The sequence below is a fragment of the Acinetobacter sp. F-1 genome (assembly GCF_022869025.1).
Lineage (GTDB): Bacteria > Pseudomonadota > Gammaproteobacteria > Pseudomonadales > Moraxellaceae > Acinetobacter > Acinetobacter pseudolwoffii.
Genome location: NZ_JAJKFX010000011.1, coordinates 1 through 57,671, shown reverse-complemented (window position 1 = coordinate 57,671; position 57,671 = coordinate 1). Strand labels below are relative to the sequence as shown.

Below are 57,671 nucleotides of genomic sequence, written 5' to 3'. Positions count from 1 at the left end.
TTACAGCTGCTGAAATTACTGGCGCAGATGCCATCCATCCTGGTTATGGTTTTCTCGCTGAAAATGCTGAATTTGCTGAAATCGTAGAAAATTCTGGTTTTATCTTTATCGGTCCACGTCCAGAACATATTCGCTTAATGGGGAACAAGGTTTCTGCCATTATTGCCATGAAAAAAGCGGGTGTACCAACTGTACCGGGCTGCGACCATGCCGTAACCATTCACAATGCACTCGCTGAAGCGAAAGAGATCGGTTTCCCGCTGATTGTCAAAGCTGCTTCTGGTGGTGGTGGTCGTGGTATGCGTATCGTCGAAAATGTCGACACCCTGCTGGAATCTGTTCAGGCTGCACAGCGTGATGCAGAAATGTGGTTTGGTGATGATACGGTCTATATGGAACGTTTCCTGCAAAAGCCACGTCATGTTGAAGTACAGGTACTGGCTGATGGTAATGGCCATGCGATTCATCTCTATGATCGTGACTGCTCGCTACAGCGTCGCCATCAAAAAGTACTGGAAGAAGCGCCAGCACCGAACTTACCAGAGCAAGCACGTGCCGATATTCTAGAAGCCTGTGTCAATGCCTGTAAACTGATGCAATATCGTGGTGCAGGTACATTCGAATTCCTGTTTGAAGATGATGGATTCTTCTTCATTGAAATGAATACGCGTGTTCAGGTTGAACATCCGGTAACTGAAATGGTAACCGGTATTGATATTATCGAACAGCAATTGCGTATTGCTGGTGGCTTAGGTCTCGATATTCAGCAAGAAGATGTCAAGGTTTTAGGACATGCGATTGAATGCCGTATTAACGCAGAAGATCCATCAACCTTCTTGCCTTCACCCGGCAAGATTGAGAGCTTCTATGCACCAGGCGGCGCAGGTATCCGCTTAGACTCGCACATCTACCCAGGCTATAGCATTCCGCCGTATTATGACTCGATGATCGCCAAACTGATTTCGCATGGCAAGGACCGTGAGACGTCTATTTCTCGCATGAGAAATGCCTTGGAAGAAATGATTTTGACTGGTGTTAAAACCAACATTCCTTTGCACAAAGATTTAATCCTTCAGGATAAAAACTTCTGCAAACAGGCGATGGACATTCATTATCTGGAAAAACATTTGTTGAAACAGCTAGAAGGTGCTGAAGACAAAACTCAATAAGCTTAAAGCTTATAAAAAACCGCTGAAATTCAGCGGTTTTTTTATGTTGATGATTCATTTATGGTAATACACGTCTGAGCACGGCAAAGCATTGCTCGGCCTTGTCATTGGCACAGAAATTAATCGTGTACGGATTTTGCCATTTCACAAAATACTGGGAAATTTCACCGGATTGATCAACCTGATTGCCTGAGCAGTCTTTTTCATTATTATCATATTTAACCTGAAGAATCAGTGCGGGAATCTGAACGGTCGGATCCTGTGCAGGCTGATAATCATATAATCCTGAAGTCCACTCTTCACCACTTTTAATTACGACATTATTATTGCTTTTAAAATTATAATATTCGATACATTTTTTATTATCCGGAATTTCCATCCCCCACAACCCCACAATTTCAGGCCGGGTTTTCACGGTAAATGTATTTGGGATTTCAGCAGCTTTAGCAGAAACTTCCGCTGGTTTTTTATTTTCTGTCGCCATTAGCCAAGGTGAGCTCATGAGTAAGATAAGGCTAAGACATATTTTTTTCATATTTACCGGCATCGTTTTAACAATTGATTCTAAGTTAGCATATTTTTTCAGAATCGTATCCCACTCTGGAGCAGTTTAAATCTGAGTCCATAAAGTTTTTATCATATTGTTTAAAAACATGGATTTCTTTTCCAGTTTATTTTGTATATATTTCGTATATAACAATCTTAACATCATGTATTAATAACAGATTAATCAAAAAATAACTGTATATATAAAATCAGACTTACTTGCTAAACAAAGTGATCATTCACACTTAAAAATTTAAATATAGGATTTTAAATTTGCAATTGGCTCGAATAACAGAACAACAATTAAATCATGAAACCTATGCTTATTTTGTCATTGTGTTCGCTGTTTTAGTATGTTGTTTTATTGGGATCGCAACCAGGCCACTCGGCTATCTCGCCCTGACCTGGCCAGCCAATGCTGCCTTACTGGCCATATTCCTGCGTTTTCCACATTTAAATCATCTGGGCGGCTGGCTGGGTGCATTCAGTGCTTTTATGTTTGCAGATCTGGTCACAGGCAACAGTCTGCTGCAAAGCCTGTTTCTTACACTTTCCAATCTGATTAGTACCATTGTCTCGATATTTTTTATTCGTTATTTCAAGATTAATTATAAATACTACAATACCGGTTATACCTTTGGTTCTGGCCTTTCCCAGAATCAAGGATATGCAGTATCTGTTTAAAAACCGCCGTCAAAAGCGTCATCATTTCAGTTATTTTCTGCCCGCAGCTACAGTCGTACTCTGTGTCATCATCACCAATATTTTTTCAGGTCCGGGCGCCCTGCTCTATCCTTTGGCTGCGCTGATCTGGGCCGCATTAACCTATCGCCTGTTTAGCATGACACTGATTAATGCGTTTGTGACTATTTTAACCTATTACAGCCTGACGCAGTTTTATGCCACAACGCATGACACCTTGGCAGATTCTACGATTTATATTTCGCTCCGGATCGGGCTGTTTATGCTGGCCTTATCGCCGCTTATTCTTTGTATTATTAGTCAAAACCGCAATGAGCTGTTTAAACGGGTTCTCTATCTGGCCAATCATGACAGTCTGACCCACACCATGAACCGTCATTTTTTCTTTCAGAAAGGTGAATATTTACTGCAATATGCCAACAGAATGGAATTTTCGGTCATCATGCTGGATATTGATCATTTCAAACGTCTGAACGATGATTTTGGCCATCATGTCGGTGACAAGGTGCTGCAACATTTTGCGGAAATCATTCGCTGCAATTTACGTGCTGAAGATCTGTTTGCACGAATTGGTGGGGAAGAATTTGTGCTGTTACTCTGGAACACCGAGCCTTTTGAAGCTTAGGATATTGCAGAACGCATACGTAAACGTGTAGAAAAAACCCCAATGCATCAATCAGATGGTTCAGACCTCTACATTACCGTGAGTGTAGGGATTACCCATCAAAATGAACCACAATCACAAGACCTGCAAAACCTGATCAATATTGCAGATCAGGCCTTATATCAGGCCAAACATCGTGGACGTAATCAGGTGGTGCTTGCATCTTAAACTAAAATCATCTACAACCTTGAACAGCATTAACGCTAGGGAATGGCAATGAAATTAGAAGAATATCTACAATATGACGGTTTAGGATTGGCTGAACTGGTCGCCAATAAACAGGTACATTCCAGTGAACTTTTATCCGCTGCCTTAGAGCGTAGCTCAATTGCCAATCCCGAACTGAATGCTATTATTATTCCCATGCATGAGCATGCATTAAAACGGACCCAGCAGAATTTATCCGGACCTTTTGCCGGTGTGCCTTTTCTGGTCAAAGACCTGTTTCAGGAATATGCAGGTTATCCAACCTCTTATGGCTGTCAGGGCTTAAAACGGATCGGTTATATTGCCGAAACCAATGCCGAGATTGTCAATCGTTGGGAAAAAGCTGGAATTGTCACTTTTGGCCGTACCAATACGCCTGAATTTGGCATTAAAGGGATTACCGAACCAGATGCCTGGGGTAGCTGTAAAAATCCATGGAATTTACAACATAATAGCGGCGGCTCATCGGGTGGCTCGGCTTCTGCTGTGGCTGCCGGCATTGTACCAATTGCGGGTGCAGGCGATGGCGGCGGTTCGATACGTATCCCCGCTTCATATTGCGGGCTGTTTGGTCTAAAACCAAGTCGTGGCCGTACCCCCTGGGGGCCGCAAATGAGTGAGGCCATGCATGGTGCAGCGATTCAGCATGTCCTGACTAAAACAGTGCGGGACAGTGCTGCAATGCTGGATGCCACGCATGGTGAAGATCACAGCTCGCTATTTAAGATTCAGCGTCCACAGCATCATTATCTGGATGTGATTCAGCAACCACCGAAAAAACTGAAAATTGCCTTTAATCCCCATTCTACCATTGGCACGCCTGTCTCTCCGGATGCTGTGAAAGCCATCGAACAGACGGCCAAACTGCTGGAATCTTTGGGACATGAGGTGGTTGAAGACCGTCCGGCCATCGATGGCATGCAACTGGCCAAGGATTTTATTACCACCTGGTTTAGCCAGTTTTCATTTATGCTGGATGAAATCCAGAAAGGCTACCCGTCTAAAGCGAAGGATTTTGAACTGGACTCTTTAGCACTGGCGGCTTTTGGAGCTAAAACCAGCGCACTTGATTATATCCAGAACCTGAATAACTGGGGCCAGTACGTGACCCAGATGAATCATTTCTTTGATGATTATGATCTGTATCTGACGCCTGCAACCGCAACCGTCGCACCGAAAAATGGCGAAGTCAAAACACCTGCATGGCAGAAGCCAATTTTAAAGGCTTTATTGGGTATAGGTAAGGCCCATCTGCTGGCACAAGGTAAACTGGTCGATCAGATTGTCAAAGAAAACCTGAAATGGGTACCTTTTACTCAACTTGCCAATATTACCGGGCTTCCAGCCATGTCAGTACCCTTGTACTGGAATGAACAAAACCTGCCGCTCGGTTCGCAGTTTATTGCACCCTTTGCCCGTGAAGACCGGCTATTGCAATTAGCTGCTCAACTGGAACAGGCACAGCCTTGGGTTCATCAGTACGCCAAAATTCGGATCTAAATTTTAAGCATCAGAGGCATCATGAAGATATCTTTGATTGCTCAACTTTATTGGGCAACCCAAAAATCAATAACAAACCAAACAAAGTCGATGCGGCGGCAAACATAAAGATGGTTTCTCCGCCAATTTTATCCCAATAATAGCCCGCCAGAATGCTGCCACTTGCTACGCCTAAGCCCCACATGGTGCTATATAAAGCCTGTCCACGGCCTTGCTGTGCAGCAGAGAAATTCTGGAAAATAACCCGCATGGCGATCATGTGAAATAAACCAAAACTCAAGGCATGAATCGTTTGGGCAAAAAATTGTGCCACAAATGCAGATGGAAATACGCCTACAATCAGCCATCTTAAGCCAGTCATCAACAGGCAAAGTATCACCAGATGACGCCATGACCAGCGTGTCAGAAAGAAGGTGGCATAAGCAAACATAATAATTTCGGCAATAACCCCAATGGACCAAAGCAATCCGATCTGACTGCTACTAAATCCCGCCTGACTAAGATAATTACTATAAAAACTATAAAACGGCGCATGTGAAAACAGCATGATCAGTTCAATCAGAAAAAAACTGTATACAACCGGGCGCTTGAAAATCGGCCACAGGGCTTCCAGCTTTTTCTGTGCAGTAGGCGCCGCCGTGGGTTCTTTAATGCTAAAAGACCAGAGAAAAGCCAGAAATGAAATACATAGCAATAAAACTGGAAGCATGCTAATGCTGATAATTTCAAAGATGGCGCCCAAGCCAAATACACCGATAATAAATCCAACCGAACCCCATTTCCGGACTTTGCCATAAAGTTCTGCTCTTTTTTCCCCGAGCCAGAATAGAGTCACGCCTTCAAATTGTGCCAAAATCGCATTTTGAAAAAAGCTGAAAATCAGCATCAGTAAAGCCACTGACTGAAAGCTGTTAGGAATGATAAATATCATCAACCAGATACAGGCTTCCATCCAGGTGGCAATCCGTACCAGCAACATGCGCTTACCAGATTTATCTGCAATCCAGCCCCAAATAAAAGGCGCAAAAAACCGAGTGAGAATCGCAATAGAAGATAAAACACCGATTTCCTGATAGTTAAAGCCTTGATCTTCCAGATACAGACTCCAGAACGGCATGAATGCGCCCACAATCGCATAGTAGAAAAAATAGAATCCTCCCAGTCTGGTACTGATTGCAAGTGCTTGCATTAGATTGTATTCCCTTGCATCTTCAATGGCTTATAAATACTAATAGTTGCGTCATATTGCATTGAATTGCCTTTACTTGCTGTTCAAAGGTCTACAAATCCACAGAAAATATATTTTAAAAAAATTTGTAGAGTGCACCCTAAGGCACGAAATTTTCGTAAGTTTATGGCTAAATGTGGCTAAAGTAAAAAATCAATATTGAAAGGCATTTACAATGCGTAAAACATGAATCTATTTTTATAAAGCAACCTCGGATAAAAATGGGAATATTTTTAAGAAGGAGTTATTTCAATTCACCTTTGATACTTAATAAAGCAAAGTTACGGGAATATTGAATACTTTTGAAATAAAAACACGCTTTAAATCTTCTCTCCAAATAGCTAAGCCACTGATTTAAAATCTTCAATCCTCTATTTAAGAGGCCTATTTTTAGAACTAAAATACTCATTGTGGAGTTTAGGTATCGAAGCAATATCCGATAATTCCACTGACTTCGCACTTTAGTAGACAAATCATCTACCTGCACCATAATTCAAAAATATGCCGAAATATAAATAAGATATAAATCTCGAAATCCTACATATCGCTACACTCGCATCTCTAAATCATCTCATTGTAAGTGCTTTTAATATGCCACTCTAGGCAGGTCGAATCTTCGACAATTAAAATTGAGAAACTTATGTTAGTTAATACAAATACTGCTCAAAAAGCGTCTTTCAATCAATTTTCTAATAATGCGACTGAGAACAAACCTAAGCCAAATGAGCAAGAGCAAAAACCGAATCAAGGAGAGCCAGCTCCTATAACCAAAGAGCAAAATGATCAAAAAAATCAGGCGGATAAGAAAAACTCATAATATTATGTTGAATTAATAAAAGAAGCCTATCTCCCTGATAGGCTTTTTGCATTCAAAAGATAAACATTTTCCATAAAAGCCTGAGAAATAAAAAAGCCCATCCTATGATGAGCTCTTTAATCCAATAGATCTAATTCTTACGAAGCTGCGAATTCTTGCAGTACAAATTGTTTTACACTTTCATCAAAATTTGGTCTGGAAAGAGCGAGCTTGCCATTTTTCATAGATTTATAACAATAGCTTGCGGCTACGCCTACACCAAACAAAGTCAACAACTTCATTGCTCACCTCATTAACTGTCAGATTTGAATACAAAAATTAGCATTCAAATGTGTAGTTTTCCAACTTAATTTAGAGTGTTTTTTGTACTCCATGTTAATTAATGTATGGGTGGAAAATAACAAAGCTGACCATTGGATAAGCTGTTCTAACGTCAAAACCTAATTGTTGATGTGCATATCAACCCAATTAAGGAAGCTGTTTTTATCCGTAAATTTAGGTGCAGAACTTATGCTCAGTATTTCTTTATTTCCAAATTTACCACTAATGTTATGGAATGCTTGGACTTTAAATTCCTGAGGCTCTCCTTCGTGCAGCGTTCTAAAATACTCTACTGACTTATCAAACTCACTTTTCTCTTTAAAGCCAGGACGTTCTTTTAAAAACTCATAAACTTGTTCTAGAGCGGGTAAATAATTATTTCTAGGCATTCTATATTCTCTAAAATTATGAGTTTTATTGTGAATGCCTATTCTGAATTAATAGTGATAAGAATTTTTAAGCTTTTCTTACCGTTTATGTAACTCTTTCTTCTTTCAAGCAGTCACGACATACTTTCACTTCTTTACCATCCGCTTGGCATTCGATTTCTGTGACACCATGAAGACCGAATAAACAAAAGATAAAATGCAGCATGACCTTTCTGCGCAAAAGATAGCTCCTTCAGGCAAAGGAGGCAAAACTGGAAATAAAACTATAGCAATGGAATCTGGGCGCTCATTTTATCGAAGATTATTTTTCATCCATTGGCGAAAAATTACATTCATATTCACCATAAAAATTCCGTTTCCAGACCCAACTACATTTACGATTTCGAATTGTTTTGAGGTCATCATTCTTATAGTTTAATTGTTATCGCAGATCAGAATGCTAAGCAAAGAGGTCGGTCATGTGTTCAAACTATGAATTCCCCTCAAAAAGTCAGCTCTCTTTATTAGATCTTCATGCAGAACAACTTGAATTGAACATGAAATCACATGTTTACCCCTTAGCACCTGCTCCTATCATGATGCGAGGTGCTGAGGGGTTTGAGTTAGATATTGCACGTTTCGGACTGATTCCCTTTTGGGCGAAAGAATTAAAATATGGTCGACATACTTACAATGCCCGAACTGAAACAATAGCGTCCAAGCCAAGTTTTCGACATGCCTGGAAAAATAACCAGTTTGCTTTAGTGCCCGTGGATACTTTCTATGAACCTAAATATATCGATGGAAAACCGCACTGGTTTGGTATTTCACGTGAAGATGGCAACCCTTTTACCGTTGCAGCCATTTATGATGATGTGCTCATTGAGGGTGAAAAAATCAGATCATTTTCGATGCTGACTATAAATTCCGATCAACACCTATTGATGAAACAGTTCCACCATCCAGATGATGAGAAGCGCTCGATTATTGTGATTCCTGAAGAATCACGCCATGATTGGTTATGCTGCGATCATGAACAAGCTCATGAGTTTTTCTTTGAAATGAGAGATGAGTTTAAAGCGAAACCCAGAGATCACCGGTTGTCGAAAAACTAAAAGCCCTAAACCAAGTTAGGGCTTTTAAAATGTGAAAGAGCTATTTTTGTTCTCTCAATGGATTTTCCGGTTCTGCATTGGGTTTTTTCTCTGGCTTCACGCCCTTATACGAATCCTGATTGCCTTTATCATCATTAGATTCTTTTTGCGGATTTGATTCTTGCTCTGATTTATTGGTCATGTGTATCTCCTTTATCGATCCATTAAGAAATAAATATGACATCTGATCCTAAACATCAATATTATTTATGTTTCACATTCACTTTTTAGAAAAGCAAACTTTTCTGGAGGCGCTCTCACCTTTCACGACACTTGAAATTTAAATAATCAAATGAGCAGCGCTACCTGATTAGACAGCACAGCATGGAAATATCAGCTTAGGCGGGCATCGATTAAAAGAAAGTATCTGCCGATACATCAAAGCGCTCAGACAAGGCCTTGATATGACGGATATTCAGCTGACGTTTGCCATTCAATATTTCTGAAATTACTGATTGTGTCGCGACATCAGACAAGTCTGCTTGACTAAGCCCGTGTTGCTCCATCAACAAGGCCAAGGCCGTTCGTCCATCACCTTCTGGCATGGGTAGATGTTCATGCTCATACGCCGAAACCAGATCACCCAGTTGATGAATAAGCCCCATTAAAGGATGTGATTCATCATCACCGACAATGTCCAAAAGCTCATCTAGGGCTTCAGTTAGTGTATGAAAGTCATCCTCATTTTCCGGCTTGCTGAGCAATGGTGCAACATAACGCCAGTGATCAACGGCCTGTTTAATCATTGCATTCATTCTAACCTTCCTTCCAATGACCTTTATCATATTCATGGTGAGACAAGACATGGCGAATATAAACGCGTTTTGCCTGATACATCACCACAGCAATCAGCCGAATCTTGTTTCCACCGATATCGAATACATGAAACTTTCCAACCTTATCTACTGCTAGAAAGAGTCTCTTCATTTCAGCAAAATCCTTAGGATGATTGGCCTTCATCAGTCGATACCAACCATCTAATGCCGTTCCAGCCTGTGGCCACTTTTGCGTTGCTTCAAGAATTCGAGCGTGGGTGATCACATGCATATATTTTATCGCATTTTGCTATATTTCTAGTATATATAAATTATCGCATTTTGCAATATATTCTTATCCGACTATTTTAGTTCTCAATTTTAATCATTTATCGTCATGTAATCCTATTTAAATCATAATCTTATAAAGTATAGATTGTGACCCGTATCATTTAAATCCAGTTGAGTTCAATCGTTATCTTGGATTTTTATTATAAAAATTTCACCCACAAACAAAACCCCCGCCAAGTGATGATTGAACGGGGATTGAGCTTCATTAATACATCCGGTGAATTGGAACATTATTCAATATCTTTCAAGCAATCACGACACTCTTTCACCTCTTCATGATCACAGGTGTAATTGATTTCAGTCGCACCATGAAGGCCAAATAAACAAAATATAAACTGGATCATGCTTTTCTCCTGAATGTAACAAGCTTAATCAGTGATTAAGCTTGTATTGATTTTAAGACTCAATAACTCGATACGGAATAATCGGATCACGACCTGAGTAATAACTTAACCGCCTGAATACATTTCACAATTTAAGCAAAGTTAAGTTTCTGGTATTTAAGTTCGTGCAGGCTCTTCACTTTTAGTCTTTTGATCCTTCTTACAATGATCATTGCCCATCATATGACACATTTTTTCTTTGCAAGATTTAAAACAACAACCTACCATCACGCCCATGCCAAATGCACATATACATCTCATCATAGCTTTGCCCTGTCTTTTTATAAAAAGAGATATATAAATACCATCTATTCATGTTTCACTCTTGAGAGAATTTTCAGGCTTTATGTTGTATATGAAAACTTATGTGAAAGAGAATAATTAAAGTAAAAAGCTCTCATTGAGCAATCCGTGTTTATAAACAAGAAAAAGCCTGCTTAACTCTCCTAAATTAAGCAGGCTTTATAATGTGCTGATTTTCTAATTATTTTCATTAAGTTCTTGGAATGAAGCCAAGATATCACTGGCCCAGCAGTCAATCTGTGTGTGATATATAGAGGCTATGTTTCTAAATGTGCAATAAGCGTTACTTTTCTTAATTGAATGGCTTTAATTTAGGCAAAATATATTTTATTCGTTAAATTTTATGCTTAAGAGAAAACAGATGGACACTTTAGATCAATATGCATAACAATAAATTTGTTCATTTTTTAGGATAAAATTCCCTGTTGCTGTACTGTATGTGAATATCAGGAATTTTTGACTTCTTCTAAAGTTGGTCGATGACTGCTTTCTTTTTGGCTATTTCTCTCTATAATTTTTGATATGACAAATAATAAGATTTTGACATCATGATAAATCGTATACTGATTACTTTATTGATAAGTCTGACAATAAGTGGCTGCCAAAAGCAGCAAGCCGACAGTTCAGCGGAACCTGATCAAGCCCTCAAAGCCCAATTTGAACAATCAGATAATCAACTCAGTGCTTATCTGGACAAACTAGATTCTTCCAGTATTAGTCCAGAAGAAAGAACACGCATACTCTGTGAACAATATCCTAAAGAATATAAAACTCGTTATATGCCGGCTTTATTAAAACTTATGCCTCAGGAATATACAGAAAAAGGACTGCTTACAGATTTAGACAATGCCTTAAGCTTTTATAAGCAGAAAGCCAATATCCAGTGTTAATTCATACTGATTAACGTCTATAACCAAATTTTTACCCTAAAAAAACCGCCTGATTCAGGCGGTTTTTTTATGAACGTACAGCTTAAACAGAATTAACGCTACAGTTTTGGCAGATCTTATGAATCATACCCACGCTGCTAGTTAATTCTATTATGGCCGCTAGTTCTGTTGATTATTCCAGATCTTGTTGAGATTGCTGGTTTTTTTGCTGATTACGCTGTGGCTGCTGTTGTTGCTGCTGATCGCGCTGTTGTTGGTTATTTTGTCCCTGCGGCTGTTGTTGCTGCTGGTTATTTTGTTGCTGGTTTGGGTTTTGCTGGTTGTTTTGCTGACGCTGTTGATCTTGCGTGCCTTGTTGGTTTTGCTGTTGTTGCTGTTTCTGTTGGTCTTGCTGTTGATTATTAGCCATGGTGTAACTCCTTACTATTTGCTTTAAATTAATTAAAAGCCGATAGAGTTTCGACTTAATATCTACTCTACGCATTTTTCAGAATTCTCCAACCTATAACCTGTTACGGATTAATTCAATGTAAAAAATGGTAAGCCAAGTAGTTGAAATCAAGATTAATAAGCAACATAAATTACTTTATCCAATAAAATAGACACATGATGAAAGATAATATGTTTCGAAATTTTTATTATTCAATAAAAGGAATAACTTAACCTGAGTAAAATATATAAAAAAGACATTTAAAATATTTTAAAAAATAACAATATATTATCAAGTAAAATATATTAAAAACCTATACTCATGATATTTATGATTAAATTCAATAACTCAGCCTAAGTATTAATATTTTTAAAAATGGAATAAAACATGCAAAAGGTAATTGTTCTAAACAGTTTTTTAATAAACGAATATACGATACGTAACATTGAATCACGTATAACGACTAAGTTGTTTCCAATTTATCTTGACTTTAATAAAAGATATTTATCAATCAGACTGACATTAATTTTGGTAATTTTTTATTTTTAAAAAGCTTTTATTAACTTAATGTTAGCCAAATAATAAGCCTCTTAAAAAAAGAGGCTTATTCACTTTAAGGTTTATCTTAGATATTCACAACTTTAACAATAATCGTTTGGGTATCTTCCTGCTCTTCAGCCAGATGTAAACGTTTAAGCTCTTTGCTTTTTACTTTGAACTGTAAATTCTGATAAGAAATCGTGCTTGGAATCTGATCAAAATATTGACCATCAGCATCAATTTCTTCCTGAAATAATGGTGTACCCAATTGGTAGTCAAGACTTTTTAAGACTACATATTTTACTGTGGTTTTCATTCTAACGCCCTACTTTCACTAAGCACTTTATTTTTATTTTTACCACTGTTCAGCTTGAGAAGAAACCTCTATTTGAAAAAATAGTCTAAGCTTTAACCACTCAGGTTTTGTGATCAAATTAGTATCAAATTGTACTAATCCATGAAAAATTTTAACTTTCATAAAAATATAAATATACTCGGAGTTGAACGACAGAAAAAATCTGTCTAAATTAAGCTAAAACCACTCGGATCATAAAGAAAATATAGAGACTATGATAAAGACCTGTTGCAACTTACTCGAAGAGAAAAATATAAAAATTGCCTTTATTGAAAGTGCGAGCTCTGGATATCTATGTAGCCAGTTTTCCATCTGTAAAAGTGACGGCGCCGAAATTCTGGCTGGCGGATTGGTCTGCTACGATGTTGGTGTAAAAACTTCGGTATTAAACATTCCCCAGACTTTGATCAATAGTTACACTGCCGAATCCATGCCAGTTACTGTTGCCTTGGCAGAAGCGGGTAAAAAGATGTTCCGGGATGCAGACTGGATTATTGCCTGTACAGGTTTGCTTAAACCCGGTGGTAGTGCGACACCAGAGAAACCGGAAGGGACTTTTTTTGTAGCAATTAATGATGGTACTCAAGTGCATCAATTCCAGTATTATTTGAAAGGTACTCCACTCGAACGTCTGAATAAACTGTCTGCCGTGGTTGCACACGATATGATTAATCTACTCAATCATTAATCTAGTTTTATAATTACGCCGCAACAAGCTTCATTATTTCTACTGTATTTTAAGATAGATTAGCATGATCAAATGCTAATCTATTTTTTGCGGGTAGAATAACCATGAATATTAAAACTGCGCTGTTTCTGCTCCCTCTTGGCTTGCCCAGTCTGGCTTTTGCTACGGTCGGTGGCCCACAAAATATTGAAATTCTAGGCTATGAAGTCAAAGAGCAAAAGCTCTATGTCATGCGTCATTACCTTGATGGTCGTGGGCGTTTGCCACAGCTGTATTATTATAATTTTAAATCCGCAAAACCGAATCAGTTGATTCAGGTCAACTCCTTATATATCAATCCAAAAACCAAACGTATTGATTATGACCAAGACAGTCGCAAGTTTGATCAGGACATTGCCAAAATCAAAAAACGTTTAGTTCCACTGAGTCCGATTCAAAGTTCAAAGCCACAACTTAAAATTTTAAAAACCACAACAGGGACGGCAGCTGCCTGGTACGATCCACAAGAAAAAGTGCCAAAATGGACTTATCAATATCAAGTCAAATCTGGCTCACAAAAAAGTCCGACCCATCAAGCGGTCAGTTATCAGCAAGGTCTAAAAATTAGTCAGGCCTATAAAGTTCCTAAACAGAATAAAACGCTGGTGACAGTCAAGTATCTGGGGATTCCTTTTGAAACAGGCTATAGCATTGAAGATCCAGTCCTGTTAAGTCGATAAAAAATAAGGTCTCGATTGAGACCTTATTTTTTATTCAAGATATTAATAAATATTAAGCCGCTGTAGAACGCTCGGCGATCGGTACTACTTTACGCAGTTCCGGCCCAGTATAATCCGCGCTTGGACGGATAATACGGTTGTCTGCACGCTGTTCCATCACATGTGCTGCCCAACCTGTGACACGTGACATGACAAAAATCGGGGTAAACAGCTTGGTTGGAATGCCCATAAAGTGATAAGCCGAAGCATGGAAGAAATCGGCATTACAGAATAATTTCTTCTCACGCCACATCACTTCTTCGCAGCGCACTGAGACCGGATAAAGTACCGTATCACCGACATCTTTGGCTAAACGCTCAGACCAGATTTTGATGATGCCATTACGCGGATCATTGTCTTTATAAATCGCATGACCGAAGCCCATAATTTTTTCTTTACGTTCCAGCATGCCCAGCATTTCACGTTCAGCTTCTTCAGGCGAAGTCCAGTTTTCGATCATATCCATTGCAGCTTCGTTAGCACCGCCATGTAGAGGGCCACGCAAGGAACCGATTGCACCGGTAATACAAGAATGCATGTCAGATAAAGTCGATGCACATACACGCGCCGTAAAGGTCGAAGCATTAAATTCATGCTCTGCATATAGAATCAGAGAAACATTCATCACCTGTTCATGCAGTTCATTTGGCTTTTCGCCACGTAATAAATGCAGGAACTGTGCACCGATTGAATCATCATCCGTATTTTCTTCAATACGCACACCGTCATGGCTATAACGATACCAGTAACAGATAATTGCCGGTAAAGTGGCAAGAATACGGTCTGCAATATCCTGTTGCTGTTCAAAAGACAGTTCAGTTTCAAGATTGCCCAGCATCGACACGCCAGTACGCATCACATCCATCGGATGAGAATCGGCAGGAATACGCTCTAGCACTTCTTTTAAGGCTTGAGGTAGCGTGCGCAAAGATTTTAATTTGGCTTTATAGGCAACTAACTGCTCTGAAGTTGGCAGTTCGCCAAAGAAAATCAGATAAGCCACTTCTTCAAACTGGCAATGTTCAGCCAGATCCTGCACGTCATAACCGCGATAGGTCAGACCTGCGCCACTTTTGCCTACAGTTGAGAGTGAAGTTTTCCCTGCCACTTGTCCACGCAATCCTGCGCCGGTGAGTACTTTTCCTTCAGCCATTTTTTTAATTCTCCTGTTTAAACAGTTTATCTAATGTGTCTTCGAAGCTGTGATAATCTAAAAATTCGTAGAGTTCTTTGCGTTGCTGCATAATATCCAGCACATTCACCTGAGTGCCGTGTTCACGCACAGAACGCATCACTTCAAGGGCTGCCTTTTGCATGGCACGTGTCGCCGATAATGGATACAGCACCATGCCAATACCCTGCTCTGCCAACTCATTTACCGTATAATACGGTGTATCACCAAATTCGGTAATATTTGCCAAGACTGGCACACCCACTGCATCGCATACGGTGCGATACATGGTGATATCGGTCATCGCTTCGGCAAAAATTGCATCTGCACCCGCTTCAACACAGGCACAAGCACGATCAATCACCGCTTGCAGGCCTTCTTTTTGTAGCGCATCAGTACGCGCCATGACCACAAAGTTTGCATCGGTTTTCGCATCGACCGCCGCTTTAATACGATCGACCATTTCCTGCTGTGACACAATTTCTTTATTTGGACGATGGCCACAACGCTTTTGTGCCACCTGATCTTCAATATGCACTGCGGCTGCACCAGCTGCAATCATCTGTTTGATCGTGCGGGCAATATTTAATGCGCCACCCCAACCGGTATCGATATCGACCAATAAAGGTGTATCAACACGTTCTGTAATCCTGCGTACATCTTCCAGAACATTATCCAGACTGGTCATGCCCAGGTCAGGCAAACCATAAGAATAATTCGCGACACCCGCACCTGATAAATAAATGGCTTTATAACCGACTTGTTTGGCCATCATGGCAGCATAGGCATTTACCGTACCCATAATTTGCAATGGTTTCTCGACTTCAAGTGCTTGTCTAAATCTTAGACCTGCAGACATTTGTTCTGTCATCTTCCTTTTCCACAGTCTTGGCTATAATTATTGAAACTCGAGTATACTCATTTGGCTTGCTCATTCCACAATCTGATAGAACAAATACTCTAAAACTTTAGTCAAATTTTTAAGTTTTACTTTACCTAATCCGGCAAATACTGCGCTTATGCGGTGCAATTATGAAATATGTACATATATTTGCTATGATGGCATTTCAATCTTTATTGACATGTTGATGTATTATCTCCTATGCAAGACCTCGTCCTAGAACCGCTCGCCAAAGACCTGCCGCAGACCAAACGTGGTCATGAGCGCTGTATTGCGCTGCTGAACAGTGCAACCGAGCTGTTTCTGGAACGGGGTTATGATGCTGTGTCTCTCGATGATATTGTTCAGCACGCAGGTGGCTCCAAGGCCTCCATTTATAAGTACTTTGGCAATAAAGAAGGCTTGTTTAAGGCCATCTGTGATTATCGTCGTATCAAGTTTTTTGAAGATATCAGTATTCCAATCGAACTGATGGCACTGGATTTTCGTAGTTATTTAGTACACACGCTACTCAATTTTTATCACCAGATCATGCAACCTGAAAACTCGGCCTTTATGCGTCTGGTACTGGAACAGAGTCAGCGCAATCCGGAACTTGCTCAGCATATTCATGAACACGGTCCTGTACATGTCCAGAGTGCGATTGCCACTGCATTAGAACAGGCAGATGCACAAGGCTTATTGCATTGTGAAAATCCGCAATATTCGGCTCAGCTATATTTTGGTATTTTGCGTAATCTGGAATGGCGCATCCTGATGGGAATTTCCATACAAGAAGATGATCAGGAAATCGACAAATACATCAGTTATTGTGTGGATCGCTTTTTAGACGGTCATCAAAAAGTCTAGTTTTTTTGCATTTTTCATTGCTTATAGTATATTAGCCGATTCCGTATTTTTTCTTAAACTAACCAACAACTGATTGTTGATCGAGTTTTTCGGCAATTATTGTGGAGTAACGAATGGCTCTCCGTCACTTTCTCACCTTACGCGATTTATCAACTTTAGAACTTAACCAGATTTTGCAACGCGCAATTGAGCTTAAGCGCAAACAGCATAACAATGAAGTGTTCCAACCATTTGTTGGTAAAGTGATGGGCATGATTTTTGAGAAATCGAGTACCCGTACGCGTGTTTCGTTTGAAGCTGGCATGAGCCAATTTGGTGGTAGCGCAATTTTCCTGTCTTCTCGCGATACCCAGTTAGGCCGCGGTGAACCGATTGAAGATTCTGCACGCGTGATCTCAAGCATGCTAGATATCGTGATGATCCGTACTTTCGGTCATGATATCGTGGAACGTTTTGCATCTTACTCAAAAGTTCCTGTGATTAATGCTTTAACAGATGATCACCATCCTTGCCAGTTACTTGCTGACATGCAGACCTATGTAGAGCAACGCGGCTCAATCGAAGGTAAAACTGTTGCCTGGATCGGTGATGGCAACAACATGTGTAATTCATATATTGAAGCAGCACACATGTGGGGCTTTAATCTGAAAATTGCAGCGCCAAAAGGTTATGAACCACAAGAAAAATTCCTGTCTGAATTTGCGCATTGTGTTGAACTGGTCGATACCGCTGAAGATGCAGCCGTGAATGCTGACCTGATTGTGACTGACGTTTGGGCAAGCATGGGCCAGGAAGAAGAACAAAAAATCCGTGAGAAAGCATTTGCAGACTATCAAGTGAATGAACGCCTGATGGATCTTGCGCATCCGGATTGTTTGTTTATGCACTGCTTACCTGCGCACCGCGGCGAAGAAATTTCAGAAAACTTGCTTGACCATAAAAATGCCGTGGTTTGGGATGAAGCTGAAAATCGCTTGCACGCGCAAAAAGCTCTGGTTGAATTCCTGATTAATGAAAATCTGAAAAAAGACTAAATTAAAAGCTGAATCTTCACAAATTAAGCACCAATCTCTGGTGCTTTTTTTGTCTCAGCTCTTATAATCATGATTGAAATGGAATAAAAAGTGATGTTATACAATGCAAAATAAATATTGGGCCTTGGCACTATTGGCAGGTTTTAGCAGTGCGACCTTCTCCGTTCATGCTTCTGAATTTGATCAATATCTTCAGGAAAAAAATATTATTGACAGCAAATTTAAAATTCAGAAAAAAGCTGAACTGAATGAATTACTCGCGGTACTCAGTGCAGAAGATTCCAGAACTTTACCTTTACAGATCGACCAGAATACAATTATTGAACAATTACAGTTAAGTGCCAATAAAACCACATTAAAAGGTTTAATCACCACACCGGATTTTAGCCAATTTGAAAAAGATCTGGGCCGCAAAGAAGTGATGAAAATGATCCGTAATAATCTGCTCAATAATTGCGAGATTTTCTTTGAGCATCGCTATCAGATTGAAAACCCATACAAGGTCGAGCTCAGCCTGAGCTCGCAAACACAAACCTATAAAACTGATATTTCCCAGAAAGATTGCAAATTGAAATAGTCTAAAGAAATAAGATATTGGCTTTTATTCAGGATTAAAACATCAAGAAAACAAAGAGGTCGCTATAGCTACCTCTTTTTGATGAGGTTTGCTGTTATATCCTGCTAACGCACCAAACCTTGCGGCTGTAGAATTATAATCAGTGCCCCCAGTATTACCACCATCCCGCCAAGTAAATCCCAACGTGACAGTGTGACTTGATCAACGAAGCGCAACCACATTAGCGCCGAAAAAATATAGATGCCACCATAAGCGGCATAAATCCGTCCAGAAGCAGCCGGATGCAAGGTGAGTAGCCAGACGAAAGCCGCCAAAGCCAGAGCTGTTGGAATCCACAACCAGTGACTTCTTCCCTGATTTAAAATCAGGTAGGGAAAATAACAGCCTAAAATTTCCATCAATGCCGTGACCAGAAACAGGCAAAAAGTGGTGAGCAGCTTGGTAATTTGAATATCCATGATTTATCTTTTGAACTGTATGAATGAATTTGATGATTTAAAATATGAGTGCATGAAAAAACCCGTGCTTGCACGGGTTTTATTTTTTCATATTGATTAAGCAGGTTCAGCAGTCTGGTCTTCAAAGACTTCAAGTTTTAAGCCAACAGCTTTACCATTTTCTTTCTTCACCGACACTGCAACATTACCGCCATTTTCAGCCAGTTCACCAAACAGGATCATTTCTGCCAATGGTTTTTTCAGGTGTTCCTGAATCAGACGCTGCATTGGGCGTGCGCCCATTAAACGGTCATAGCCTTGCTCTGACATCCATTCACGCGCACTCTGATCCACTTCCAGCATGACTTTCTTATCATCAAGTTGCGCTTGAAGTTCGGTCAGGAATTTATCCACGACATTTTCAATGATGCTGCTTGGCAATGCCTTGAACTGAATCACGCCGTCAAGACGGTTACGGAATTCCGGAGAGAAGGCTTTCTTCATCGCTTCCTGGTTATCGTTGCTATTGTCCTGTTCCATAAAGCCAATGCTAATACGTGAAATACTTTCAGCACCAATATTGGTGGTGAGTACCAAGACCACGTTACGGAAATCCGATTTACGTCCGTTATTGTCGGTCAAGGAACCATGATCCATAATCTGCAATAACAGGTTAAAGACATCTGGATGCGCTTTTTCGATCTCATCAAGCAATAGCACACAATGTGGATTTTTATGGATCGCATCAGTCAACAAACCACCCTGATCAAAACCGACATAGCCCGGAGGTGCACCGATTAAACGCGACACCGCGTGGCGTTCCATGTACTCGGACATATCAAAGCGAACCAGCTCTACGCCCATCTGCTTAGCCAGCTGCTTGGTCACTTCGGTTTTACCGACACCGGTTGGGCCAGCAAAAACAAAGCTGCCCACAGGTTTATCTGGAGATTTCAAACCAGCACGAGACAGTTTAATGGCAGACGCTAAAGCTTCGATCGCTTCATCCTGACCAAAGACCACCCGTTTCAGATCGCGCTCAAGATTTTCCAGTACGCTCTTGTCATCTTTAGAGACCGTTTTTGGTGGTATACGCGCAATTTTCGACACGATATCTTCGATGTTTTCTACCGTGATCAAACTGTCATCTTGTTCAGCTTTTAAACGGCGCTGCGCACCTGCTTCATCAATCACGTCAATGGCTTTATCTGGCAAGAAACGGTCATTGATGAACTTTGCAGAAAGTTCAACTGCAGATACCAATGCCTGATCGTCATATTGCACATGATGGAAATCTTCAAACTTCGATTTCAAGCCACGTAGGATATCAATGGTTTCAGAAATAGATGGCTCATTCACATCGATTTTCTGGAAACGGCGTGACAAAGCATGATCTTTTTCAAAGACCTGACGGTATTCCTGAAAAGTGGTTGAACCAATGCAACGTAAAGTGCCATTGGCCAATGCAGGCTTGATCAGATTCGATGCATCCATGGTGCTGCCCATACTGGAGCCTGCACCAATAATCATGTGAATTTCATCAATAAACAGCACAGCTTCAGGTTTCTTTTTCAGCGCATTTAAAAGCTGTTTCAAGCGTTTTTCAAAGTCACCACGGTATTTTGTTCCGGCAACTAATGCTCCAATATCCAGACTGAAAATTTCAGCATTTTCGAGTGGTTTTGGCGCTTTACCATTAACGATCAACCATGCCAAACCTTCTGCAATCGAGGTTTTACCGACCCCCGGATCACCGACAAGAAGTGGGTTATTTTTACGGCGGCGGCACAGAATTTGAGCGGCACGTTCAATTTCTTTTTCACGACCAATCAGTGGATCGGTCTTACCTTTTTGTGCTTCAACATTCAGGTTAGTGGTATAAAGTTCAAGTGGACCTGAACTTGCTGAAGATGCTGATTCGCCATCTAGATCTTCGATTTCTTCTTCAGACTGTACATCTTCTTTACGGGTACCATGAGACAGGTACTGAGTTAGCGTAAGGCGATTAATTTGATGACGTTTCAATAGATAGACGGCAAATGAGTCACGCTCAGAATACATCGCAACCAGAATATCAGCACCTTCTACAGTCCGATCACCACCGCTAGATTGCACGTGAAAAATCGCGCGCTGCAAGATCCGGTCAAAACTTTCTGTTGGGTGTGGTGCCTGATCACTATTTTCACCAAGCTTAGGGGTATGCTGTTCTACGTATTCTTCTAATTCCTTGCGCAACACGATAATGTCTGCGCCACATGCTTTAAGCGCATTTACGGCAGAGTCATTGTCAAGCAAGGCTAATAATAAATGTTCTACGGTCAGGAACTCATGTCTCTTTTGACGAGCCATGCTGACAGCCAAACGTAGTGATACTTCTAATTGACGACTGAGCATGTAACCCCCTTAATCTTTAGGCTCTATTTGGCAAAGTAATGGATGACCTTGTGATCGAGCATAATTATTGACTTGGTTCGCTTTGGTTTCCGCAATGTCTCGAGGATAGACCCCAGCTACACCCTTTCCTTCATAATGTACAGTTAGCATTACTTGTGTAGCTTGGTCAAGATTCATTGCAAAGTATTGTTGTAAAATTTCAATTACAAATTCCATCGGGGTATAGTCGTCGTTCATTAAAACGACAGCATATAAGGGCGGACGTTTCAGTTCTGGCGGTGCAGTCTGCACAGCAAGGTCAGAATCATCACCTTCCAAAGGTTCATTTGCTAAACGCGGGCTGATATGCCAATCAACAATTCCAGATTCATAAAAAGAATTTTTGATATCACTTAAACACATTTGACGTTTATTGCTTGGCATAAGATTTATATTTCACACTTAATTTGCATTTGCTTCGGTTTTCGGAATTTCTGACAAGGCGGCAGACTGATTTTCAACTGCTTTGCCCTGTTCCCAGCTAAAACGACGGATCACCGGTTTGGCACCGCTGAGACGTATCTCAATAAATTCTGGCTTAAAGCCTTTTGGCATGCTCCAGCGACCTGTTAAACGCTCATAATTTTCAAAATTAAAGTTTTTGTCTTCCAGTGGCACCACCAGAATTTCAGTCCCTTTAATCAAGCGTAATTCAATACTCCCGGAGGCACGACTTTTGCCCGGACTAACTTGAACCAGATCAATCTGATATTCAAAGGCATTTTCAGGCAAAGGCTTAATCGACAGGTTTTGCACGGCCAAAGCCAAACCGCCACGCTGACGTAAGACCTCGCGATAAATGGTTCCGACACTTTCAGCCTGCACCTGTTCATCACGTGCCTTGGTCATGGCCAGATAGAGATCATTGGCATTACTCACCGCCAGATCACGCTCCTGAACCGCAGTATTCAGATTCTTATTTAATGTTTCCAGACTGGCTTTTTGTGTCTGTACCACATCGACCAGTTGCTCTGCATCTGCATCATAACCCGCCGCAGTCAAACCCTGACGGTGTCCTACGGTATATCCGAGCACACCACTACTCAAGATCAATACAGCCGCACCAATGACCAAGGGCGTATTGCCTTTCATCAAAGATTTTTTTGCAGCTGGTTCCTGAGGAATGGTCGTATTTGACTCGTTATTCGGCATTTTGATCTCTTGTTTGCTTTATTCAAGACACACATTTAAATCCAAATCTAAATGTGTGTGAAGTTCTAATACGTTTCTTATGGTAATAAACCAATATTATTTAAGCCAGCATCTTCGGCAAATCCGAACATCAGGTTCATGTTTTGTACGGCCTGACCTGCTGCACCTTTCACCAAGTTATCCTGTACAACCAGGACTACCAGCTTGGTCGGTTGCGGCTTGTACAAGGCTATACGCAACTGATTGGCACCACGCACTGAACGGGTTTCTGGTGAGCTGCCTGCTGGCATGACATCGACAAAAGTTTCATTGGCATAGAACTGTTCATACAATGCCTGTAAATCTGCTGCTTGTCCTGCTTCAGTGAGATCGATGTAGATGGTCGACAACATACCACGGATCATTGGCACCAAATGCGGAACAAATAAAATGTGATCAAACACATCTTTTTGACCTGAGATATTTTCCAGAGCTTCGACAATTTCAGGATGATGGCGGTGACCTGCTACGCCATAGGCTTTAAAGTTATCGGCATTTTCAGTATAGATGCCGCCCAAGCTTGCTTTACGACCTGCACCCGACACACCTGATTTCGCATCAATAATAATGCTTTCAGGTTTCACTAGTGCGTCACTTGATGTTAATACTGGCGCCAGCCCCAACTGAACCGTGGTTGGATAACAACCCGGGTTTCCAACTACATTGGCCTGTTTAATTTGTTCACGATTCAATTCAGATAAACCGTAAACAGAGTCTTTTAACAGTTCTGGACAAGCATGTTGCATGCCATACCATTTTTCAAACTGTTGCAGATCTTGTAAACGGAAATCTGCCGCCAGGTCAATGACTTTGGTCTTTGCAGCCACAAGCGCTTCGGCATGTTTCATTGCAACACCATGCGGCGTTGCAAAAAACACGACATCACATTTTTTAAGTTCATCGATATTTAAATCTGAATATTGAAGATCGGTATGTCCGCGTAAACTTGGGAACATGTCATCTACACGGCGACCATTTTCGGTACGTGATGTTAGTACATTCACCTGTACATTTGGGTGTCGTAGCAAAAGACGCAACAATTCAACGCCTGTATAACCTGTACCACCGACAATACCAACAGTAATCACGATCACTACCTCAAATCAAAGTTTCCATTTCGTAACTGCGTAGTATGACAGGAAGTTGAGGTTTTCTAAACTGTTTCAGCGGGGATTACTGGTTTTTTATAAGTACTGAACCCAATTTCAAAATTAAAGAGAGATGGAAAAGTAATATCTATATTGCTTAGGCTATTTTAAGCCTTTATTTCCCTCTCATTCTCTATTCAGTTCAATTTTAAGCTTCCCACCAATATGGCAACGGCGTATTTTTTAGCATTTTCCGATGCTGTTGAAAATTTGCATCATGTTTCTGAACTTCCGCCCAAAAAAGTGAACTATGATCAAAATATTGGGTATGTGCCAGTTCATGTACCGCGACATAACGGGTAATTTTTTCGGGAAATAGCACCAAAGCACTATTCAGCATAATGTCATGCTGAGCAGAACAACTGCCCCAGCGGGTTTTGGGTTGGCGAATATTGCACTTTTTAAAAGGCAGATTGCATTGCTGTGAGACAAGATTTAAATATAGGGGAAGCTGTTCTTTGGCATAGCTGATGACAAAGGCTTTTAAATATTCTTCAGGATGTCGATCACTGACACAGAGCTGTAACTTCTCAGAATCGAAAACAAAGTTATGTTTCTGGCTTTGATAATGAATCTGAACTGGTACGTTTAAATTAAACAGCTGCAGCTCAGTTGGTAGCGTTCGGTCTATTTTTTGGAATTTTTCCTGCTGCGATTGCCAGGTTTTAATCAGCCATTGTTCTGATTGTTTTAAAAATTCTTGAACTTGGCGCTGTGTGCAAAACTGCGGCACAGTTAATTTAATTTGCGTCGGCTCTACACGCAGTCTCAAGCGTGTTGCGCGTAATTTTCGAGTAATTTGGATTTCAGGGAGGTTTGGGGTCATATTTTATTGATTTTATTTTTAATCCTCCCTAACCCTCCTTTTTCAAAGAGGGGCTTTTAAAAGTCTCCCTTCTTGCACTTGTTCTAAAGCAGTGCTTTAAAACTTCGCTCAGGGAGATTTAGGGGAATTTAATTTATAAAATTAAAGGATTAAACCGCAGTACGTTCTTCAATACCGTCATTGGTTGCCACAATTGCGATGTCCGCTTTATTAATCGCAAAAATTCCGTTACAGACCACGCCAGGAATATTGTTAAGCGTTTTTTCAAGCTCGAGTGCATTTAAGATATTCAGATTATGCACATCTAAAATCACATTACCATTGTCAGTCACGACACCTTCACGATATGCAGGATCACCGCCCAGAGAGACAATTTTACGTGCAACCGCAGAACGTGCCATAGGAATTACTTCAACTGGCAGTGGGAAATCGTGTCCCAATTGTCCGACCCATTTTGAATCATCCACGATACACACAAATTTTTTCGCAATCGATGCCACAATTTTTTCACGTGTCAGTGCTGCACCACCACCTTTGATCATATGCAAATGACGATCAATTTCATCTGCGCCGTCGACATAAGCATCTAGTCCGCCGACAGAGTTCATATCGACCACTTCAATGCCTAACTTCTTAAGACGTTGCGCCGTTGCTTCAGAACTTGCCACAGCCGCTTCTAACTGAAGTTCTGGCAATAAATCGATTAAAAAGTTAACCGTACTTCCGGTACCTACGCCTAAAATGCCGCCTTTTGGTAAGTGTTTCAGAGCAGCACGGGCCGCTGCTTGTTTTTTCTCATCTTGGGTTGCATATAGACTCATGGCTTCACTCAACTATTTTGGACTTTTGCAGTATTTTCGAACCGCAAAGCCGTATGGTTTGTTACAATAAGCGCCTATTTTAAACTGTTAGATGGAAAATTAACATGCTGTCTCGTTTGGTTCGACAAATATTACAAGCAACGGTCTACGATGTTGCAATCGAAACTCCACTCGAAGCAGCACCACGAATTAGCGAACGACTCAATAATAACATCCGCTTTAAACGTGAAGATTTACAACCGGTTTTTTCATTCAAATTACGTGGTGCTTATAACCGCATTAGTCAATTGCCGAAATCTCAACTGGAACGTGGTGTCATCACAGCTTCAGCAGGCAACCATGCGCAAGGCGTGGCATTATCGGGTAAAAAATTGGGTATTCGCGCCATTATCGTAATGCCAAAAACAACACCAGATATTAAAGTCCAAGCGGTAAAACGCCTTGGGGGTGAAGTTGTTTTACATGGTGACTCATTCGACGTTGCCAACAAATATGCAATTCAACGTGCTCAAGAAGATGGCATGACTTTTATTCCGCCTTATGATGATGAGCTGGTGATGGCGGGTCAAGGTACCATTGCCAATGAAATTCTGCGTCAATGGCGTGATGTCGATTATGTATTTGTAGCGGTAGGTGGCGGTGGCCTGATCGCAGGTGTGGCAGCCTACCTGGGTGATGTTGCCCCGCATGTCAAAGTCATTCCGGTGGAATATGACGAATCTGCATGCTTAAAAGCAGCTTTAGAGGCCAATGAACGTGTCATTTTACCTTCTGTGGGTTTATTCGCTGACGGTACAGCCGTCGCACAAATTGGTGAAAAACCATTTGAAGTGATTCGCCTGCAAAAGTCAGATAATTCTGGCCCGATCGTAGAACCACATGTGGTACTGGTCAATACTGACGAAATTTGTGCAGCCATTAAAGATACTTATGACGAATGCCGCAGCATTGTCGAACCCTCAGGTGCTATGGCATTGGCCGGCATTAAAAAATATGTCGAAGAACATAAAATCGAAGGTAAAAATATGGTGTCGATTGTGTGCGGCGCCAACATGAATTTCGACCGTTTGCGTTATATCGCCGAACGTACCGAACTCGGTGAACGTAAAGAAGCGATTTTTGCCGTGACGATTCCAGAACAGAAAGGTTCATTCCTCAACTTCTGTCGCGCTTTGCAAGGTCGCAATATTACCGAATTTAATTACCGTGCCAGTGATGTCTCTGCTGCTCAAGTATTTGTTGGGATCAGCTTAAAAAATGGTGAAAAAGAACGTCAGGAAATTTATGAAACGCTAAAATTCCAGTATGACGTCGATGACCTGTCTGATGATGAAGTGGCAAAACTGCATATTCGTTACCTGATTGGTGGTCATGCCGATATTGAAAATGAACGCCTGTTCCGGGTGGAATTTCCAGAACGTCCTGGTGCTTTATTAATGTTCCTGGAACGTCTTGGCCCAACACATAACATTACCCTGTTCCATTACCGTAACCACGGCGCTGCGGAAGGGCGTGTTCTGGTGGGTCTGGAGGCGACCGATGCGCAGCAGAATCCGGATGGCTTGATTGAAACCCTTGAAACCATTACCTATCCATATCAGGAAATTACCAATAATCTGGGCTATCAGCGCTTCCTGAAGTAATTGTTAAAATATAGACCGCCTTTCGAGGCGGTTTTTTATGTGCAACTCAAAATCATGATCATACTATTTATCTCGGCATAGCTTGCTGAATAGCAGCGCAATTTTTACGAAATTCTCTTACACTAAAATTGAGATGTAATAAAAATAGTTAGGACAATATTCATGGCATTATTTGCAGTGATTGGGCTGGGTAGTTTTGGTGCGACTGTGGCCACGCAACTGATCAGTCTGAATCATGAAGTGATCGGAATCGATCTGAATAAAAAATATGTAGAAAATATTTCTGATCAACTGACCCATGCTGTAATTGCCGATGCAACCGATGAGCATGTGCTGGATGAACTGAATGTGCAGCGTTGTGATGCCGTAGTCGTGGCGATCGGAGAAGATATTGAAGCCAGTATTCTGTGTGTATTGCACCTGAAAAATATGGGTGTCAAGAAAATATGGGCGAAAGCGAAATCAAAATCCCATCACATGATTCTGACCCATCTCAATGTCGAGAAAATCATTCATCCTGAAGAAGATATGGGCGTGCGTGTGGCTCAGTCTTTAAGCTACCCGATGGTCAGTCGTTATATGGCACTGGAAGATGATCATTATATTGTCAAAATTGAGATTCATGCCGATCATCATGCTACGCCGCTCAACCAACTGATGAAGCACGCCCCTGAAATCACCACCTTATTACATAAGCGCGGATCAGTGGTGCAATACCAGGTCGCATCCGACCTGATTCTGCAGGAAGGCGATATTCTTGTGGTTGAAGGATTACTGGAGCCTTTACGCCATCTCGCCAGATATTTTAAAGCGCTATGAGAAGTTCTGACTTAAAGCAACATAGAACCATTAATCTCAGCCCTCCAAGCTTACTGGCTTTAGGATTTCTCGGATTAATCCTGATCGGTTCACTGCTACTGATGTTACCTATTGCCCATCAGGGTGATATCAGCTGGTTGCAAGCCATTTTCACGGCTACTTCTGCGGTGACCATTACCGGACTGTCCGTAGTGAATGTCGGTGAAGCCTATACGGTATTTGGCCAGGTTGTCATTATGTTTCTGCTGCAATGCGGTGGATTGGGTTTTATGACCTTTGCCATTCTGGCAGTGATGAGTCTGGCACCCAAGATGGGACTCAAACAGCAAGTCATGGCACAGGAATCGATTGGCCAGACCAGCCTGAAAAAAGTCAGTTTTACCATTAAAGCGGTATTTTTATATTCCCTGTTTTTTGAAGCTATCGGTACGCTGATTCTGACCTTGTCTTGGCTCAGGGAATATCCGTTCAGTGAAGCACTCTTTTATGCTGCCTTTTATAGTGTTTCAGCGTTCAATAATGGTGGATTTTCGCTTTTCCCAAATAGCTTGATGAGCTTTTCAGGGCAGTATCTGATCACCTTTACCATTAGTATGCTGTATATCATTGGTGGTATCGGTTTTCTGGTGCTGATGGATGTCAAGCAACATAGACGCTGGCGCAAGTTAAGTACCAATAGCAAGCTCATTCTTTCGACGATTCTGGGGCTCAATCTGAGTGCGTTTATTGTACTATGGCTACTCGAAGCCTCTAATCCGCAAACTCTGGGCCTGATGAGTCTAGGCGATCAAGCCGTGAATGCCTGGTTCCATGCCACTGTTCCCCGCTCTTCAGGCTTTAATAGCTTACCGATGGAGCAAATGAGTGATGCATCGACCCTCGTCACCATGTTTCTGATGTTTATTGGCGGCGGCTCCTTAAGTACGGCGGGCGGAATTAAAGTCGGCACGTTTATTATTGTATTAATTAGCGTAATCAGTTTTTTAAGACGTGAAGATGAAATCCGTCTGTTTAATCATTCTATTCCCGAAAAAACCACATTTAAGGCACTGGCCGTGGTCTGTATTACAGCTGCCTTAATTGTGATGGGCTTTATGAGTTTATTAATTCTGGAACCTGAACATGACTTTCTCGATCTGTTGTTTGAAGCCGTGTCAGCAGCCTGCACGGTCGGCTTGACCCGAGGAATAACCGAAGAACTGCAACCTGCCAGTTTGATTATTTTGATGCTGTTAATGTTTGCAGGACGTTTAGGGCCACTGACTTTAGCTTATTTCATTGCTACCCCGAAAAAGAGCCGAATCAAACATCCGCCTTCAGAAATCCAGATTGGTTAAACCACCCAATAAAAAAACCATGCTACAGCATGGTTTTTTTATATTAATTCTAAAATGATGAAGCCTGGAAACTTAGAACCAGTTCATTAAGGAAACACCCAAGCCCACATAAGTGGCACGATGGTTATAATCAATCAGACTTTCGCCATAGCCATCAAAAAGCTGGAATTGACCACGTAAACGGCCACTGATCGGGAATGACCAGTCAAACTGGATTGCACCACGATTGTCATCACCGCCTTTTAAGGTATGACGCAGCATCAAGGAAAAATCATGCTCGTTATGACGATAAAAAGCCGTCATGTCGCCGCGTCCAATATAGTTCTTGATCTCGGGATTGTTATCGTCGTCACGATTCTCTTCAAAGCGATACCAAGGGCGAACCATCAGGGCAAAATTGTCTTTTTCAAAGCCCAGATTCAGCATGACGCGGTTCCAGCTACGCGACAACGGGTCAGAACGGCCATTGGACTGATGATTAATGGTTAGTCCCAACATACGCCAGTTAAGACCAAAAAGGTCATAATTGGTACGCAAAACAAAACTTGCTTCGGGTTCATAATTGGTTTCACGAAACGGACGTGACTCTTCCGAGTTATAGACCTGCCAACGTGAAGACTGAGTATAACCGAGCCAGAGATCCCCATTATTCCCCAGAATATTTTCAACCGCCTTGGTCTTTAAAGACAGTTGAAACTTAGCTTCAGTTGAGGTGAGATTCTGTTTCTCTGTCTCTATATTGTTGGGATTTTCACTCTCGGGTAATTCATTTTTCTTTGAAGTCCAAAAACCGGGCATCAGATAAATTGGCTGATAAGAACGGATGTTCCAGGTACCCAGTTTACTTTCCGGAGACAATTCCCAGCGACTATCCAGCAAAGACAGATTTGGTGTCAGCTTTGATCCTTCAGAAGCATAAATATTGGAAACGGTTTGTCCAATCTTGGCTTTTAAATTATCAGGTTCAGGCGCAATTTCTGCTGCACGACGTTCAGAAACGATCACCGGCTTATCGGTAATCGCTATTTTGAACAAGCTATCATAACAGGCCAAACGTTCTGCACTGATTTCCAGTGCTGCACAGGCTTCAGCCGTTGCCGGCATGGGACTATTCACCACTATTTTTTCTTCCGCATTCACTTGCGTCCCAACTGTACAGCCCAGCACAACGCTCAGCTGCAGAGTTGAGCGCCTAAACGAATTAAGCGCCATCCCTTATCCTCATTTTTTTATTTATAGAACTTGTTGAATTACAAAACCAAGCTGCTCCAGCGTTTCACGTTTTGCCACTGGCGCCACGACTGCCTTAGTAGCCTGCTGCTCAAGCAGATAAGTTTGTGCAACACGCTTTAAATCATCCAGTGTGACATTTAACAGACGTTCACGTAATTTCTTACGGAATACTGGTGTACGCTGATGCAGATAGGCATAACATGCAGTGATTGCCTCGCCCGCTGGTGAACCCGGTTTATCCATACTGGCAATCAGACCCAGAATCGCTTCTTCCAGTTGATGCGGCTGTTGCGGCGCATTGAGTAACCACTGAATACTGGCATCAAAGTCCTGAAAGGTTTCTGCCAGACGCGGGTCACGGTAGCTGTAGAAACGGAATGAACAGGCATTGCCGTCATAGCTGGCACCACCGCCATAAGCACCACCTTTTTCACGGATTGCACTGTGCAGGAAGCCATTACGTAAATAACCCGCCAGCACCATCAAGGCAGCAGCATCAGGATGCGCCACTTCGACCGCCGGATAAGCAGCCGCGCAGAACTGGACATTGGCCTGAATTAACCAGGCTTCATGCTGATCATGCGTCACTTTTTCGATTTGAGTCAGTGCAACCGGTGCAGGATCAACCGCCAGTTTGTCCCAGACATTCTGGATTTCTTCAATCAAGCTATCAGATTGCGGCTCTTCACACACCAGCAGGAACTGCTTCGGGGCTTGCAACAAGACACGATGAATTCGTTTTAACTCGTCAATCAGCAGATCATATTCAGCCGGATCTTTTTCAATTTTAGAGACCAGCTCGATCAGCCAGTTTAATGCACCCAAACCAGTATTGTGATAATCACGCAATGCCAAGGCACTGTGCTGACGAGATGCAGATTGCATCGCATAGCTATGCCCCGAACCGGAAACACGTGACTGCCAACGTGTTTTACGCTGTTGTAACAGTTCAATAATACGGTCTTTTTCATCAAAACGCAGCTGTTCAAAACCGATCTTTAACAGACGAATGGCATCTAAATGATTCACCAGCGATTTGGTGGTCAGTGTCAGCCAAGCCGTGATCTTGTTTTTGTCATCGACTTTAGAGCGCAACGATGCGCCCATACCCAGACCGCCACTTACCGCAGTTTGCAGTTGCTGGAATTCCAGATAATCATATTCACCCGCACCGACTTCGCCCATCAGGATCGAAAGCAGGTTGAAGTATGGCGACTGCACCACTTCATCTGGAATATTCACTAAAACCTGTTGATAATAAATACCATTGGTACCGGCATGATACAGATTCAACGGCGTATCGACCTGATTACAGATAATCTCGCGTAACTGGCCCTGAACAATCTGTAATTCCGCAGGTACATCTTCCAGACCGACTTTTGGCAATAAGTTCAAGTCATCCGGTGTATCCTGACGCACATTCAATGCTTCAGTCTGGGCAATAATGTCTGCTTTCTGCTCTTCGGTCAGATTCTTGCCAATTTCAGCCAGACGGGCTTTTTCATCGGCCGCTTCTTTGGCAGATTTGGTCGCATCCGGAACCAGCGTCAGTTGTACACGATGCGGATTATCCAGCAGATGCTCTTGAATCAGGTTGGATAACCACATTGGATCTTGCAGTTCTTCTTTCACCGCAGCAATCGCGGAATCCACATCCCAGACTTCCACCGGATCACGGTGATGAATCGCACTGCCCAAACCGCTCAGAATCAGGCTCAGACCATAAGGCGTGCCATCGCCATTGATTTCACGCTGATGCAATTCAATCTGATGCAGGATTGCATCGACCATGTTCTGATCGACCGGTTTCGAGGCAACATCTTCCAGCACCTTGAACACACCATTTTTAAATTCTTCTGCATGCTCAGGATTTGAACCCTGCACCGCACAGTAGAAAGTCATCTCGAAATTAGAGTCATCCACGCCCATAAATGGACCGGTCGACTGGGCATAACCACAGGTTTCCAGATAATGACGCAATGGTGATGCAGAATCTTCAAGCAGAATCCCTTCGACTAAACGCATACCCAAACGCAGTTTAATATCACTGGCTTCAGGCAATAACCATGACAACACATGATAGGTCTTGTCCTGAAGATCTTCAGCATCGACTGCATAGCTGTCTGTAACGGTCAATGGTGCAGTCAAACGGGTTTCAGGCGTTGGATATAAAGTCTGACCTTTTTCAAATTTGGACAATGCCAGATTTTCAAACTGCTCTTGTAATTCAAAAGCGGTTTTATTGCCAAAGGTCATGAACACTGCATTACTTGGATGGTAATGTGACTTATAGAAATCAACTAACTCTTGGTAAGTCAGGTCAGGAATGTCTTTAGGATCACCACCAGAATTATAATGATACGTGGTATGCGGATATAAATGATGCGCCAGCGTATGATACAGCTGGTCTGAAGGCGAACTCATCGCCCCTTTCATTTCATTAAAGACCACGCCTTTATAGACTGGCTCGCCATTTTCCAGTTCAATGCGAATGCCTTCCTGAGCAAAATCCAGTGGATTCAGGTTCGCAGCAAATGCCGCGTCCATATACACTTCAAGCAGGTTTTGAAAATCTTTGCTGTTTTGCGTTGCAAATGGATAAGCCGTCCAGTCTGCCGCAGTAAAGGCATTCATAAAGGTGTTCAATGAACGGCGGATCATCAGGAAGAATGGATCACGCACCGGGAACTTTTCTGAACCGCATAATGCAGTATGTTCCAAAATATGTGCTTCGCCTTTAGAATCCATCGGCTGGGTACGAAACGCCACCAGAAAGACATTTTCATCGTGATTGGTCGCCAGATGATAATGTGTGGCACCAGTCACTTTATGTTTATATTCAGACACAAAAATGTCTAAAGCTTCAACATGTTGTTGACGTAACAACTGAAACGCAGGATGTACAGTTTGAGAAATGGTTTCAGTGACATCTACAGTCATGCGATCTCCTAATGCTTTAATTAAAATAACTAAGGACATTATAGCTTTAGTTATCTGAATTATTCACGTTGAAAACCGAGGATTTTGATCGAATTAAGTAAACTTGATCATTTGAAAATTAAATCATCAAATTTACTGGCTAAGTCTGGCTCAACAGCCGCAAGATCACGAAATCAAATATTTGAAGTAGTTATAACTTGGATTATTTTCCACAAATACATAATTCTGTTTTTGATAGAAGCTGGCAGCCAGTCGGGTATCTGTTTGCAGACATAAGGCCGAATAATGCGGAGCTGCCAACTGTTCCAGATAAGCCAGAAGCTGTTTACCGACCCCATGCAGCCGATATTTTGGATGGACATAAAAACGGCGCACACGACCAATCCGCTCTTCAATGCCATTATCGCCCCATTGCTGGTTTAGGCCACCACAGGCAATCAGTTTTTTGCCATCATGCGCGACCAGTAAATGTTCATTGGCTTGAGCAAAGCAGTTTTTACCGGTGCGATATTCTTCAATTAACTTATCCAACACATCTAAGCCTTCTTTACGCGCAAGGGTCGCTAGCGTTTCGACTTGGTCAGGAAGTTGTTCAACTTTTACAATTTTAATATCCATATACGCACACTATTTGAAATGATTGTGAAGAATGATCTTCGCAGAACGACTTTAAAGCATCATGTCGAACGCGATATATCCTTATAAATAAAATTTGATGCTTAAATCAATGCTACAGCAACGTAGTGCATAAAAATAAGTCAAATCTTAGACCAAAGATAGTCACTGAATAAAATACAGCATTTTTGGAAAATATTTGAAAATGATTCAGCAAACTACAGCAATCCCAAGCAATCGTGTAAACTTGGCACTTTCATTTTTAATGTGATATTTGAACATGGCAAATGTTGATCTTTTTGCAATTGGTAATGCGCTGATTGACCAAGAATTTAAAGTGTCTGACGACTTTTTAACTGCACATCACTTGCAAAAAGGCACCATGCAGCTGACAGATGGTGATACTCAGGCCAGACTTTATCAAAATCTTCAAGCGACTCAAGTTTATAAGGGTCAGGCTTCAGGCGGTTCAGCAGCCAACACTACCGTGGCATTTTCTGCACTTGGCGGTTCTGCATTTTATGGTTGCCGTGTTGGTAATGATGAACTGGGGCAAATCTATCTGAAAGGTTTAAATGATGCAGGCATTCAGACCACAATCCAGTCGATCAGCGAAGGTGTAACGGGAACTTGTATGGTTCTGGTGAGTCCTGATTCTGAACGTACCATGCATACTTATCTAGGTATTACTGCTGAACTCACGGATCAACAAATTGATTTTAGTGCGCTAAATACTGCGAAATGGCTATATATCGAAGGTTATTTATCGACTTCTGAAACAGCACGCCATGCCGTCAAACAGGCACGTGCAATTGCCCACGCTAACGGAGTTAAAATTGCTTTAACTTTATCGGATCCTGCCATGGTGCAATATGCGCGTGCCGGTCTGGATGAAATGATTGCAGAAGGTGTCGACCTGTTGCTGTGTAACCAGCAAGAAGCCCTGATGTATACAGAGACCGATAATATTGACGCGGCTCTAGTTAAATTAAAAACACTCAGTCAACACGTTGTCATTACATTGTCAGCCGAGGGTGCACTTATTTCGGATCACGACAATACATTTAAAGTGCCTGGCCGCAAAGTTACTGCAGTAGATGCGAATGGTGCCGGTGATGCATTTGCCGGGGCTTTCCTGTATGCCTTGAATGCCAACCTAGGTCTTAAAACTGCGGCTGAACTGGCGATTTTAATTTCCAGTCAGGTGGTTTCGCAATTTGGCCCACGTTTAGCGATTGAAGACTATGCGGCATTATTACAAGACTTTCAGAAGGAATGTGCTTAATGTTTAAAATTTGTATGACCGAAGATGTTCCAGAGCGTGAAGCACGCTCTTTTGAACTGGACAATGGGGATATTATTTTTATTACCCAGCGCGATGGAGCTTTTTATGCCTATCAAAACCTGTGTCCGCATTTGCAAGTCGAGCTGGAATTTCTGGAAAACCAGTTTTTGGATCGTGATCAGGAATTTATTGAATGTTCAACGCATGGTGCACTATTTTTGGTAGAAAGCGGTGAATGTATTTCCGGGCCTTGCCAAGGTCAGTCACTTGAAAAAGTAGAAATTACCGTGCATTCTGATGGTGGAATTTACCTCACAGAATAAGATCTAAAACGGACTTCACCATGCCTGCATTTTTTCTAGACTATAATCTGATGCCTTTTCATCTCAGTTTATTGGCGATTATTTTATTCGGCGTGGTGAAAACCATTGGTTTCTATTTTGGACTCAGATCCAGCAAATTTTTGCAAAAAATTTCACCTTATAATTTTCAACAATTAGACCTGTTGAATGTCAAATTCTCCAAAACCCTAATTGTATTTTTCTTTCTGATGAATTTCAGCTTTGCTGGCTATGTTTTACAATTCCTGATCTATTCTCAGGAGTTTGAGTTTCTGCCCGCTTATTATCTGATTATTCCAGCTTTAATTATTGCCACTTTTTTTACGATTTTCATGATTCATTGCCTGGATCAGGTCATTCCACCCAAATATAAAAAGAATAATGTCAATTTGCTCGGCCGTCTGGCAACGATTTCAAGTGGCAATGCCCGCCCTGGATTTTCTGCTCAAGCGCGGGTTCGAGATGAATATGGGCAACTGCATTATGTACAGGTAGAACCGGAATTTGGTGAACTGGGTTTTCAATCGCAAATTATTTTAATTCGTACCCGAAAATCTCATTATATTGCCAAAAAAATCTGTGAGTCTAACCAGCTGTTTAGCCTGAACCTAGATTAGCGATTTTAAAGTCTGCATAGCATTAAAAATCCCGACTCAAATCGGGATTTTTACATGATGGAATTTATTTTTTAAGAAGCCCTGAGACCATATTCAAGACATTTTGAATATCATTATTGGCTTCCTGCTTACTGGTCTGTTCACCCTGTGGCGTAAGTGAGTCAATAATCTGCGGCAAAACTTGTGAAATTGCACTATACACATCCTGTTTAGGCGCATGAGTTTGCTGTGCAACTTCTTCAATTTCCTGATCATCAAACAGATTTTGTACCTGCTGCGGATCAACATTGGCATTTTCACCCGGGCCAGTCGACACCCAGTCATCAACCTGACTATTCAACCCCTGTCCTTTAAGCTTATCCAATGCACCCTGTAAACCACCCTGTTTTTGAATCCAGGTCAGTACCAGAGGTAGCACCGCAATCAATAAGGTTTTGCCAGTCGAACCTCCTCCCAATCCTGAACGGGATTGAGCAGTACTTTGACGATTTGCCCCACCTAACTGACTGAGAACTGAACCTAAAATTGCACCTAAACCATTTTGTCGGGTCTGCTGGCCGGCTTGATTCTGCTGATTCTGACTGTGTTGACTCTGATCTTGTTGAGTCTGAGATTTATTCAAATGACCCAATACCGATCCCAGGATATCTGCCAGACCACCCTGCTGTGAAGATCGCTTTTGAGACTGCCCGCCACCCAATGCCTGCTTGGCCAATATTTCCACGATATTACTCAGATTCGTCATGCTCTATATCCTGTATGCATCATAGTTACAGAATACGGTCTGTCCTCATATTGTCTAGGCAGGATTGTGTTAATATTTGCAATTAAGCAGGCATAGGCTTACCAGCGAAATTTATCCCAGTTTTCCGGATTGGCCCAGAACTTGGAATTAAACCAGTCGGGCACATGCTTATAGGTTAAAATATTAAACTGCCACAGCGCAAAATCCGCCCCGTGCGTGGTCTTGTCAATCAGCTGGGTAAATCCCAAAGCTCTCAATAGTTTTTCATCTTGCAGCCGACTGATCACCACCAGACGTTTAGCAAATAAATCACGCAATTTCACCAAGATTTGACTCATGATCTGTTCAGACAAGTTTTCGGTTTCTATCGTATCCAGCATTACCACAGCCAGGTCATAACGCTGCTGAAAAGGCAGATTTAAAAAGCCAGATACGCTAAAATAGTGCCATTGAATAGATGGCTGAAACTGGACTTGCCTTAAGTCCTGCCCAATACAAATAGCAGTATGAATTGGCTGTTCCTGTGCGAAATCGTCTAGCATTGAAGTAATGACATTCTGCTCAGCCATAACTGCATCCTTATGATTTAAGTGAGTAATCTTTATGGAACTTCAGGGCATTTGCCATAAAATGCATGTCGGCCTCAAAGACCTTAGTGTAACTGATCAACAGATACAGCGGGCAAATGTTGAGTATAAATTAATTCTGGATCGTGCAGAAATCGATCTTCCATTTAATTTGGGCCAAGACATCGAGATTGAATGGACAGGGAAAATTTATTGCGTATCTTGTGGCAATAAAACCTCAAAATCTTTCTCGCAAGGTCACTGTTTTAAATGTTTTAAGACCAATGCTTCATGTGATATGTGCATCATGAAGCCAGAAACCTGTCATTATCATTTAGGCACTTGCCGCGAAGATGAATTTGCCCAGAATGTCTGCTTTCAACCGCATATTGTCTATCTAGCCAATTCCAGTGCATTAAAGGTCGGGATTACCCGTACCAGCCAAATGCCGACCCGCTGGCTGGATCAGGGCGCAACCCAAGCCCTGCCGATTATGAAAGTTGGCTCACGTCGCCTCTCTGGCAAATTGGAAGTCATGTTTGGTACGCAGGTCGCAGACAAAACAGACTGGCGCAAGCTGCTCAAAGGTGAAGCAGAACCACTGAATCTGATTGAAATCCGTGAACAGCTGTTAGAAGAATTTGCACCTAAAATTCAAAGCATTCGTGAAGAATTTAATCAGAATCTTGAGTTTAATGAAAATATTGAAGTGCTTGAGCAGGAATTGGCACGCGAGTTTATTTATCCGGTCGAGCAATATCCAGAAAAGATTAAATCACATAATCTGGATAAAACTCCGGTGATTCGTGGCAAATTACAGGGTATTAAAGGTCAGTATTTAATTCTGGATACCGGTGTAATCAATATGCGTAAATATACCGGTTATGAACTGATTATTCGTGCTTAAACCCTCATTTGGCTAGAGCATAAAAAACCAGCCCGCAGGCTGGTTTTTTTATTTAAGAGCGTCTTATTTGATTTTTGCCTGAGATTTCAGGTAGCGCGTATAGTCATCAAATTCTTGCTGACCACGAAGTTGCTGATACAACTTCACCAACTCACTACGTTGCTCTGCACTCAATACATCCACCGGGTTTTTCTTTACTTCTGATACCGCAACCACGACCAGCTCATTTGGCATTTTCGCTGTGGTCACTGACCAATGGCCTGCTTTTGGTGTCGGAAGACTAAAAGCGGCACGTTGTACATCACGTTTTAGCAAACCTTCAGCACGGGTATACACGCCAGCATCTTCAAAAATCAAAGCACCTTTGGCGACTGATGCAGCAGGTTTGGTTTTGAACTCATCCAGAGCTTTCTGAATTTTTGCTTTTGCCAAAGCAGCGGCTTTGTCTTCAATCAATTGAGCCTGAACACGCTGTTTCGCTTCTGCCAGTGTTTGTTCACCAGCTGCATGATAGTCACGCACCTTGATCCAGGCCACATCACCATTGGCCAACTGAATGCTTGATGAAGCATTACGATCACCATTTTTGACATCATCATTAAACAGTTTGACTTTAAGGTTGGCATCGCTCAACACTGGGTCACGGGTTGAAAGTTTTACTCCTTGGGCTTTCTGAACCTGCACGCCTTTCACTTCTTGTGTAACAACCTCCAGAGAATCACTTCCCACCACCATATCATTCAAGCTATTCACCGTATCGGAGAATGCATTGGATTTTTTAGCAGCCAAAACCTCTTCAGATAAACGTGCTTTTTGTGACTCAAAAGATGGCACAGCCACATCAGGTGATTGCACAGAAATAATATGATAGCCATAATCTGTTTTCACAGGAGCAGAGACCTGACCTGATTTTAAAGAGCTAACAGTCTGGTCAAATGTGCTACCAAATACGCCAGTTTCATAGACTGCAATTGCTCCGCCTTTAGACTTGGATTCAGGATCTTCAGAATATTGTGCTGCAGCCTGTGCAAAAGTGTTACCGGCTTTAATTTTCGCTGCCACTTCTGCAGCCAGTTTTTGTGCTTCAGCATCACTACGACTGTCCGCCGTAATCAAAATATGCTTCACCTCTGGTTTAACTGCCTGTTTTTGTGTCGCAACAAAGGCTGTATACGCTTCCTGAAGTTCAGCATCTGTCACTGCCAAACCCTGTGCTTGAATATCACTTGGCTTCAACACCACATAGTCTACATCGACACTGGTCGGCTGTGTAAACGATGCCTTGTGCTGTTCATAATAGGCAGCGACTTCAGCATCGCTGACTTTGACATCTTGTTTATAACTATCCAGATTAATACTGGAAATATGAATATGACGTTGTTCAGTCTGTAAATCGGCAATTTGCTGCATTTCGACCGGACTCACCAGTGGATAGTCCAGGAATGTCGAAGACAGCATTTTCAGCGCATGATCTTTACGCAAACTTTCGACTAAAGCACGATTGGTCATGCCAATTGATTTAAGATAGTTCTCATATAAAGCATCAGAGAACTTACCATCTTGCTGGAAAGTCGGCTGCTGGGCAATCATCTGTACAATTTGCTGGTCACTCAGGCTGATGCCTAATTCTTCTGCCTGTTGTAGCAATAAGGTACGTGAAACCAAAGTATCCATGGCTTTCTGGTCAATGAAGCTTTGATTCAGCAAGGTTTCATCGCCATTGGCATAACTGAGATATTGTTCTTTAAATGATTTCGTCAGTGACTCTAATTCTTTTTGAGATATTTCAGTTCCGTTCACGGATTTTGCCGCATCAGAGCTCCCGCCGCTAAAATATCCTTCAATACCTACAAGCGCTAACGGGGTCAAAAACAGAACGAGTAAAACTTTACCCAACCAACCCTTAATAACTTTACGAAAAGCTTCCATAAGTATTCCAATATTTTATTTGCAAAGGATTTTAACCGAAAATACCCATTGAATGAATGTGTTAATCATCACAATTTATTTTATCAATAAAAAACGCGCCAAAGAAGGCGCGTTTCATCGCTGGGTAAGCTTAAGCTACAGCGTCTTTTAAGCCTTTACCCGCTTTGAAGCTAGGCACTTTGCTTGCTTTGATCTCAAGAGTAGCGCCAGTCTGTGGGTTACGGCCAGTACGTGCAGCACGTTCTTTTACACCGAAAGTACCAAAACCGACCAAAGTAACTGTATCACCCGCTTTTAAAGCTTCAGTAACAGAAGCAATTGTAGCATCTAAAGCTTTACCTGCGTCAGCCTTAGATAATCCCCCTTTCTCTGCAATTGCATCAATTAATTCTGATTTATTCATGAAGATTACGTCCTCTTAATATCGTTTATTTAAGGTTCAAGAATTTGTTTAACATGCCATAACGCCTTTATAGCAATGCTTTAGGTATAAACGCAATACTTAAGAACCTCTTTTTTTTCAAAAAATATGCGAAAAAAACATTGAATAATAAATAAAGTCATTTTATTTGTGTTTTTTTCGACAATTCTTCCTGCATTTTTTCTTGTTCCGCAGTCAACTGATCAACTTTGGCATGTAACTGAAGGATTAAACGTTCCAAATGTTGTACATCCTTGAGTGTGACTAATCCTATACGATTCAATGAGTGATGAACAGAGTTGTCGATCAGCTTTTCTACTTTATCTTTGGTCTCTGTGACCGACTCTTTGGCCTTTTCTGAGACCTTTTCTACAGTTTGATCTGCAATATCTGCAGTTTTAGACTCCAGTTCTTCTCCAACCTTGACCAGTGAGTCAAACAGTTTATTGCCTTCTTCTTCGGCACGTGAAAATGCTCCCAGTCCAGCCAGCCAGATCTGTTTGGTATATTTACGAAAATCAAGAGCCGATTTGCGCTCCGAGGCAGATTTGGACTTGGCTTTCATTGTTTTCTGGTTTAAAGCTTCAGCTGAGTCTTGTGCTGTTTTTGACTTGTCCATGTGCACGGCTCCTGTTTGTTTTCTGCTCAATTATTATAAATTATTCTACAAAATCACTGCATAATAGCAAATTTAGTACTTGATAGATTTGCTAAACTGTTCTACAAAGCAATTTATTTCAAGTCTAATTTGATTTAACCCTGAAATCTCTTCACAGGCAGGAAGCTTTTTCACTTTATATTTCAGGTAAGGATTGGTTGTATATGAGCGAATCGCAACAAAGTCAAAATCAACCGCATTTGTTGCTTACGATGACGTTAATTGTTTTAGAAACAATATTTACCTTCATTCTCAAGCATGATCGTGTCGTTGCATTACAAGCCAAAAAGTTTGTAGATGAAAATATCTCGATTAAAATCAATAGCTATATTCCATATTTCGACTTTTATGTGCAATTCACCACAAATGGTCTTTTATTTGACCATAAAGCACCGGGTCGCATTGTAGATCTGGATGTGCGTACCACACTTCCCGATCTGATCAAAATTTTTATTTTTGGCAATCGTCGTAGCATTCGTAGTATGCGCATTGATGGTCATCAGGTTTTGAAAGACGAATTTCGTGATTTATTAACCGTATTCAGCTTACCAAAAGTATTAGCCGACTGGAAACACTGGCTGTCTGAAACACCTACTGATGAAACGGAAATTATTGCGTCCAAAAAGCGTATAGCACCACTCTTAAAGAAAATTGAAGAGCAGCGTTCCAAGATCAATACCTTGCAAGTAGAAGTCAAACAGTATAAAAACCGCCTGAAACGGATCGAACGCCGTCAAAAGCGCATTAATATTGTTTTTGGCCTGAGTAGCATACTTTTGATTACGTTATTAGTGTATAATTGGCTCAGTATCTAAATCTTTCATTATGAAAAAATTAAATCCCACTAAGGTCTACTAAAAATAACTTGACTAATTTAGTCGGGATTCTTAAAATCGACACATCTAGTCTAACCATGTGTATCGAATCATGCGCCTAACCACTCGCGGTCGCTACGCTGTGACTGCTCTACTTGATCTAGCTTTGCAGCCTTCTGAAAAAACGATTACGCTCGCCGAAATTGCGGCACGTCAAACTATTTCTGTTGCGTATCTTGAGCAGTTATTTGCGAAACTCAAGCGCCATGGCTTAGTTTCAAGTGTTCGTGGAGCAAATGGTGGATACCATTTAGCACGTAATGCAGATGAAATTACTGTGTTAGCAATTATCGAAGCTGTAAACGAAACAGTTGATGCGACTCGCTGTGACCATAAAGGCAACTGCCAGAATGGTGCGATGTGCTTGACTCATGATTTATGGCAGGAACTCTCCCACCACATTGCCGATTATTTAGCAAAAATCTCGCTTGCTGATCTGGTTGCACGTGACAATGTACAAACAGTGTCATTACGCCAAAATTCAGCACCCTTTGATTCAGCCCTTTTATCGGTTACAGGTATTTGACATGAAACGTCCGATTTATCTTGATTATGCAGCTACGACTCCGGTAGATCCTCAGGTTGCTGAACGTATGATGGAATGTTTAACATTCGAAGGTACCTTCGGTAATGCTGCATCTCGTTCACATGCTTATGGCTGGCAAGCAGAAGAAAAAGTTGAATATGCACGTGAACAGGTCGCTAATTTAATTAAAGCTGATCCACGTGAAATCGTATGGACTTCAGGTGCAACCGAATCAGACAACCTTGCGCTTAAAGGTGTGGCTCATTTCTATGCATCGAAAGGTAAACATATCATTACCTCTAAAATCGAACACAAGGCAATTTTAGATACGTGCCGTGAGTTAGAGTCTGAAGGTTTTGAGATTACCTATATTGAACCACAGCCGCAAACCGGTTTAATTACTCCGGAAATGGTTCAAGCAGAAATTCGTCCAGATACGATTCTGGTTTCACTGATGATGGTGAACAACGAAATCGGTACGGTTACTGATGTTGCAGCGATTGGTGAAATCACTCGTGCCAACAAAATTTTCTTCCATGTCGATGCAGCACAAGCGGCAGGTAAAGTTGAAATTGATCTTTCAACTTTAAAAGTAGACCTGATGAGCTTCTCTGCGCACAAGATCTACGGCCCTAAAGGTATTGGTGCCCTGTTTGTACGTCGTAGCCCACGTGTACGCCTAAAAGCTGAAATGCATGGTGGCGGTCATGAACGTGGTATGCGTTCAGGTACGCTGGCAACGCATCAAATCGTGGGGATGGGTGAAGCATTCGAACTTGCAGGCAAGAATCTGGAAGCTGAACAAACCCGCTTACGTGTACTTCGCGACAAGCTTTGGAATGGCGTACAAGACCTTGAACAGGTGTTCTTGAATGGTCATCCTACACAAAACGTAGCAAACTACTTGAATGTCAGCTTCAACTTTGTTGAAGGTGAATCACTGATGATGGCCTTGAAAGATGCTGCGGTATCTTCAGGTTCAGCATGTACCTCTGCAACACTTGAACCCTCTTATGTACTTCGTGCATTGGGTCTTTCAGACGAGCTTGCACACAGTTCGATCCGCTTCAGCTTTGGTAAATACACCACTGAAGAAGATATCGATCATGTATTGAGTATCACTAAAGCTGCTGTTGAGAAGTTACGTGAACTTTCTCCGCTTTGGGATATGTTTAAAGAAGGTATCGACCTTTCTAAAGTTGAATGGGCTGAGCACTAATCTTCATTCTGAGATAGTGACCAATCGGTTACTATCTCATTGAGAAAAGTTTTTTAACCCCCATATTTAATAATACTAAGGCTGACCCCGAGGTTTGGAGAAGCAACATGGCTTATAGCGAAAAAGTAATTGATCATTACGAAAACCCTCGTAATGTTGGCGTTTTAGATAAAAATGCTGAAAACGTTGGTACCGGTATGGTTGGTGCACCCGCATGTGGTGACGTGATGCGTTTACAGATTCAAGTCAACGATGCAGGCGTGATTGAAGAAGCACGTTTTAAAACTTATGGTTGTGGTTCAGCAATCGCATCAAGTTCTTTGGTGACTGAATGGCTCAAAGGTAAAACTTTGGATCAAGCTCAAGCAATCAAGAATATCGATATTGCAACTGAACTGGCACTTCCACCAGTAAAAGTACACTGCTCTGTTCTTGCAGAAGATGCAATCAAAGCAGCTGTAGAAGACTACCGTAGCAAGAAAGTTAAAGCTTAATTGTTCCACGTTTTGAAATTTTAACGGAGTTTTCATGATCCATTTAACTGAAAATGCTGCAACTCATATCAGCAATTATTTAAAAAATCGCGGTAAGGGTGAAGGCATTCGCGTTGGTGTGAAAACTTCAGGCTGTTCTGGTCTGGCTTATGTACTCGAGTTTGTTGATGAAGTCGATACACATGACCAAGCATTTGAGCAGTTTGGGGTTAAAGTATTCATTGATCCGAAAAGTCTGGTTTATCTTGAAGGTATGGAGATGGACTATGTTAAAAACGGCTTGAACGAAGGCTTTGAATTTAACAACCCCAACAAAAAAGGCGAATGCGGTTGTGGTGAATCCTTCACTGTATAAACCCGGCAGTTATTCTCTTTTGACATTAAAACAGTGTGTTTCACACTGTTTTAATTGCATTTATACAGTTATTTTTGCACATTAATCGCGGACCCCATCTCCCATGAATCATTTTGAGCTGTTCAATCTTCCAGTAGCACTCGATATTGATTTGACAACTTTAAAAACTGAATTTTTAAAGTTACAGCAACAATATCATCCCGATAAAGCTGAAGACAAAGATCAGGCCTTGATTAAATCAAGTGATATCAATCAGGCTTTTAAAGTTTTGTCAGCGGTCGATAGCCGTGCAGCGTATTTATTGTCCCTCAAGAAACAGGATTATCACTTAGATCAATCGATCAGTGATTTTGAATTCTTGCAGGACGCTCTGGAAATTCGTGAACAACTCGACGATGCCACCTCTGCTGAAGATTTAACTTCACTGAAAGTTGAAGTACAGCAATGGATTGACGGGCTGGTTCGTGAGTTTAAAATTGACTATACCGATGAAGACTGGGCTGAAGCACGCGATACAGTGCGTAAACTACGCTTCTTTGTTAAAGTCATGGCAGATATCGACAAGGCGGAAGACCGCTTCCTGGACGATGACAGCTTTGACCTTGATGATGATTTCTAATTTTTAATATTTAACGTGCAAAGGATGTAACACTATGGCTCTCTTGCAAATTGCAGAACCAGGTCAATCAAGTGCACCACATGAACACCGCATTGCGATTGGTATCGATTTAGGCACCACCCACTCTTTGGTTGCCACGGTTCTTTCAGGTAAAGCCAAAGTGCTGAATGACGAACAAGGTCGTGTGCTACTTCCTTCTATCGTGCATTATGCAGAACAGCAGACTCAATATGGTAATGAAGCCGCGCCTTTTATTACCAGCGATCCTAAAAATACCATCGTTTCAGTCAAGCGTTTCATGGGGCGCTCTCAAGCGGATATCAAATTCCAGCATCCTTATGCCTTGGTGGGCGAAGCGAATGAAATGCCGGCTTTTGAAACCGCACAAGGTCGTAAAACTCCGGTTGAAATTTCTGCAGAAATTTTAAAGCAGCTCAAAGATCGTGCTGAAGCAAGTCTGAAAAATCCGGTGAATGGTGCAGTGATTACCGTTCCAGCGTATTTTGATGAAGCACAGCGTCAGGCAACCCGAGATGCTGCCCAGCTTGCCGGTTTGAATGTTTTACGTTTATTGAATGAGCCAACCGCTGCTGCTGTGGCTTATGGCCTCGATCAGGAAAGCAACTTGAGTACAGATCGCAACTATGTGATTTATGACTTGGGTGGCGGTACTTTCGACGTTTCGATTTTGCGTTTTTCGCAAGGCGTGTTTGAAGTGCTTGCGACTGGTGGCCACACTGCCCTCGGTGGTGATGACCTGGACCGTTTAATTTTGAAATGGGCCAAGAAACAGCTAAACATCGAAACTTTAGATGATGCTGAATATGCACATTTTATTGTGGCAGCACGTAAGGCCAAAGAAGCTTTGTCTGATGCAGATTCAGTTCAACTCAAATTACTCGATCAAGTTTTAAACCTTGACCGTCCAACCTTTGAAGAAATCATTAAAGTTGCTTTGGACAAAACCATCAGCGTATGTAAACGTGTGATGCGTGATGCCAAGCTTGAACTGGATGACATTCAAAATGTGGTTCTGGTGGGTGGCTCAACCCGTTCTTATGCCGTACAAAAAGCAGTTGGTGACGTATTTAGCCAAGAACCGCTGTGCACGATTAACCCGGATGAAGTGGTTGCCATTGGCGCATCGATTACAGCAAACCAACTGATAGGCAACTCGACTGATGGTTCCTTATTACTGGATGTTACCCCACTGTCTTTAGGTTTAGAAACCATGGGCGGACTGGTGGAACGTCTGATTTCACGTAATACTGCCATTCCTGTAGCACGTCGTCAGGAATTTACTACCTATCAAGATGGCCAGACTGCCATGTTGATCCATGTGGTTCAAGGTGAACGTGATCTGGTTGAACATTGTCGTAGTCTGGGTCGTTTTGTCTTGCATGGCATTCCACCAATGACAGCCGGTCAGGCACGTATCGAAGTAACTTTCCAGGTCGATGCTGATGGTTTGTTGACGGTATCTGCCAAAGAAACAACATCTGGCGTGCATGCGCAAATTGATATTAAGCCATCTTATGGCTTATCCGGTGAAGATACTGAGCGCCTATTACTTGACGGTTATAAATTTGCCGAGGAAGATAAAAATCTGCGTCATTTGAATGAAACCAAAGTTGAAGCCCAGCGTGAGCTAGAAGCACTGGTTCAGGCACTAAAAGTAGATGCCGCTCTGTTGACTGAAGAGCAACTGGCAGCACTGCAAACTGCACAGGCACAACTTGAAACCGAGCTTCAAGGTTCAGATATCAAAGCGATTGAATCTGCAGTTGAACTGCTTAAAATACATAGTGATGCTTTTGCAGCAGCACGTATGAATCAACATATTGATGCCGCTCTTAAGGGCACTAAACTCGACGACTGGTCAAACTCAAACTAATTTAAGGTAACGACTATGCCACGTATTAAAGTTCTTCCACATGCGCAGATTTGCCCCGAAGGTGCTGAGTTTGAAGTCGAACACAATGCCAACCTGTGCGAAAGCCTACTCAAAAATGGCATTAAAATCGAACATGCCTGCGATATGTCAGCTGCATGTACAACGTGCCACGTTGTGGTACGTCAAGGCTTCGACAGCCTCGAAGAAATGGATGATGTAGAAGCAGATTTACTGGATCGCGCTTGGGGTCTGGAACCTGATTCACGCCTTTCTTGTCAGGTCACACTGGTCGATGAAGATCTGGAAATTGAAATTCCAAAATACACCATCAATCACGCTTCGGAAAATCATTAAGATTTTTCTTGAAAGATCATATAAAAAACCACGCTTAGACGTGGTTTTTTATATTTATGAGAATGATTAGATTACTTTGGAGTCTTTGAGTGATTCAAATTCGTCTTGTGGCTGGAGATGCTCAATCACTTCATCTTCAAGTTTAAGCTTGACGATGCCCTGAGAGTTGGTCAATTTCTGCTGAGTTTCAATGCGTTTAATCATTTTTTCCAGTACATGAATCAATTCTGGATATTCAAAGTTTTGTACTTCGTCCAGATTGAGCAGTAAATGAAAGCCTTTATATTCATAGTCGAACCAACGTTGATACTCAACTTTCTGCGATGCATATTTTTCCATTAGCTGCCAGGTTCTTACCGGTGCTTTAATGCCTTTCAAGAAAATTGGTTTCTTCGGCGCACATAAATAATCATTTTTGATCAGATTATGAGTATCTTCTGAAATCAGGATTTCATCCACTTCAGCTGCACTCTGTAAGCGCGCTGCCAAGTTGGCATCTCGTCCTACAATGGTATAGGCCATCCGATGCGTCGCACCATAATTCCCGACGTGGCAATAACCGGTCGAAATACCCATACGGATATGCAGTGGCGGATAACCCATTTTAATCCAGCGCTCACGCAGCAGTTTCATTTGCTGACGCATGGCAATCGCCATTTCCATACAGTTCTTGGCATCCTGCTCTACGCCTTCAGAGTTTGGATCACCAAAGAAAATCAGGATGGCATCACCCATAAATTTATCGACAGTCGCTTCATAATTTTTGGCGATTTCGGTCATATGCCGCAAATAATCATTGAGCAAGAATGCTAAATCATCTGGAATAAGCGTTTCAGACAGTTCTGTAAAGCCTTGAATATCCGAGAAGAAAATTGTTAACTTTTTACGTTTATATTCAATTTTCGCTTCAGATTCACCTTTCATGATGGATTGCCACAACTGCACAGGCGCATAACGACTCAGCTGATTGGCAAATTCCATATAACGGTTCATCTGTTCAAAATAATGATTTTTCTTCTGGGTCATATACTGCACACGACCACTCTGATAAAAACTTCCGACACCAAAATAGGTAATCAGGCAGATGAAGCCTAAAACCGTTAGTTCACTGCTTGTCGGTTCAAAATAAGTCCCAAAACCAAAGACCAGAATATTGGCCAGATAAAAAACGGTGATCCCGACCAGACTGGCCAGAGAAGCCATCATCAATGAAATTTTATTACTGATCGCGGTATAGAGTATTGCCACCAAACCCAGCAAGGACAATACCAAATCCAGCTGTACTGCGGCTAAAACCACTACAATGACAATAACATCAATCAGAAAAAGAACATTGCGCCGAATACGATAATCATGGCGATAGATCAACCAGCGCGACAGTTTCGAGCTAATCAATAAAATCAGGAATAAAAACACAGGAACAAAGAGCTGATACTGAGTATCCGGTTCAGTGTAATGAAAGACGACCAAAACCAGAGACAGCATGATATAGCCCATCAAGCGATGAAAATATTCAAACTGTTGTGGTTCTTTTTGAATCCAGTCGTCTAATTGCATTCAGTCACTCCCTGAAATCCGCAATCGTTCATAGATCTCGGAATACTTGGGGCTAATCAGTCCATACGCCAGTCAAATGGCATATCGCCTTGACCACGTAGCGCCAGCATGAGTGTTTGACGCATATGTGCTAATACTTCACTGCTATAAGGAACAGCTGGTGTACCCCAAACAGGCTTCGGCCATGCTACATCGTTCTGATAACGAACCACATGATGAAAATGCAATTGCGGAACCATATTGCCCAATGCCGCGACATTCATTTTATCCGCACGGAAAACACGTGCCAGCTGGCTTGATAACCAGCTTGATTCACGTAAAAACTGCTCTTGGTCAGCTTGGCTCAATTCATATAATTCAGAGACACCCGGCACACGTGGAATCAGGATCAGCCAGGGAAATTGCATATCATTCATCAAACGACATGTTGACAAAGGAAAGTCGCCTACAAAAAAAGTATCTTGAGCAAGTTGTGGATGCAAACTAAACATATCTTTATAAATGATGCAAAATTAGAATGATGGCTAATACTAACATATCCAACCGAAGCTGAATATTGAAAGCAATGGGTTTAAAGACAAATTCTCATGATTTGTTGCAAGGCGCATCACGAGAATTTGTTCGAACATTTCATTAAAAAAAGCTGGTTTATCATTCCTGAAAATTTCAATGAAAATGAAATGTATCATGAACTTTCAAACTGATTTAGTCTAAATCAAATTAGCCCACTTCTTTCAATAGACTGTCCAGCAAATCCTGAATAAACTGAATCCGCTTTTGGTAATCTTCCAGCATGACCATGACCTTAAGACGTTGCCCGCCATTCATCCGGAAATAGGTTGGATGTTTCTGCATCATCTGGATAATGGTCATGGCCTGAACCGGGGTATCTGGCGCGAATTCCACATGCCCACCTTGAGCACTAATATCAATTTTGGTGATGCCAAGCTGCTCGGCTTTGAGACGAATCTGATGCACGGCAAAGAGCTGTTTGACCGGTTGTGGCGGTATGCCAAAACGGTCGATCAATTCCATCCGAATATTGTCCAGCTTCTCCTGAGTATCAGTATTACTGATACGCTTATAGAACAACAGACGCTGATGCACATCTCCGAGATAATCATCCGGAATGAGCGCTGGCATATGCAGGGTAATTTCTGCGGTCAATGACAAGGGTGCATCGAAGTTTGGGGTTTTACCTTTTTGAATGGCTTTGGTGGCTTTTTCCAGCATTTCCATATACAGGCTATAACCAATCGCCTGCATTGAACCGCTCTGCTGTTCGCCGAGTAATTCACCTGCCCCGCGAATTTCCAGATCTTCGGTAGCCAGCATAAATCCGGCCCCCAAGGTCGAAGCACGCTGGATCGCATCCAGACGTTTTTCGGCATCGCCTTTTAAGGCTTTTAAAGACGGCACCATTAAATAGGCATAGGCCTGATGATGCGAGCGCCCGACTCGGCCACGGAGCTGATGTAATTGTGCCAGGCCCAGTTTGTCAGCACGTTCAATCAAAATGGTATTGGCATTTGGGACATCAATCCCGGTTTCAATAATGGTCGAACAGACCAGAACATTGTATTCCTTGTGATAGAACTGCTGCATCACCTGCTCCAGTTCACGTTCACGCATCTGGCCATGTGCCACAATCACCCGGGCTTCCGGCACCAATGTACGAATATGCGCTGCGGCACGGTCAATCGTATCGACTTCATTGTGCAGGAAATAGACCTGACCACCACGCAACAGTTCACGCAGAATCGCTTCTTTAATGGTGTCATCGGTATGTTCTTGCACAAAGGTTTTCACCGCAAGACGGCGTGCCGGCGGTGTGGCAATAATCGATAGATCACGCATGCCACTAAAGGCCATATTTAGTGTACGCGGAATTGGAGTGGCTGTCAGGGTCAACATATCGACATCGGCACGCATCGCCTTGATCCGCTCCTTGTCACGTACTCCGAAGCGATGTTCTTCATCGACAATCATCAGGCCAAGATTTTTAAACTGGACATTTTCCTGCAAAATTTTATGCGTACCAATCACGATATCCACTTTCCCTTCGATCAGGTCGTCAATGGTCTTGCTATGTGCTTTGGAAGAACCGAAACGTGACAGCACTTCAATCCGGACCGGCCAGTCGGCAAAGCGGTCTTTGAATGAATCATAGTGCTGTTGTGCCAGCAAGGTGGTCGGCACCAGAATCGCCACCTGCCGGTTATTCTGTACCGCAACAAATGCAGCACGCATCGCCACTTCCGTTTTACCAAAGCCGACATCACCACAGACCAGACGATCCATCGGCTTGGCTTGTTGCATGTCATGCAGCGTGGCTTCAATCGCATTGGCCTGATCCAGCGTTTCTTCATAGGCAAAGCCACTGGCAAACTGCATATACAGACTTTGATCAATTTCAAAACTGATGCCGGGTTTAGAGACACGGCGTGCCTGAATATGCAGCAACTCGGCCGCAACATCATGAATCTGTTCCAGCGCTTTATGTTTGGCTTTATTCCATGCATCTGTCCCGAGCTTATGCAATGGTGCCAGATCCGGATCACCACCGCTATATCGGCTGATTAAATGCAGATTGGTCACCGGCACATAGACTTTGGCCGCATCGGCATAATCCAGCTGCAAGAATTCGTGATCCTGATCATCAATACTTAGGGTGACCAGACCGGCATAACGCCCAACTCCATAATCAATATGCACCACAGGCGCGCCCATGGTCAGTTCAGTCAGACTGCGAATCAGAAATTCTTCTGAAACTTCCTGCTGACGTTTACGGCGGCGTTGTACCACGCGATGTTCATAGAGCTGGTTTTCAGAAATGATGCTGACACGATCGGTCAGCACCAGACCACGCTCTAATGGCGCATTGGTAATCGCAATCGCATACAGGGAGGTGATAAAGCTCTCAAAGTTATCAACCGTCGGAATATCACCCAGACTTGGTCGTAACGCATCTTTTAAGCTTTCACGGCGTCCGGCACTCTCTGCCACCAGCAGAACCGGATGATTGGCCTGATCGATATATTTTTTGACTTCAATAAATGGTTTTTCACGTTTTGGATCGACAGGCAGACGTGGTGGCAACTGGGTATCGAGGTTCAATACGCCGGCTTTTTGGTCAAAAGGCGTTTGGGCGGCAATAATACGTGCAAATTGATTCAGCTGCTCCAGAACCTGATTGGTCTGAAAGAACAGGCTGTCTGGGGGTAGGATCGGCTGATCAACATTGTGACGGCGATCTTCATAACGGCGCACCACATCTTGCCAGAATTGGGTCAAACTCTCGTCTAAAGCCCGATCTGTAATGACAATGCCATTCTTTGGTAAGTACGAAATCAGCGAACTTTGACCTTGCATGGCCTCAGCACTGAAAAACAGCGGTAAATAAAACTCGATTCCCGGTGAAACAATGCCCTCCATCACATCCTGATAGATCGGATTTTTCTTTGGATTGGCAGTCGGGAAAAATTCGGCATAGCGGTCACGGAAAGTGGCACGACCTTCCTTGAGCGGAAATTCCTGTGCCGGCAATACGGTAAACTGCTGCAAACTTTGCGTGGTGCGCTGAGTTTCGGCATCGAAAAATTTCAGGCTTTCAATTTCATCATCAAACAGGTCAATCCGAATCGGTGCTTCCTGTCCCGATGCGTAGATATCCATGATACTGCCGCGTACCGCGAATTCACCTGGATCATAGACGGTATCGACCAGATGATAACCGGCCTGAATCAACTTTTTCTTTTGTTGTTCCAGATCAAATTTCTGACCGACATGAATATCGAAATGCTCACCCAGAATCCATGAGGTTGGCGCCACACGTTGTGCCAAAGTTGAGGCGGACAACAACAGTACACCAGTTTTGGGCATATTGGATAAGATTGCCAGACGTTCCGAGACAATATCCTGGTGCGGAGACAGGCGGTCATAAGGCAAAATTTCCCAATCTGGAAAAATCGTGGGTTTAATCCCATAAAATTCCAGTTCACTTTCCAGTTGACCCAAATGCTGGTTATTGCGTGCAATCACAATAAATAAACGCGATTGCTGCTGCACGATTTCTTTGAGCAACAATGCCGTCGAGGAACCTTGCAGATTGCCTAACCAGCGTTTCTCGCCTGCTTTGAGTTGTGGTAAATTGAGTTGGGAAATTTCTTGTTGGAACATGGATATAGCTTTAAAGTCTAAATAACCTGAGGCTTATACTAGCACGATGATCTCAGGATATTTTGTTATTTTTATGCAGTCTTGCCACATCCATACGCTTCGATTTCAAGCCACTTTTAACACTTATTTTTTCTCTCGCAGAAAGTTACGATAATAATCATTTAACTTCTTGAGGATCATTTTAAATTGCAGCAGGTTCTCTTCGGTATTTCCCAAAGTCACATTAAAACGCTGATGGGCAATTTCCAGATCAATCTTTTCATTGATCAGCATCGCGGTGTCGTATAAAGCTTTTAAATCATCAAACTGTTTTAGACGGCGATTGGACAAATATTCTAAGCGTGTGGCCAGTTCCTGATTTAAATCAATGCCGTCCACGATATAACCTGTGCCTTCGACATGCTGGATATTCTGCTCGTCTAAATATAGCTGTGCAGCAGTCGGTTTATTAGTTTTAAATAATGCACTGATTTTATCAAACATCGCCATTTACCCAGCCAAATAAAGTTCAGACCCTAGTCTAGATGAAAATGCCTCAAATCCACATATCGAACTTGAGGCAAATTGTCAAAATCACAACAATCAGTTGAGTTGAGCTGTTTCAAGACAATTTATGCTATCAAGAAACCTGTTCGAGCTGACTCTCTGCTACAGGTATTTCAGACACCAGATTTTCAAATGCAAAGATTTCTTCTAATTGTGTTTCGCTTAATAAACCGAGTTCCAATACCACTTGCGGCACGGTTTTATTTTCACGCATACATTGTTTACCAATTTCATCACATTTGGCATGCCCCAGAATCGGCTCAAGTAAGGTCACAATCCCGACACTGCGCATGACCGAACTTAAACAGATTTCTTCATTGGCCTGAATGCCAGCAATACATTTCTGATTCAGGGTTTGCATGCCTTGAGTCAACAATTGAATCGACTCATTCATGGTCAGGGCAATCACAGGTTCCATCACATTCAGTTGTAACTGCCCAGCTTCCGCTGCCATAGTAATGGTCAAATCATTACCGATGACCCGGAAGGCAATCTGATTGACCACTTCCGGAATCACAGGATTGATTTTTGCCGGCATAATTGATGAGCCTGCTTGCAATTCCGGTAAGCGAATTTCAGCCAGACCTGTACGTGGTCCTGAGCTAAGCAAGCGCAAGTCATTACAGATTTTGGACAGTTTCACTGCCAGGCGTTTTAAACTGCTCGACAAGATAATAAAGACACCACAATCACTGGTGGCCTCCACATAATCTTCTGCACCTTTTAAAGGCAGCCCCGTCAGGTGCGCCAAAGTTTCGACGACTCGCGTCGCATAACCTGGCGGCGTGTTTACCCCAGTCCCGATCGCTGTTGCACCTAAATTGACTTCCAGCAATAACTGGCGCATCTGCTCAATCAGTTTTAAATCTTCCTTTAATAAAGTCGCAAAAGCCCGGAATTCCTGCTCCATGGTCATCGGGACGGCATCTTGCAACTGGGTACGCCCCATCTTGATCACATACTGAAATTCGGCTGCCTTCGTATATAAACAGTCAATCAGTGCTTTCAGCACTGCCAATAATTCATTCAGGCTGCTATAAGTTGCCAAACGTAAAGCGGTTGGATAGACATCATTGGTCGATTGCGAAGTATTCACATGATCATTCGGATGCAGGATGTGATACTCACCTTTATGATGCCCCAAGATCTCTAAGGCGATATTGGCAATGACTTCATTGGCATTCATATTAATTGATGTACCAGCACCGCCCTGATAAGGATCAAGTGGAAAGGCCGCTTGCCAGTTTTCAGGATGCTGAATCAATTCATTACAGGCTCTTTGAATAGCAGTACTCGTCTGCTCGGATATTTTTTGAAAATGCAGGTTGGTCTGTGCCGAAGCTTTTTTGACCTGAGCCAATGCACGAATAAAATGTGATTGTTGCCCTATCGCCAATCCTGAAATCTGGAAATTTTCGATGGCACGTAAAGTGTGAATCCCATAATAGCTGTGTAATGGGATCTGTTTTTCCCCCAATAAGTCACGTTCAATGCGGGTCGGTTCGATTTGCAGCATATTGTCCACTAAAAAATACCTTGGCGATGCACCGTATTTGGTGTGGTCTCAATATGAGCAAACAAATACAGAGCGAATAGGAGGACTTTAACCTAAATTTGCTAATATTTATTACCAATACAGTAAAGCTGTGAGTTTTGTAAGATCATGTAAATAAAAAGCTAAAATTTAAATATTTTAATTGCTTATTCTAAATTAGCTTCTTTTGCCTCAATCCAATACTTTATCTCTCTGTGTTAAGTGGCTTAACTTTCCTTAAGTTCCATCTAGTTAAATTGGTATTTACAATAAACATACATAAAAGCTGTGTAAATGTTACAGAGTGTAATTTTTAAACCGTGCTTGAATCACTGCCTTGTGATCTCCGTACAAAAAATCATCTGGAACGATGGTTTCCATATTTACAGGATGCCCTGCCTATGACTTATTTAAATCCGACCCTGATTACCTTCATGTTTTATATTATCGCCATGATTGCAATCGGTTTATATGCTTACCGTGCAACCTCCAATTTTGATGAATATATTTTAGGTGGACGTAGTCTGGGCAGTGTCGTTACAGCTCTTTCCGCAGGTGCATCAGATATGAGTGGCTGGCTGCTGATGGGTCTTCCGGGCGCAATTTACCTGTCTGGCCTGTCAGAAGCCTGGATTGCCATCGGCCTGATTATCGGAGCGTGGCTAAACTGGTTACTGGTGGCAGGTCGTCTACGGGCGCATACCGAATACCAGAATAACGCCCTGACCCTGCCAGATTATTTCACCAGCCGTTTTTCCGACCGCAAACGCATTTTACGGGTCTTGTCTGCCTTGGTGATTTTGGTGTTCTTTGCAATTTATTGTGCCTCGGGCATGGTCGCAGGTGCACGCCTGTTTGAAAGCCTGTTCGGCTGGAATTACACCACGGCGCTTATCATCGGTGCGATGGCGACAATTTTATATGTGTGTATTGGTGGTTTTCTGGCGATCAGCTGGACGGATACGTTTCAGGCCGGTTTGATGATCTTTGCACTGTTGCTGACCCCGATCATTACCTTCCTGGCCTTGGGTGACAATAGCCAGCAAGTGAGTGTCATCCTTGAATCTGCCCGTCCACATGCGTCCAGTATGCTTGAAGGCTTAAGCGTGGTGGCGATTATTTCCAGTCTGGCCTGGGGTTTGGGTTATTTTGGTCAACCGCATATTCTGGTGCGCTTCATGGCAGCAGATTCAGTGAAGACCATTCCTGCTGCACGCCGTATTGGCATGACCTGGATGATTCTGTGTCTAGGCGGCGCAGTGGCAGCTGGTTATATCGGGATTGCCTATTTCACCGTTAATCCAATATTCGCCTCGGTGGTGAACCAGAACCCTGAAACCGTGTTTATGGAATTGACTAAAATCCTGTTTAATCCATGGATCGCTGGCATCGTACTTGCAGCTATTCTGGCCGCGATTATGAGCACCTTGAGCTGTCAGCTTCTGGTCTGTTCAACCACCCTGACTGAAGATTTATACAAGAGCTTCCTGCGCAAAAATGCCTCGCAAAAAGAACTGATCTGGGTCGGTCGTGCTATGGTTTTAGTAATTGCGTTAATTGCGATTGCCTTGGCGATTAATCCGAACAGCAAGGTTTTAGGTCTGGTGGCTTATGCCTGGGCAGGCTTTGGTGCAGCATTTGGCCCCTTGATTATCTTGTCTCTGTTCTGGAAGCGTATGACCCTCAACGGCGCGATTGTCGGCATGCTGGTCGGTGCGGTGACGGTAATCGTCTGGAAAAACTATATGGGTGATACCGGCCTGTACGAGATTATTCCCGGTTTTATTCTGGCTACCCTGAGTATCGTGATTGTCAGCTTAGTGGATAAGGCACCGAGTGATGATGTGGTACATCGTTTTGAAATGGCCAAAGCTGAATATCAAAAAGAAATGGCTGAAATGAAAAAATAGTCTGGATATTCAATACAATAAAAGGGACTTTCGAGT

General features: G+C 42.2%; 56 protein-coding genes and 1 pseudogene (1 of these 57 running past the window's edge). 27 read left to right on the top strand and 30 right to left on the bottom strand.

What is annotated here, in order from left to right; translation table 11 throughout:
- Positions 1–1,169, top strand: partial view of an acetyl-CoA carboxylase biotin carboxylase subunit gene (gene accC, locus LOZ91_RS11045; protein ID WP_005096829.1) — the 3' portion only. 199 nt of this gene lie to the left of the window's left edge; the window shows 1,169 of its 1,368 coding nt (coding positions 200–1,368); its start codon lies beyond the left edge, outside the window; its stop codon occupies positions 1,167–1,169.
- Positions 1,170–1,227: 58 nt separating this feature from the next.
- Here the strand turns inward: accC and LOZ91_RS11040 are convergent, their stop codons facing one another.
- On the bottom strand, positions 1,228–1,671 hold the full coding sequence (locus LOZ91_RS11040) for a hypothetical protein (protein WP_005096827.1): 444 nt from the start codon (positions 1,669–1,671) through the stop codon (positions 1,228–1,230).
- 317 nt (positions 1,672–1,988) lie between these two features.
- Between LOZ91_RS11040 and LOZ91_RS11035 the strand changes: the two are divergent.
- Both LOZ91_RS11035 and LOZ91_RS11030 read left to right on the top strand, forming a co-directional pair.
- Positions 1,989–3,249 (top strand): annotated as a pseudogene (locus LOZ91_RS11035) (GGDEF domain-containing protein).
- A gap of 48 nt (positions 3,250–3,297) precedes the next feature.
- Positions 3,298–4,788, top strand: coding sequence for an amidase family protein (locus tag LOZ91_RS11030; RefSeq protein ID WP_100357160.1), 1,491 nt, complete (start codon positions 3,298–3,300; stop codon positions 4,786–4,788).
- A gap of 19 nt (positions 4,789–4,807) precedes the next feature.
- Here LOZ91_RS11030 and LOZ91_RS11025 read toward each other — a convergent pair whose 3' ends face one another.
- Complete coding sequence (locus tag LOZ91_RS11025) at positions 4,808–5,977, bottom strand: MFS transporter (RefSeq protein WP_005096823.1); 1,170 nt, start codon at positions 5,975–5,977, stop codon at positions 4,808–4,810.
- A 679-nt stretch (positions 5,978–6,656) separates the two neighbouring features.
- On the opposite strand from LOZ91_RS11025, the gene LOZ91_RS11020 reads away from it, so the two are divergent.
- A complete protein-coding gene (locus LOZ91_RS11020) occupies positions 6,657–6,833 on the top strand; it encodes a hypothetical protein (RefSeq protein WP_005096822.1) in 177 nt (58 codons plus the stop codon).
- A 440-nt stretch (positions 6,834–7,273) separates the two neighbouring features.
- Here LOZ91_RS11020 and LOZ91_RS11015 read toward each other — a convergent pair whose 3' ends face one another.
- Positions 7,274–7,543: a hypothetical protein gene (locus LOZ91_RS11015; protein ID WP_074382825.1), complete on the bottom strand. Its 270-nt coding sequence runs from the start codon at positions 7,541–7,543 to the stop codon at positions 7,274–7,276.
- Between the two features lie 458 nt (positions 7,544–8,001).
- Between LOZ91_RS11015 and LOZ91_RS11010 the strand changes: the two genes are divergently transcribed.
- A complete protein-coding gene (locus tag LOZ91_RS11010) occupies positions 8,002–8,637 on the top strand; it encodes an SOS response-associated peptidase family protein (protein ID WP_244783196.1) in 636 nt (211 codons plus the stop codon).
- Positions 8,638–8,677: 40 nt separating this feature from the next.
- Here LOZ91_RS11010 and LOZ91_RS11005 read toward each other — a convergent pair whose 3' ends face one another.
- The 3 genes from LOZ91_RS11005 to LOZ91_RS10995 form a co-directional block, all read right to left on the bottom strand.
- Positions 8,678–8,818, bottom strand: a complete 141-nt coding sequence (locus tag LOZ91_RS11005) for a hypothetical protein (RefSeq protein ID WP_005096816.1) — start codon at positions 8,816–8,818, stop codon at positions 8,678–8,680.
- A 211-nt stretch (positions 8,819–9,029) separates the two neighbouring features.
- Positions 9,030–9,431: a helix-turn-helix domain-containing protein gene (locus LOZ91_RS11000; RefSeq protein WP_005096813.1), complete on the bottom strand. Its 402-nt coding sequence runs from the start codon at positions 9,429–9,431 to the stop codon at positions 9,030–9,032.
- A 1-nt stretch (position 9,432) separates the two neighbouring features.
- Complete coding sequence (locus LOZ91_RS10995; protein ID WP_244783195.1) at positions 9,433–9,723, bottom strand: type II toxin-antitoxin system HigB family toxin; 291 nt, start codon at positions 9,721–9,723, stop codon at positions 9,433–9,435.
- A 1,293-nt stretch (positions 9,724–11,016) separates the two neighbouring features.
- On the opposite strand from LOZ91_RS10995, the gene LOZ91_RS10990 reads away from it, so the two are divergent.
- Entirely contained in the window at positions 11,017–11,358 is a 342-nt protein-coding gene (locus LOZ91_RS10990; protein WP_005096809.1) for a hypothetical protein, read from the top strand.
- Positions 11,359–11,530: 172 nt separating this feature from the next.
- Here the strand turns inward: LOZ91_RS10990 and LOZ91_RS10985 are convergent, their stop codons facing one another.
- Positions 11,531–11,767, bottom strand: coding sequence for a hypothetical protein (locus LOZ91_RS10985; RefSeq protein ID WP_005096808.1), 237 nt, complete (start codon positions 11,765–11,767; stop codon positions 11,531–11,533).
- 646 nt (positions 11,768–12,413) lie between these two features.
- Entirely contained in the window at positions 12,414–12,644 is a 231-nt protein-coding gene (locus tag LOZ91_RS10980) for a hypothetical protein (protein WP_004280185.1), read from the bottom strand.
- Between the two features lie 253 nt (positions 12,645–12,897).
- Between LOZ91_RS10980 and LOZ91_RS10975 the strand changes: the two genes are divergently transcribed.
- Together LOZ91_RS10975 and LOZ91_RS10970 are read left to right on the top strand one after the other, a co-directional pair.
- Complete coding sequence (locus LOZ91_RS10975) at positions 12,898–13,371, top strand: CinA family protein (RefSeq protein ID WP_005171076.1); 474 nt, start codon at positions 12,898–12,900, stop codon at positions 13,369–13,371.
- A 98-nt stretch (positions 13,372–13,469) separates the two neighbouring features.
- A complete protein-coding gene (locus LOZ91_RS10970) occupies positions 13,470–14,090 on the top strand; it encodes an aminotransferase (protein ID WP_220387178.1) in 621 nt (206 codons plus the stop codon).
- A gap of 52 nt (positions 14,091–14,142) precedes the next feature.
- On the opposite strand, the gene prpC is transcribed toward LOZ91_RS10970, so the two are convergent.
- Positions 14,143–15,282, bottom strand: a complete 1,140-nt coding sequence (gene prpC / locus LOZ91_RS10965) for a 2-methylcitrate synthase (RefSeq protein WP_005096804.1) — start codon at positions 15,280–15,282, stop codon at positions 14,143–14,145.
- 4 nt (positions 15,283–15,286) lie between these two features.
- Positions 15,287–16,171, bottom strand: coding sequence for a methylisocitrate lyase (gene prpB / locus LOZ91_RS10960; RefSeq protein WP_005096803.1), 885 nt, complete (start codon positions 16,169–16,171; stop codon positions 15,287–15,289).
- 231 nt (positions 16,172–16,402) lie between these two features.
- On the opposite strand from prpB, the gene LOZ91_RS10955 reads away from it, so the two are divergent.
- The 3 genes from LOZ91_RS10955 (at position 16,403) to LOZ91_RS10945 (ending at position 18,661) form a co-directional block, all read left to right on the top strand.
- Positions 16,403–17,050: a TetR/AcrR family transcriptional regulator gene (locus LOZ91_RS10955; RefSeq protein ID WP_005171084.1), complete on the top strand. Its 648-nt coding sequence runs from the start codon at positions 16,403–16,405 to the stop codon at positions 17,048–17,050.
- 113 nt (positions 17,051–17,163) lie between these two features.
- Positions 17,164–18,084: an ornithine carbamoyltransferase gene (gene argF, locus LOZ91_RS10950; protein WP_005171086.1), complete on the top strand. Its 921-nt coding sequence runs from the start codon at positions 17,164–17,166 to the stop codon at positions 18,082–18,084.
- Positions 18,085–18,187: 103 nt separating this feature from the next.
- Entirely contained in the window at positions 18,188–18,661 is a 474-nt protein-coding gene (locus LOZ91_RS10945; RefSeq protein ID WP_005171087.1) for a hypothetical protein, read from the top strand.
- Between the two features lie 104 nt (positions 18,662–18,765).
- On the opposite strand, the gene LOZ91_RS10940 is transcribed toward LOZ91_RS10945, so the two are convergent.
- From LOZ91_RS10940 to rpiA, 7 genes are all read right to left on the bottom strand, one after another.
- Complete coding sequence (locus LOZ91_RS10940; RefSeq protein WP_005096798.1) at positions 18,766–19,119, bottom strand: YnfA family protein; 354 nt, start codon at positions 19,117–19,119, stop codon at positions 18,766–18,768.
- 96 nt (positions 19,120–19,215) lie between these two features.
- Positions 19,216–21,492: an ATP-dependent Clp protease ATP-binding subunit ClpA gene (gene clpA / locus LOZ91_RS10935; RefSeq protein ID WP_244783194.1), complete on the bottom strand. Its 2,277-nt coding sequence runs from the start codon at positions 21,490–21,492 to the stop codon at positions 19,216–19,218.
- A 9-nt stretch (positions 21,493–21,501) separates the two neighbouring features.
- A complete protein-coding gene (gene clpS, locus LOZ91_RS10930) occupies positions 21,502–21,915 on the bottom strand; it encodes an ATP-dependent Clp protease adapter ClpS (RefSeq protein WP_005171093.1) in 414 nt (137 codons plus the stop codon).
- An 18-nt stretch (positions 21,916–21,933) separates the two neighbouring features.
- Positions 21,934–22,683 carry a DUF6776 family protein gene (locus LOZ91_RS10925; protein ID WP_074382830.1) on the bottom strand — a complete coding sequence of 250 codons (750 nt, stop codon included), beginning with the start codon at positions 22,681–22,683 and terminating at the stop codon, positions 21,934–21,936.
- A 77-nt stretch (positions 22,684–22,760) separates the two neighbouring features.
- The gene (argC, locus tag LOZ91_RS10920) at positions 22,761–23,816 is read right to left on the bottom strand and encodes an N-acetyl-gamma-glutamyl-phosphate reductase (RefSeq protein ID WP_171063327.1); all 1,056 of its coding nucleotides are present in this window, start codon (positions 23,814–23,816) and stop codon (positions 22,761–22,763) included.
- A 202-nt stretch (positions 23,817–24,018) separates the two neighbouring features.
- Positions 24,019–24,696 (bottom strand): SprT family zinc-dependent metalloprotease, encoded by a 678-nt coding sequence (locus LOZ91_RS10915; protein ID WP_244783193.1) that lies wholly within the window; start codon positions 24,694–24,696, stop codon positions 24,019–24,021.
- Between the two features lie 149 nt (positions 24,697–24,845).
- Positions 24,846–25,517, bottom strand: a complete 672-nt coding sequence (rpiA, locus tag LOZ91_RS10910; RefSeq protein WP_005096791.1) for a ribose-5-phosphate isomerase RpiA — start codon at positions 25,515–25,517, stop codon at positions 24,846–24,848.
- 104 nt (positions 25,518–25,621) lie between these two features.
- Here rpiA and ilvA point away from each other — a divergent pair, with 104 nt between their 5' ends.
- The 3 genes from ilvA to LOZ91_RS10895 all read left to right on the top strand — a co-directional run bounded on the left by ilvA (position 25,622) and on the right by LOZ91_RS10895 (position 29,316).
- Complete coding sequence (ilvA, locus tag LOZ91_RS10905; RefSeq protein ID WP_005171103.1) at positions 25,622–27,160, top strand: threonine ammonia-lyase, biosynthetic; 1,539 nt, start codon at positions 25,622–25,624, stop codon at positions 27,158–27,160.
- Positions 27,161–27,322: 162 nt separating this feature from the next.
- Entirely contained in the window at positions 27,323–27,979 is a 657-nt protein-coding gene (locus tag LOZ91_RS10900) for a TrkA family potassium uptake protein (protein ID WP_244783192.1), read from the top strand.
- Positions 27,976–29,316, top strand: a complete 1,341-nt coding sequence (locus LOZ91_RS10895) for a TrkH family potassium uptake protein (RefSeq protein WP_180085323.1) — start codon at positions 27,976–27,978, stop codon at positions 29,314–29,316. Before LOZ91_RS10900 ends, LOZ91_RS10895 begins: the two co-directional genes overlap by 4 nt.
- 72 nt (positions 29,317–29,388) lie before the next feature.
- On the opposite strand, the gene LOZ91_RS10890 is transcribed toward LOZ91_RS10895, so the two are convergent.
- The 3 genes from LOZ91_RS10890 to LOZ91_RS10880 form a co-directional block, all read right to left on the bottom strand.
- Positions 29,389–30,528, bottom strand: a complete 1,140-nt coding sequence (locus tag LOZ91_RS10890; protein ID WP_244783191.1) for a phospholipase A — start codon at positions 30,526–30,528, stop codon at positions 29,389–29,391.
- A gap of 21 nt (positions 30,529–30,549) precedes the next feature.
- Complete coding sequence (locus LOZ91_RS10885) at positions 30,550–33,489, bottom strand: insulinase family protein (RefSeq protein ID WP_244783190.1); 2,940 nt, start codon at positions 33,487–33,489, stop codon at positions 30,550–30,552.
- Positions 33,490–33,654: 165 nt separating this feature from the next.
- Positions 33,655–34,107 (bottom strand): GNAT family N-acetyltransferase, encoded by a 453-nt coding sequence (locus LOZ91_RS10880; RefSeq protein ID WP_005096782.1) that lies wholly within the window; start codon positions 34,105–34,107, stop codon positions 33,655–33,657.
- A 277-nt stretch (positions 34,108–34,384) separates the two neighbouring features.
- On the opposite strand from LOZ91_RS10880, the gene LOZ91_RS10875 reads away from it, so the two are divergent.
- Genes LOZ91_RS10875 through LOZ91_RS10865 form a run of 3 tightly spaced genes read left to right on the top strand, consistent with a single transcriptional unit; the run spans position 34,385 to position 36,347 of the window.
- A complete protein-coding gene (locus LOZ91_RS10875) occupies positions 34,385–35,389 on the top strand; it encodes an adenosine kinase (protein ID WP_074382835.1) in 1,005 nt (334 codons plus the stop codon).
- 14 nt (positions 35,390–35,403) lie between these two features.
- On the top strand, positions 35,404–35,712 hold the full coding sequence (locus LOZ91_RS10870) for a Rieske (2Fe-2S) protein (RefSeq protein ID WP_171063348.1): 309 nt from the start codon (positions 35,404–35,406) through the stop codon (positions 35,710–35,712).
- 20 nt (positions 35,713–35,732) lie between these two features.
- Positions 35,733–36,347, top strand: a complete 615-nt coding sequence (locus LOZ91_RS10865; RefSeq protein ID WP_179999938.1) for an OB-fold-containig protein — start codon at positions 35,733–35,735, stop codon at positions 36,345–36,347.
- Between the two features lie 64 nt (positions 36,348–36,411).
- On the opposite strand, the gene LOZ91_RS10860 is transcribed toward LOZ91_RS10865, so the two are convergent.
- The gene (locus LOZ91_RS10860; protein ID WP_180085318.1) at positions 36,412–37,092 is read right to left on the bottom strand and encodes a YidB family protein; all 681 of its coding nucleotides are present in this window, start codon (positions 37,090–37,092) and stop codon (positions 36,412–36,414) included.
- 98 nt (positions 37,093–37,190) lie between these two features.
- Positions 37,191–37,661, bottom strand: coding sequence for a DUF6231 family protein (locus tag LOZ91_RS10855; RefSeq protein ID WP_074382836.1), 471 nt, complete (start codon positions 37,659–37,661; stop codon positions 37,191–37,193).
- Positions 37,662–37,695: 34 nt separating this feature from the next.
- Here LOZ91_RS10855 and LOZ91_RS10850 point away from each other — a divergent pair, with 34 nt between their 5' ends.
- Positions 37,696–38,565 (top strand): DUF2797 domain-containing protein, encoded by an 870-nt coding sequence (locus LOZ91_RS10850; RefSeq protein ID WP_180000903.1) that lies wholly within the window; start codon positions 37,696–37,698, stop codon positions 38,563–38,565.
- 63 nt (positions 38,566–38,628) lie between these two features.
- Here the strand turns inward: LOZ91_RS10850 and LOZ91_RS10845 are convergent, their stop codons facing one another.
- The 3 genes from LOZ91_RS10845 to LOZ91_RS10835 form a co-directional block, all read right to left on the bottom strand.
- A complete protein-coding gene (locus LOZ91_RS10845) occupies positions 38,629–40,494 on the bottom strand; it encodes a SurA N-terminal domain-containing protein (protein WP_244783189.1) in 1,866 nt (621 codons plus the stop codon).
- Between the two features lie 130 nt (positions 40,495–40,624).
- Positions 40,625–40,897: an HU family DNA-binding protein gene (locus LOZ91_RS10840; RefSeq protein WP_004786051.1), complete on the bottom strand. Its 273-nt coding sequence runs from the start codon at positions 40,895–40,897 to the stop codon at positions 40,625–40,627.
- 157 nt (positions 40,898–41,054) lie between these two features.
- Complete coding sequence (locus LOZ91_RS10835) at positions 41,055–41,534, bottom strand: phasin family protein (RefSeq protein WP_005096772.1); 480 nt, start codon at positions 41,532–41,534, stop codon at positions 41,055–41,057.
- Between the two features lie 203 nt (positions 41,535–41,737).
- Between LOZ91_RS10835 and LOZ91_RS10830 the strand changes: the two genes are divergently transcribed.
- The 8 genes from LOZ91_RS10830 (at position 41,738) to fdx (ending at position 47,909) form a co-directional block, all read left to right on the top strand.
- Positions 41,738–42,388, top strand: coding sequence for a hypothetical protein (locus LOZ91_RS10830; protein WP_005171121.1), 651 nt, complete (start codon positions 41,738–41,740; stop codon positions 42,386–42,388).
- A gap of 112 nt (positions 42,389–42,500) precedes the next feature.
- Positions 42,501–42,974, top strand: coding sequence for an Rrf2 family transcriptional regulator (locus LOZ91_RS10825; protein WP_005096769.1), 474 nt, complete (start codon positions 42,501–42,503; stop codon positions 42,972–42,974).
- 1 nt (position 42,975) lies between these two features.
- The gene (locus LOZ91_RS10820; protein ID WP_244783188.1) at positions 42,976–44,193 is read left to right on the top strand and encodes an IscS subfamily cysteine desulfurase; all 1,218 of its coding nucleotides are present in this window, start codon (positions 42,976–42,978) and stop codon (positions 44,191–44,193) included.
- 107 nt (positions 44,194–44,300) lie between these two features.
- The gene (gene iscU, locus LOZ91_RS10815; RefSeq protein WP_005096767.1) at positions 44,301–44,687 is read left to right on the top strand and encodes a Fe-S cluster assembly scaffold IscU; all 387 of its coding nucleotides are present in this window, start codon (positions 44,301–44,303) and stop codon (positions 44,685–44,687) included.
- A gap of 34 nt (positions 44,688–44,721) precedes the next feature.
- Entirely contained in the window at positions 44,722–45,042 is a 321-nt protein-coding gene (gene iscA / locus LOZ91_RS10810; RefSeq protein ID WP_005096766.1) for an iron-sulfur cluster assembly protein IscA, read from the top strand.
- A gap of 103 nt (positions 45,043–45,145) precedes the next feature.
- Complete coding sequence (gene hscB, locus LOZ91_RS10805; RefSeq protein WP_100328683.1) at positions 45,146–45,661, top strand: Fe-S protein assembly co-chaperone HscB; 516 nt, start codon at positions 45,146–45,148, stop codon at positions 45,659–45,661.
- A 34-nt stretch (positions 45,662–45,695) separates the two neighbouring features.
- Positions 45,696–47,555: a Fe-S protein assembly chaperone HscA gene (gene hscA / locus LOZ91_RS10800; RefSeq protein ID WP_100357144.1), complete on the top strand. Its 1,860-nt coding sequence runs from the start codon at positions 45,696–45,698 to the stop codon at positions 47,553–47,555.
- A gap of 15 nt (positions 47,556–47,570) precedes the next feature.
- Positions 47,571–47,909: an ISC system 2Fe-2S type ferredoxin gene (fdx, locus tag LOZ91_RS10795; RefSeq protein ID WP_005171126.1), complete on the top strand. Its 339-nt coding sequence runs from the start codon at positions 47,571–47,573 to the stop codon at positions 47,907–47,909.
- Positions 47,910–47,975: 66 nt separating this feature from the next.
- On the opposite strand, the gene LOZ91_RS10790 is transcribed toward fdx, so the two are convergent.
- From LOZ91_RS10790 to aspA, 5 genes are all read right to left on the bottom strand, one after another.
- Entirely contained in the window at positions 47,976–49,466 is a 1,491-nt protein-coding gene (locus LOZ91_RS10790) for an adenylate/guanylate cyclase domain-containing protein (protein ID WP_005171127.1), read from the bottom strand.
- A gap of 56 nt (positions 49,467–49,522) precedes the next feature.
- Positions 49,523–49,957 carry an HIT family protein gene (locus LOZ91_RS10785; RefSeq protein ID WP_004646760.1) on the bottom strand — a complete coding sequence of 145 codons (435 nt, stop codon included), beginning with the start codon at positions 49,955–49,957 and terminating at the stop codon, positions 49,523–49,525.
- 229 nt (positions 49,958–50,186) lie between these two features.
- Positions 50,187–53,645 carry a transcription-repair coupling factor gene (gene mfd, locus LOZ91_RS10780; protein WP_244783187.1) on the bottom strand — a complete coding sequence of 1,153 codons (3,459 nt, stop codon included), beginning with the start codon at positions 53,643–53,645 and terminating at the stop codon, positions 50,187–50,189.
- Between the two features lie 123 nt (positions 53,646–53,768).
- Positions 53,769–54,134: a hypothetical protein gene (locus LOZ91_RS10775; RefSeq protein WP_005096758.1), complete on the bottom strand. Its 366-nt coding sequence runs from the start codon at positions 54,132–54,134 to the stop codon at positions 53,769–53,771.
- A 130-nt stretch (positions 54,135–54,264) separates the two neighbouring features.
- Positions 54,265–55,707, bottom strand: a complete 1,443-nt coding sequence (aspA, locus tag LOZ91_RS10770) for an aspartate ammonia-lyase (protein ID WP_074383167.1) — start codon at positions 55,705–55,707, stop codon at positions 54,265–54,267.
- Positions 55,708–56,126: 419 nt separating this feature from the next.
- Here aspA and putP point away from each other — a divergent pair, with 419 nt between their 5' ends.
- A complete protein-coding gene (gene putP, locus LOZ91_RS10765; RefSeq protein ID WP_244783186.1) occupies positions 56,127–57,635 on the top strand; it encodes a sodium/proline symporter PutP in 1,509 nt (502 codons plus the stop codon).
- Positions 57,636–57,671: the final 36 nt, after the last annotated feature.

Bases quoted from the DNA above. Each gene is read 5' to 3' on its own strand.
- LOZ91_RS10790 (WP_005171127.1), bottom strand. From the start codon at position 49,466: ATGCAATTAGACGACTGGATTCAAAAAGAACCACAACAGTTTGAATAT.
- LOZ91_RS10975 (WP_005171076.1), top strand. From the start codon at position 12,898: ATGATAAAGACCTGTTGCAACTTACTCGAAGAGAAAAATATAAAAATT.
- LOZ91_RS10830 (WP_005171121.1), top strand. From the start codon at position 41,738: ATGAGCGAATCGCAACAAAGTCAAAATCAACCGCATTTGTTGCTTACG.
- prpB (WP_005096803.1), bottom strand. From the start codon at position 16,171: ATGACAGAACAAATGTCTGCAGGTCTAAGATTTAGACAAGCACTTGAA.
- LOZ91_RS11040 (WP_005096827.1), bottom strand. From the start codon at position 1,671: ATGAGCTCACCTTGGCTAATGGCGACAGAAAATAAAAAACCAGCGGAA.
- hscB (WP_100328683.1), top strand. From the start codon at position 45,146: ATGAATCATTTTGAGCTGTTCAATCTTCCAGTAGCACTCGATATTGAT.
- fdx (WP_005171126.1), top strand. From the start codon at position 47,571: ATGCCACGTATTAAAGTTCTTCCACATGCGCAGATTTGCCCCGAAGGT.
- LOZ91_RS10900 (WP_244783192.1), top strand. From the start codon at position 27,323: ATGGCATTATTTGCAGTGATTGGGCTGGGTAGTTTTGGTGCGACTGTG.
- LOZ91_RS10870 (WP_171063348.1), top strand. From the start codon at position 35,404: ATGACCGAAGATGTTCCAGAGCGTGAAGCACGCTCTTTTGAACTGGAC.
- LOZ91_RS11020 (WP_005096822.1), top strand. From the start codon at position 6,657: ATGTTAGTTAATACAAATACTGCTCAAAAAGCGTCTTTCAATCAATTT.
- LOZ91_RS10945 (WP_005171087.1), top strand. From the start codon at position 18,188: ATGCAAAATAAATATTGGGCCTTGGCACTATTGGCAGGTTTTAGCAGT.
- hscA (WP_100357144.1), top strand. From the start codon at position 45,696: ATGGCTCTCTTGCAAATTGCAGAACCAGGTCAATCAAGTGCACCACAT.
- LOZ91_RS10825 (WP_005096769.1), top strand. From the start codon at position 42,501: ATGCGCCTAACCACTCGCGGTCGCTACGCTGTGACTGCTCTACTTGAT.
- LOZ91_RS10775 (WP_005096758.1), bottom strand. From the start codon at position 54,134: ATGGCGATGTTTGATAAAATCAGTGCATTATTTAAAACTAATAAACCG.
- clpA (WP_244783194.1), bottom strand. From the start codon at position 21,492: ATGCTCAGTCGTCAATTAGAAGTATCACTACGTTTGGCTGTCAGCATG.
- LOZ91_RS10855 (WP_074382836.1), bottom strand. From the start codon at position 37,661: ATGGCTGAGCAGAATGTCATTACTTCAATGCTAGACGATTTCGCACAG.
- LOZ91_RS10925 (WP_074382830.1), bottom strand. From the start codon at position 22,683: ATGCCGAATAACGAGTCAAATACGACCATTCCTCAGGAACCAGCTGCA.
- LOZ91_RS10875 (WP_074382835.1), top strand. From the start codon at position 34,385: ATGGCAAATGTTGATCTTTTTGCAATTGGTAATGCGCTGATTGACCAA.
- LOZ91_RS10990 (WP_005096809.1), top strand. From the start codon at position 11,017: ATGATAAATCGTATACTGATTACTTTATTGATAAGTCTGACAATAAGT.
- LOZ91_RS11025 (WP_005096823.1), bottom strand. From the start codon at position 5,977: ATGCAAGCACTTGCAATCAGTACCAGACTGGGAGGATTCTATTTTTTC.
- LOZ91_RS11030 (WP_100357160.1), top strand. From the start codon at position 3,298: ATGAAATTAGAAGAATATCTACAATATGACGGTTTAGGATTGGCTGAA.
- LOZ91_RS11005 (WP_005096816.1), bottom strand. From the start codon at position 8,818: ATGACCAATAAATCAGAGCAAGAATCAAATCCGCAAAAAGAATCTAAT.
- LOZ91_RS10890 (WP_244783191.1), bottom strand. From the start codon at position 30,528: ATGGCGCTTAATTCGTTTAGGCGCTCAACTCTGCAGCTGAGCGTTGTG.
- rpiA (WP_005096791.1), bottom strand. From the start codon at position 25,517: ATGAGTCTATATGCAACCCAAGATGAGAAAAAACAAGCAGCGGCCCGT.
- LOZ91_RS10885 (WP_244783190.1), bottom strand. From the start codon at position 33,489: ATGACTGTAGATGTCACTGAAACCATTTCTCAAACTGTACATCCTGCG.
- LOZ91_RS10995 (WP_244783195.1), bottom strand. From the start codon at position 9,723: ATGCATGTGATCACCCACGCTCGAATTCTTGAAGCAACGCAAAAGTGG.
- LOZ91_RS10850 (WP_180000903.1), top strand. From the start codon at position 37,696: ATGGAACTTCAGGGCATTTGCCATAAAATGCATGTCGGCCTCAAAGAC.
- LOZ91_RS10955 (WP_005171084.1), top strand. From the start codon at position 16,403: ATGCAAGACCTCGTCCTAGAACCGCTCGCCAAAGACCTGCCGCAGACC.
- LOZ91_RS10820 (WP_244783188.1), top strand. From the start codon at position 42,976: ATGAAACGTCCGATTTATCTTGATTATGCAGCTACGACTCCGGTAGAT.
- LOZ91_RS10895 (WP_180085323.1), top strand. From the start codon at position 27,976: ATGAGAAGTTCTGACTTAAAGCAACATAGAACCATTAATCTCAGCCCT.
- aspA (WP_074383167.1), bottom strand. From the start codon at position 55,707: ATGCTGCAAATCGAACCGACCCGCATTGAACGTGACTTATTGGGGGAA.
- LOZ91_RS10860 (WP_180085318.1), bottom strand. From the start codon at position 37,092: ATGACGAATCTGAGTAATATCGTGGAAATATTGGCCAAGCAGGCATTG.
- iscU (WP_005096767.1), top strand. From the start codon at position 44,301: ATGGCTTATAGCGAAAAAGTAATTGATCATTACGAAAACCCTCGTAAT.
- LOZ91_RS10985 (WP_005096808.1), bottom strand. From the start codon at position 11,767: ATGGCTAATAATCAACAGCAAGACCAACAGAAACAGCAACAACAGCAA.
- LOZ91_RS11010 (WP_244783196.1), top strand. From the start codon at position 8,002: ATGTGTTCAAACTATGAATTCCCCTCAAAAAGTCAGCTCTCTTTATTA.
- LOZ91_RS10785 (WP_004646760.1), bottom strand. From the start codon at position 49,957: ATGTTTAGTTTGCATCCACAACTTGCTCAAGATACTTTTTTTGTAGGC.
- LOZ91_RS10880 (WP_005096782.1), bottom strand. From the start codon at position 34,107: ATGGATATTAAAATTGTAAAAGTTGAACAACTTCCTGACCAAGTCGAA.
- LOZ91_RS10915 (WP_244783193.1), bottom strand. From the start codon at position 24,696: ATGACCCCAAACCTCCCTGAAATCCAAATTACTCGAAAATTACGCGCA.
- LOZ91_RS10940 (WP_005096798.1), bottom strand. From the start codon at position 19,119: ATGGATATTCAAATTACCAAGCTGCTCACCACTTTTTGCCTGTTTCTG.
- prpC (WP_005096804.1), bottom strand. From the start codon at position 15,282: ATGGCTGAAGGAAAAGTACTCACCGGCGCAGGATTGCGTGGACAAGTG.
- putP (WP_244783186.1), top strand. From the start codon at position 56,127: ATGACTTATTTAAATCCGACCCTGATTACCTTCATGTTTTATATTATC.
- clpS (WP_005171093.1), bottom strand. From the start codon at position 21,915: ATGCCAAGCAATAAACGTCAAATGTGTTTAAGTGATATCAAAAATTCT.
- LOZ91_RS10845 (WP_244783189.1), bottom strand. From the start codon at position 40,494: ATGGAAGCTTTTCGTAAAGTTATTAAGGGTTGGTTGGGTAAAGTTTTA.
- LOZ91_RS11000 (WP_005096813.1), bottom strand. From the start codon at position 9,431: ATGAATGCAATGATTAAACAGGCCGTTGATCACTGGCGTTATGTTGCA.
- LOZ91_RS10865 (WP_179999938.1), top strand. From the start codon at position 35,733: ATGCCTGCATTTTTTCTAGACTATAATCTGATGCCTTTTCATCTCAGT.
- mfd (WP_244783187.1), bottom strand. From the start codon at position 53,645: ATGTTCCAACAAGAAATTTCCCAACTCAATTTACCACAACTCAAAGCA.
- LOZ91_RS10980 (WP_004280185.1), bottom strand. From the start codon at position 12,644: ATGAAAACCACAGTAAAATATGTAGTCTTAAAAAGTCTTGACTACCAA.
- LOZ91_RS10840 (WP_004786051.1), bottom strand. From the start codon at position 40,897: ATGAATAAATCAGAATTAATTGATGCAATTGCAGAGAAAGGGGGATTA.
- LOZ91_RS10835 (WP_005096772.1), bottom strand. From the start codon at position 41,534: ATGGACAAGTCAAAAACAGCACAAGACTCAGCTGAAGCTTTAAACCAG.
- iscA (WP_005096766.1), top strand. From the start codon at position 44,722: ATGATCCATTTAACTGAAAATGCTGCAACTCATATCAGCAATTATTTA.
- ilvA (WP_005171103.1), top strand. From the start codon at position 25,622: ATGCTGTCTCGTTTGGTTCGACAAATATTACAAGCAACGGTCTACGAT.
- LOZ91_RS11015 (WP_074382825.1), bottom strand. From the start codon at position 7,543: ATGCCTAGAAATAATTATTTACCCGCTCTAGAACAAGTTTATGAGTTT.
- argF (WP_005171086.1), top strand. From the start codon at position 17,164: ATGGCTCTCCGTCACTTTCTCACCTTACGCGATTTATCAACTTTAGAA.